General features: G+C 72.7%; 50 protein-coding genes and 1 pseudogene (1 of these 51 running past the window's edge). 28 read left to right on the top strand and 23 right to left on the bottom strand.

Annotated features, from left to right (window positions below; translation table 11 throughout):
• The first annotated feature begins 2 nt into the window (after positions 1–2).
• The 4 genes and pseudogenes from AB0F56_RS18830 to AB0F56_RS18815 all read left to right on the top strand — a co-directional run bounded on the left by AB0F56_RS18830 (position 3) and on the right by AB0F56_RS18815 (position 3796).
• Complete coding sequence (locus tag AB0F56_RS18830) at positions 3–1133, top strand: AI-2E family transporter (RefSeq protein ID WP_362010695.1); 1131 nt, start codon at positions 3–5, stop codon at positions 1131–1133.
• A gap of 18 nt (positions 1134–1151) precedes the next feature.
• Positions 1152–2349 (top strand): annotated as a pseudogene (locus tag AB0F56_RS18825) (carbohydrate binding domain-containing protein).
• A 99-nt stretch (positions 2350–2448) separates the two neighbouring features.
• Positions 2449–3249 carry a hypothetical protein gene (locus AB0F56_RS18820; RefSeq protein WP_362010693.1) on the top strand — a complete coding sequence of 267 codons (801 nt, stop codon included), beginning with the start codon at positions 2449–2451 and terminating at the stop codon, positions 3247–3249.
• A gap of 61 nt (positions 3250–3310) precedes the next feature.
• The gene (locus tag AB0F56_RS18815) at positions 3311–3796 is read left to right on the top strand and encodes a hypothetical protein (RefSeq protein WP_362010691.1); all 486 of its coding nucleotides are present in this window, start codon (positions 3311–3313) and stop codon (positions 3794–3796) included.
• On the opposite strand, the gene AB0F56_RS18810 is transcribed toward AB0F56_RS18815, so the two are convergent.
• A complete protein-coding gene (locus tag AB0F56_RS18810; protein WP_362010688.1) occupies positions 3786–4643 on the bottom strand; it encodes an SMP-30/gluconolactonase/LRE family protein in 858 nt (285 codons plus the stop codon). The genes AB0F56_RS18815 and AB0F56_RS18810 overlap by 11 nt on opposite strands.
• Positions 4640–5410: an IclR family transcriptional regulator gene (locus tag AB0F56_RS18805; protein ID WP_362010685.1), complete on the bottom strand. Its 771-nt coding sequence runs from the start codon at positions 5408–5410 to the stop codon at positions 4640–4642. The genes AB0F56_RS18810 and AB0F56_RS18805 overlap by 4 nt, the downstream gene beginning before the upstream one ends.
• A gap of 257 nt (positions 5411–5667) precedes the next feature.
• On the opposite strand from AB0F56_RS18805, the gene AB0F56_RS18800 reads away from it, so the two are divergent.
• The 6 genes from AB0F56_RS18800 (at position 5668) to mmsB (ending at position 12845) form a co-directional block, all read left to right on the top strand.
• Positions 5668–6834, top strand: coding sequence for a mandelate racemase/muconate lactonizing enzyme family protein (locus tag AB0F56_RS18800; RefSeq protein ID WP_362010683.1), 1167 nt, complete (start codon positions 5668–5670; stop codon positions 6832–6834).
• Positions 6831–7856 (top strand): alcohol dehydrogenase catalytic domain-containing protein, encoded by a 1026-nt coding sequence (locus tag AB0F56_RS18795; RefSeq protein WP_362010681.1) that lies wholly within the window; start codon positions 6831–6833, stop codon positions 7854–7856. The genes AB0F56_RS18800 and AB0F56_RS18795 overlap by 4 nt, the downstream gene beginning before the upstream one ends.
• 76 nt (positions 7857–7932) lie before the next feature.
• Positions 7933–8919: a hypothetical protein gene (locus AB0F56_RS18790; RefSeq protein WP_362010679.1), complete on the top strand. Its 987-nt coding sequence runs from the start codon at positions 7933–7935 to the stop codon at positions 8917–8919.
• A 5-nt stretch (positions 8920–8924) separates the two neighbouring features.
• Positions 8925–10034: a multiple monosaccharide ABC transporter substrate-binding protein gene (gene chvE, locus AB0F56_RS18785; RefSeq protein ID WP_362010893.1), complete on the top strand. Its 1110-nt coding sequence runs from the start codon at positions 8925–8927 to the stop codon at positions 10032–10034.
• Positions 10035–10062: 28 nt separating this feature from the next.
• Positions 10063–11613, top strand: a complete 1551-nt coding sequence (gene mmsA / locus AB0F56_RS18780) for a multiple monosaccharide ABC transporter ATP-binding protein (RefSeq protein ID WP_362010676.1) — start codon at positions 10063–10065, stop codon at positions 11611–11613.
• A complete protein-coding gene (gene mmsB / locus AB0F56_RS18775; RefSeq protein WP_362010675.1) occupies positions 11610–12845 on the top strand; it encodes a multiple monosaccharide ABC transporter permease in 1236 nt (411 codons plus the stop codon). Before mmsA ends, mmsB begins: the two co-directional genes overlap by 4 nt.
• Here the strand turns inward: mmsB and AB0F56_RS18770 are convergent.
• Positions 12840–13826, bottom strand: a complete 987-nt coding sequence (locus AB0F56_RS18770; protein WP_362010673.1) for a hypothetical protein — start codon at positions 13824–13826, stop codon at positions 12840–12842. The two genes, mmsB and AB0F56_RS18770, sit on opposite strands and share 6 nt — an antisense overlap.
• Before the next feature lie 131 nt (positions 13827–13957).
• On the opposite strand from AB0F56_RS18770, the gene AB0F56_RS18765 reads away from it, so the two are divergent.
• The gene (locus tag AB0F56_RS18765; protein WP_362010670.1) at positions 13958–14629 is read left to right on the top strand and encodes an RNA polymerase sigma factor; all 672 of its coding nucleotides are present in this window, start codon (positions 13958–13960) and stop codon (positions 14627–14629) included.
• Positions 14626–15627, top strand: coding sequence for a CU044_5270 family protein (locus AB0F56_RS18760; RefSeq protein ID WP_362010668.1), 1002 nt, complete (start codon positions 14626–14628; stop codon positions 15625–15627). Before AB0F56_RS18765 ends, AB0F56_RS18760 begins: the two co-directional genes overlap by 4 nt.
• A 64-nt stretch (positions 15628–15691) precedes the next feature.
• Here AB0F56_RS18760 and AB0F56_RS18755 read toward each other — a convergent pair whose 3' ends face one another.
• The 3 genes from AB0F56_RS18755 to AB0F56_RS18745 all read right to left on the bottom strand — a co-directional run bounded on the left by AB0F56_RS18755 (position 15692) and on the right by AB0F56_RS18745 (position 19695).
• Positions 15692–17137: a glyceraldehyde-3-phosphate dehydrogenase gene (locus AB0F56_RS18755; protein WP_362010665.1), complete on the bottom strand. Its 1446-nt coding sequence runs from the start codon at positions 17135–17137 to the stop codon at positions 15692–15694.
• A 105-nt stretch (positions 17138–17242) separates the two neighbouring features.
• The gene (locus tag AB0F56_RS18750; RefSeq protein WP_362010662.1) at positions 17243–18835 is read right to left on the bottom strand and encodes a molybdopterin-dependent oxidoreductase; all 1593 of its coding nucleotides are present in this window, start codon (positions 18833–18835) and stop codon (positions 17243–17245) included.
• A 41-nt stretch (positions 18836–18876) separates the two neighbouring features.
• Positions 18877–19695, bottom strand: coding sequence for an N-formylglutamate amidohydrolase (locus tag AB0F56_RS18745; RefSeq protein ID WP_362010659.1), 819 nt, complete (start codon positions 19693–19695; stop codon positions 18877–18879).
• Between the two features lie 148 nt (positions 19696–19843).
• Here AB0F56_RS18745 and AB0F56_RS18740 point away from each other — a divergent pair, with 148 nt between their 5' ends.
• Together AB0F56_RS18740 and AB0F56_RS18735 are read left to right on the top strand one after the other, a co-directional pair.
• A complete protein-coding gene (locus AB0F56_RS18740) occupies positions 19844–20359 on the top strand; it encodes a hypothetical protein (protein ID WP_362010656.1) in 516 nt (171 codons plus the stop codon).
• A 2-nt stretch (positions 20360–20361) separates the two neighbouring features.
• A complete protein-coding gene (locus AB0F56_RS18735; protein WP_362010653.1) occupies positions 20362–23103 on the top strand; it encodes a caspase family protein in 2742 nt (913 codons plus the stop codon).
• Between the two features lie 58 nt (positions 23104–23161).
• Here the strand turns inward: AB0F56_RS18735 and AB0F56_RS18730 are convergent, their stop codons facing one another.
• Positions 23162–25999 (bottom strand): hypothetical protein, encoded by a 2838-nt coding sequence (locus AB0F56_RS18730; protein WP_362010651.1) that lies wholly within the window; start codon positions 25997–25999, stop codon positions 23162–23164.
• Positions 26000–26285: 286 nt separating this feature from the next.
• On the opposite strand from AB0F56_RS18730, the gene AB0F56_RS18725 reads away from it, so the two are divergent.
• Both AB0F56_RS18725 and AB0F56_RS18720 read left to right on the top strand, forming a co-directional pair.
• Positions 26286–27200: a diiron oxygenase gene (locus tag AB0F56_RS18725; protein WP_362010648.1), complete on the top strand. Its 915-nt coding sequence runs from the start codon at positions 26286–26288 to the stop codon at positions 27198–27200.
• Between the two features lie 91 nt (positions 27201–27291).
• Positions 27292–28944: an FAD-dependent oxidoreductase gene (locus tag AB0F56_RS18720; protein ID WP_362010646.1), complete on the top strand. Its 1653-nt coding sequence runs from the start codon at positions 27292–27294 to the stop codon at positions 28942–28944.
• Between the two features lie 20 nt (positions 28945–28964).
• On the opposite strand, the gene AB0F56_RS18715 is transcribed toward AB0F56_RS18720, so the two are convergent.
• The 3 genes from AB0F56_RS18715 to AB0F56_RS18705 form a co-directional block, all read right to left on the bottom strand.
• Entirely contained in the window at positions 28965–29594 is a 630-nt protein-coding gene (locus AB0F56_RS18715; protein WP_362010644.1) for a DUF4232 domain-containing protein, read from the bottom strand.
• A gap of 61 nt (positions 29595–29655) precedes the next feature.
• Complete coding sequence (locus AB0F56_RS18710; protein ID WP_362010641.1) at positions 29656–30276, bottom strand: L-threonylcarbamoyladenylate synthase; 621 nt, start codon at positions 30274–30276, stop codon at positions 29656–29658.
• Positions 30277–30365: 89 nt separating this feature from the next.
• Entirely contained in the window at positions 30366–30944 is a 579-nt protein-coding gene (locus AB0F56_RS18705; RefSeq protein WP_362010639.1) for a Type-2Aa cytolytic delta-endotoxin, read from the bottom strand.
• 100 nt (positions 30945–31044) lie between these two features.
• On the opposite strand from AB0F56_RS18705, the gene AB0F56_RS18700 reads away from it, so the two are divergent.
• Positions 31045–32286 (top strand): Tm-1-like ATP-binding domain-containing protein, encoded by a 1242-nt coding sequence (locus AB0F56_RS18700; RefSeq protein ID WP_362010637.1) that lies wholly within the window; start codon positions 31045–31047, stop codon positions 32284–32286.
• Here AB0F56_RS18700 and AB0F56_RS18695 read toward each other — a convergent pair.
• Positions 32280–34979, bottom strand: a complete 2700-nt coding sequence (locus AB0F56_RS18695) for an FAD/NAD(P)-binding protein (protein WP_362010634.1) — start codon at positions 34977–34979, stop codon at positions 32280–32282. The two genes, AB0F56_RS18700 and AB0F56_RS18695, sit on opposite strands and share 7 nt — an antisense overlap.
• 146 nt (positions 34980–35125) lie before the next feature.
• Between AB0F56_RS18695 and AB0F56_RS18690 the strand changes: the two genes are divergently transcribed.
• Positions 35126–35587: an Rrf2 family transcriptional regulator gene (locus AB0F56_RS18690; protein WP_362010631.1), complete on the top strand. Its 462-nt coding sequence runs from the start codon at positions 35126–35128 to the stop codon at positions 35585–35587.
• A 22-nt stretch (positions 35588–35609) separates the two neighbouring features.
• Here the strand turns inward: AB0F56_RS18690 and AB0F56_RS18685 are convergent, their stop codons facing one another.
• Both AB0F56_RS18685 and AB0F56_RS18680 read right to left on the bottom strand, forming a co-directional pair.
• Positions 35610–35906, bottom strand: a complete 297-nt coding sequence (locus tag AB0F56_RS18685; RefSeq protein WP_362010628.1) for an antibiotic biosynthesis monooxygenase — start codon at positions 35904–35906, stop codon at positions 35610–35612.
• Between the two features lie 67 nt (positions 35907–35973).
• Positions 35974–37017, bottom strand: coding sequence for a M28 family peptidase (locus tag AB0F56_RS18680; protein WP_362010625.1), 1044 nt, complete (start codon positions 37015–37017; stop codon positions 35974–35976).
• A 107-nt stretch (positions 37018–37124) separates the two neighbouring features.
• On the opposite strand from AB0F56_RS18680, the gene AB0F56_RS18675 reads away from it, so the two are divergent.
• Positions 37125–37670, top strand: a complete 546-nt coding sequence (locus AB0F56_RS18675) for a hypothetical protein (RefSeq protein ID WP_362010622.1) — start codon at positions 37125–37127, stop codon at positions 37668–37670.
• Positions 37671–37744: 74 nt separating this feature from the next.
• Positions 37745–37966 carry a hypothetical protein gene (locus AB0F56_RS18670; protein WP_362010619.1) on the top strand — a complete coding sequence of 74 codons (222 nt, stop codon included), beginning with the start codon at positions 37745–37747 and terminating at the stop codon, positions 37964–37966.
• 6 nt (positions 37967–37972) lie between these two features.
• On the opposite strand, the gene AB0F56_RS18665 is transcribed toward AB0F56_RS18670, so the two are convergent.
• Positions 37973–39823: a S8 family serine peptidase gene (locus tag AB0F56_RS18665; RefSeq protein WP_362010616.1), complete on the bottom strand. Its 1851-nt coding sequence runs from the start codon at positions 39821–39823 to the stop codon at positions 37973–37975.
• 206 nt (positions 39824–40029) lie between these two features.
• On the opposite strand from AB0F56_RS18665, the gene AB0F56_RS18660 reads away from it, so the two are divergent.
• The 3 genes from AB0F56_RS18660 (at position 40030) to AB0F56_RS18650 (ending at position 43751) form a co-directional block, all read left to right on the top strand.
• Entirely contained in the window at positions 40030–40695 is a 666-nt protein-coding gene (locus AB0F56_RS18660; protein WP_362010890.1) for a response regulator transcription factor, read from the top strand.
• Positions 40692–42020: a HAMP domain-containing sensor histidine kinase gene (locus AB0F56_RS18655; RefSeq protein ID WP_362010614.1), complete on the top strand. Its 1329-nt coding sequence runs from the start codon at positions 40692–40694 to the stop codon at positions 42018–42020. The genes AB0F56_RS18660 and AB0F56_RS18655 overlap by 4 nt, the downstream gene beginning before the upstream one ends.
• Before the next feature lie 78 nt (positions 42021–42098).
• On the top strand, positions 42099–43751 hold the full coding sequence (locus AB0F56_RS18650; protein WP_362010612.1) for an alpha/beta hydrolase: 1653 nt from the start codon (positions 42099–42101) through the stop codon (positions 43749–43751).
• A 65-nt stretch (positions 43752–43816) separates the two neighbouring features.
• Here the strand turns inward: AB0F56_RS18650 and AB0F56_RS18645 are convergent, their stop codons facing one another.
• Positions 43817–44095: a hypothetical protein gene (locus AB0F56_RS18645; RefSeq protein WP_362010609.1), complete on the bottom strand. Its 279-nt coding sequence runs from the start codon at positions 44093–44095 to the stop codon at positions 43817–43819.
• Between the two features lie 169 nt (positions 44096–44264).
• Between AB0F56_RS18645 and AB0F56_RS18640 the strand changes: the two genes are divergently transcribed.
• The gene (locus AB0F56_RS18640) at positions 44265–44456 is read left to right on the top strand and encodes a hypothetical protein (protein WP_315890115.1); all 192 of its coding nucleotides are present in this window, start codon (positions 44265–44267) and stop codon (positions 44454–44456) included.
• Between the two features lie 37 nt (positions 44457–44493).
• On the opposite strand, the gene AB0F56_RS18635 is transcribed toward AB0F56_RS18640, so the two are convergent.
• On the bottom strand, positions 44494–45708 hold the full coding sequence (locus AB0F56_RS18635) for an aromatic acid exporter family protein (RefSeq protein ID WP_362010606.1): 1215 nt from the start codon (positions 45706–45708) through the stop codon (positions 44494–44496).
• A gap of 201 nt (positions 45709–45909) precedes the next feature.
• Between AB0F56_RS18635 and AB0F56_RS18630 the strand changes: the two genes are divergently transcribed.
• Positions 45910–46638, top strand: coding sequence for a VOC family protein (locus AB0F56_RS18630; RefSeq protein ID WP_362010603.1), 729 nt, complete (start codon positions 45910–45912; stop codon positions 46636–46638).
• A gap of 45 nt (positions 46639–46683) precedes the next feature.
• On the opposite strand, the gene AB0F56_RS18625 is transcribed toward AB0F56_RS18630, so the two are convergent.
• Positions 46684–47322, bottom strand: a complete 639-nt coding sequence (locus tag AB0F56_RS18625) for a hypothetical protein (protein WP_362010600.1) — start codon at positions 47320–47322, stop codon at positions 46684–46686.
• Positions 47323–47482: 160 nt separating this feature from the next.
• Here AB0F56_RS18625 and AB0F56_RS18620 point away from each other — a divergent pair, with 160 nt between their 5' ends.
• On the top strand, positions 47483–49060 hold the full coding sequence (locus tag AB0F56_RS18620) for a GMC oxidoreductase (RefSeq protein ID WP_362010597.1): 1578 nt from the start codon (positions 47483–47485) through the stop codon (positions 49058–49060).
• Positions 49061–49084: 24 nt separating this feature from the next.
• Here AB0F56_RS18620 and AB0F56_RS18615 read toward each other — a convergent pair whose 3' ends face one another.
• Entirely contained in the window at positions 49085–49570 is a 486-nt protein-coding gene (locus AB0F56_RS18615) for a carboxymuconolactone decarboxylase family protein (RefSeq protein ID WP_362010594.1), read from the bottom strand.
• Positions 49567–50646 carry a dihydrodipicolinate reductase gene (locus AB0F56_RS18610; RefSeq protein WP_362010591.1) on the bottom strand — a complete coding sequence of 360 codons (1080 nt, stop codon included), beginning with the start codon at positions 50644–50646 and terminating at the stop codon, positions 49567–49569. Before AB0F56_RS18610 ends, AB0F56_RS18615 begins: the two co-directional genes overlap by 4 nt.
• Positions 50647–50954: 308 nt before the next feature.
• On the opposite strand from AB0F56_RS18610, the gene AB0F56_RS18605 reads away from it, so the two are divergent.
• Together AB0F56_RS18605 and AB0F56_RS18600 are read left to right on the top strand one after the other, a co-directional pair.
• Positions 50955–52031 (top strand): phosphodiester glycosidase family protein, encoded by a 1077-nt coding sequence (locus AB0F56_RS18605; RefSeq protein ID WP_362010887.1) that lies wholly within the window; start codon positions 50955–50957, stop codon positions 52029–52031.
• 138 nt (positions 52032–52169) lie between these two features.
• Positions 52170–52970 (top strand): VOC family protein, encoded by an 801-nt coding sequence (locus AB0F56_RS18600; protein WP_362010588.1) that lies wholly within the window; start codon positions 52170–52172, stop codon positions 52968–52970.
• 88 nt (positions 52971–53058) lie between these two features.
• Here the strand turns inward: AB0F56_RS18600 and AB0F56_RS18595 are convergent, their stop codons facing one another.
• The 4 genes from AB0F56_RS18595 to AB0F56_RS18580 form a co-directional block, all read right to left on the bottom strand.
• Positions 53059–54642, bottom strand: a complete 1584-nt coding sequence (locus tag AB0F56_RS18595; protein WP_362010585.1) for a hypothetical protein — start codon at positions 54640–54642, stop codon at positions 53059–53061.
• 138 nt (positions 54643–54780) lie between these two features.
• Positions 54781–54975 carry a hypothetical protein gene (locus AB0F56_RS18590; protein ID WP_352190023.1) on the bottom strand — a complete coding sequence of 65 codons (195 nt, stop codon included), beginning with the start codon at positions 54973–54975 and terminating at the stop codon, positions 54781–54783.
• Positions 54976–55088: 113 nt separating this feature from the next.
• The gene (locus AB0F56_RS18585; protein WP_362010583.1) at positions 55089–55940 is read right to left on the bottom strand and encodes a phosphatidylinositol-specific phospholipase C/glycerophosphodiester phosphodiesterase family protein; all 852 of its coding nucleotides are present in this window, start codon (positions 55938–55940) and stop codon (positions 55089–55091) included.
• Between the two features lie 162 nt (positions 55941–56102).
• On the bottom strand, positions 56103–56489 hold the 3' portion of the coding sequence (locus AB0F56_RS18580) for an ATP-binding cassette domain-containing protein (RefSeq protein ID WP_362010580.1). Its footprint extends 282 nt past the window's final position; 387 of the gene's 669 nt are visible here — the last part of the coding sequence; its start codon lies off the right edge, out of view; it ends in the stop codon at positions 56103–56105.

Raw genomic sequence — 56489 nt, 5'->3', positions numbered from 1 at the left:
GAATGCAGCCTGGCACACCGCCGCAGGTGATCCCGTTCCTCCGTACCGCCGCCGCCTACGCCTGGCGCCTGCTCGTCGTCGGCGCGCTGGTGTACAGCCTGTTCGCGCTGCTCGGGCGCTTCCACGAGATCGGGGTGGCCGTTTTCCTCGGTCTGGTGATCACGGCACTGCTGCGCCCGGTGGCGGACATCGTCGCCAAGGGGCTCCCCCGCCCGCTGGCGGTCGCCCTCACCCTCCTCGGCAGCCTCGCGCTGGTCCTGGGCGTCCTCGCCCTGGTCGGTGAGGCGGTGGAGGGCGAGCGGACGACGCTGGTACGGGAGTTCCGGGACGGCATCGACCGGATCGAGGACTGGCTGGAGCGGCCGCCCTTCCGGCTGAACCCGGAGGCGCTGACGGATGTGCAGAGCAGGATCGGGCAGTTCCTGTCGAGCCACCGCTCGGCCCTCATCAGCGAGGCGATGAGCGGCGCCCACCGACTGGTCGCGGTCCTCACGACGCTGGCCCTCGCGCTCTTCTGCTCGGTGTTCTTCATCCACTCGGGAGACCGGCAGTGGGTGTGGCTGAAGGACCAGCTGCCGGACCGTGTGCGCGAGCACTTGGACGTCGGCGGCCGGGCGGCCTGGCGTACGTTCACCGGCTACACGCACGGGATCGTGCTGGTCGCGGCGGTGAACGCGACCCTCGTCGGGCTCGCCCTCTGGCTCCTCGGGGTACCCCTTGCGGTGCCGTTGGCGCTCCTGGAGTTCGTCGCCGCGTTCGTACCGCTGATCGGTTCGCCGGTCGCCCTCGCGGTCGCGGCGGTCGTGGCCCTGGCCTCGCAGGGCCCGTGGATCGCGGCGATCGTGGTCGGCCTGATCGTGATCATCGGTCAGATCGAGGGCCATCTGCTGCACCCGCTCGTCATGAGCTGGGCGGTGCGGCTGCACCCGCTGGTGGTGGCGATCTCGGTGATCGCGGGCGCGATCGCCGCCGGTGTGGTGGGCGCCGTGGTGGCGGTGCCGCTGGTGTCGGTGATCTGGTCGGTGCGGGTGGCGTTGCGGGAGGCGGGCGGGGCGACGGGTGACGGCGAGGGTGAGGGGGAGGCGGCGGACTCGGAGGCAGGGAAGGACGCAGGCGAGGCGACGGAGGGGTGAGCGCCGCGGACGCGGCGTGTGCTGCTCGGCGCGACCGGTGTGGTCGCGCTGCCCCAGTCGGTGCAGGCCGCGAACCTGCTCACCAACGCCGGTTTCGAGGCCGGCACACTCTCCGGCTGGTCGTGCACCGGTGGGCTCGGCTCCGTCGTCTCCACCCCCACGCACTCCGGTACGAAGGCCCTCGCCGGGGCGGCGAGCGCGAGCGACAACGCCAAGTGCAGCCAGACCGTGGCGGTCCAGCCCAACACCGCGTACACCCTCTCCGCCTGGGTCCGGGGCGCGTACGTCTACCTGGGGGTGGACGGCGGCGGCTCCACCTGGACACCGTCCGCCGCCTCGTACACCCAGCTCTCGCTGAGCTTCACCACCGGTGCCTCGCAGACCAGCGCGACCATCTACACCCACGGGTGGTACGGCCAGGGCACCTACTACGCCGACGACGTCAGCCTCGACGGACCGGGCGGCGGAGGCGGCGACGACACCCAGGCACCGAGCGTGCCCGGCAATCTGCGCTCCACCGGCATCCGGGCGGCCGGCGGCGACATCGTCCCGTCGATCGGCGGCTGGTCGGGCAACAAGCTCGGCCCGAACTGCGCGACGGCGGCCGACCTGGCGGGCGCGTACCAGAAGGTGATCGACGCGTACGGGCTCAAGGCGATCGACGTCGACATCGAGAACACCGACGAGTTTCGAGAACGCGGCCGTCCAGGACAAGGTCCTGACCGCGCTGAAGACCGTCAAGGCCAACAACCCGGGGCTCAGGACGATCTTCACCTTCGGCACCTCGACGACCGGCCCGACGTACTGGGGCAACCGGCTGATCGAGCAGGCGAAGGCGCTCGACGCGGACATCGACGTCTTCACCATCATGCCGTTCGACTTCGGCGGCGGTGCCGACATGTACGGCAACACCGTGAACGCGGCCAACGGCCTGAAGGACAAGCTGAAGGCGGTCTTCGGCTGGGACGACGCCATGGCCTACGCCCACCTCGGCATCTCGGGCATGAACGGCCTCTCCGACCAGCAAGAGCTCACCGGCCCGCAGACCTGGACGAGCATCCGCGACTGGGCGAACACGAATCACATCGCGCGGCTCGTCTTCTGGTCCGTCAACCGCGACCGGGGCTGCGCGGGCGGCGGGGTGACGAGCAACTGCTCGGGCATCGCCCAGAGCGACTGGCAGTTCACCTCGATCACGGCCGGGGTCACCGGCTGACCTCGCTCGGCGGCCGCGCTCGTTCGGCCGTGCTCGCCGACCGCGCCGTCGCGGGGCCGTTCCCGGCTCGCGGCGGCGCGGTCGTGCACAGTGAGGTCCATGGACGTCGAGCAGGTCATCGATGAGCTGTACGGGGTGGCACCGGGCGAATTCGTCGCGTCCCGGGACGCCCGGGCGGCCGAGGCGCGGAGCGCGGAGGACCCCGCCGGCGCGAAGCGGATCGCGGCGCTGCGCCGGCCCACCCTCGCCGCCTGGGCCTCGAACCGGTTCGTACGGGAACGGCCGGAGGACGTCCGACGGCTGCTCGCCCTCGGCGAGACCCTCCAGGAGGCCCACCGACTCCTGGACCCGAAGACGTTCCGCGAGGCGTCCGGGCAGCAGAACAAGGTCATCGCGGCGGAGGTCCGCGCGACGGCGGCGCTCGCCGAGGAGGCGGGGCACCCGCTGAGCGCCTCGGTCAAGGAGGAGGTGGAGCAGCTCCTGCGTGCGGTGCTCGCCGACCCGGACATCGCGGCGGAGTGGTCGGCCGGCCGCCTCGCGAAGCCCCCGGAAGCCCCGGTGGGCTTCGGCGGCATCACCCCGGACAGCCTCCCGCCGCGACCACCCACCAAGCCCGCGAAGTCCGCCCCGCCCGCCAAACCCGCCAAACCCGCCAAAGCCGACACCCGCGCCCGCGAGGCGGCGGAGAAGGCGGCCGCGGAAGCCACCCTGCGGGACGAGGACCTCCGGGCGGCGGAGGCTCGCGCGACCGAGGCGAACGCCCAGGTGGCCAGTCTCGAAGAAGAGCTGCGCCGGGCGCAGTCCGCCCGTCGCGAAGCCCGCGCTGCGGCGAAGAAGGCGGCCGACGCCTCCCGAGAGGCACACGCCAGAGCGGACAAGGCGCGCGAGGCGCTCGACTGACCAGCCGGGTGGGGTCGTCGCGCTCCTGGGTCGGAAGGCACTGGATGCCAGGATGGGTGTCATGGATCATGAAAACGGGTGGAGTGCGGGGCCGGTGGGAGCCGGGGACACCGGACGTGACGAGCTGGTGCGGATGGTGCGCGGGGCAGCGCGTGAACTGCCGGGCGGGCAGGTCGTGACGGCGTCGGTCGTGTGCGAGGCGTGCAGTGCGGGGGAGTTCGAGTCGGCCGTGTACGAGGTGTGGGCCGGCGAGTGCCACTGCTGGGGCTGTCTCCTGCCGATCGGGGTGCAGGACGGGGATGTGACCCGCGTCTTCGGGCGAGCGAGCGCCTACCCGTGGAAGCTCGCGCCCACCGAGGGAACCCCCGACCCGGCCGCCGAGCCGGCGGACTACTTCTGGTGCCCCGAGGGACACAAGGTGTTCCAGGTGGCCGTCGGGCTGGTCCTCGACGAGAGCGCGTCGGTGCGCGCGATGTCCGTCGGCCTGCGCTGTCCGGAGGACGGCGGGCTGCACCTGTTCATCGACAACGCGCGGGTCACGGCGTAGTCGCCCCGAAGGCGACGCTCGGGAGACCCTGTCCCGCGTCGCGCAGGACCAGCAGGGAGCCGGCGAGCGGGTGCGGTCGCGCCTGGCCGGTGCGGGCGGTGGTGATGTAGAGGTCGCGGAGGTCCGGGCCGCCGAAGGCGCATGCCGTGGGGTGCCGGACCGGGAGGGGGACGACGCGGTCCAGGCTGCCGTCGGGGGTGTAGCGGCGGAGTTGGGCGCCGTCCCAGAGAGCGACCCATACACAGCCGTCCGCGTCCACGGTGAGTCCGTCGGGGTAGCCCGCGCCGGTTTCGATCGTCGCGAACGGGCGCCGGTGTGTAGCGAGTTCGGCGTCAGCCGGGCAGACGTCGATGCGGCGGGTGGGACTGTCCACGTAGTAGAGGAGGGAGCCGTCCGGGCTCCAGCCGATGCCGTTGCTGACGGTCACCGAAGGGAGTATCTCGCGGGCGGTGCCGTCGGGGGCGAGGCGGACCAGGGTGCCGCCGCCGGGCGCCTCGTCGTAGCGCATGGTGCCCGCCCACAGGGAACCGTCCGGGGCGACGGCCGCGTCGTTGGCGCGCCGACCCGGGACCGGGTCGCGCAGCAGCCAGGTGAAGGAGCCGTCCGGCGCGTAACTCCCGATCCCGTCCCTGAGGTTGACGACCAGGCCGCCGTCGGCGCGGGGTTTGGCCGCGCCCACGTGCTGCTCGGCGGCCATGACGGTGCGCCGGCCCGTCTCCGGCGTGTACGTGTGGACGCGCGAGCCGAGGATGTCGACCCAGATCAGCCTGCGCGCCGCCGCGTCCCAGGTGGGCCCCTCCCCCAGCGCCGTCTGTTCCCGTACGGCGACGGCCAGTTCGGCCGTCAACGGGTGCCCCGGTGACCGAGGCGCACGGAGAGGTCGGCGGCGCCCTTGGCGGCCAGCTCGGCGAGGTCGCGCTCGCGGTCCTCGCTCCATCGGATCACCGGGACGGAGACGGAGAGCGCCGCCACCACGCGCCCGGAGCTGTCGCGCACGGGTGCGGCGACGCAGCTCACGTCGGGGTTGGACTCCCGGTGCTCGACGGCGATCCCGCGCTCGCGGATTTCGGCGAGGGCCGCGCGGAGCGCGTCGTGGGCGGTGATGCTGTGCGGTGTCATCGCGACGAGTTCGCGCCCGTCGATCCGGCTGTCCAGTTCGACCGGCGGCAGGGAGGCGAGCAGCATCTTGCCGACGGCGGTGCAGTGGGCGGGCAGGCGGCGGCCGGCGGCGGAGACCATGCGGACGGCGTGGGTGGAGTCGACCTTGGCGACGTAGATGACGTCGGTGTCTTCCAGAAGGGCGACGTGGACCGTCTCGTCGCAGATCTCGGCGACCTCGCGGGCGACCTGGCGGCCTTCGGCGGCGAGGTCGAGCTGTTCGGCGTACCGGCTGCCCAGCTGGTAGGTGCGCACGCCGAGCCGGTAGCGGCCGGGGTGTTCGGGGGCGGGCGCGAGGTAGTGCCGCGCGGTCAGGGTCGTGAGCAGTTCGTGGACGGTGGTGCGCGGCAGGCCCAGCCTGCGGACGACGTCCGGGGCGGCGAGCGTCTCGTCGCCCGTCAGGAACAGCTCCAGTATGTCCAGCGCTCTCGCCACCGCGGGAACCTGGCGTCCCATCGCCACTCACCCACCTCTCGTGTCGCCGTCGTTCGGCATGCCGGTCAGTTGTCGATATCGCGAACACAGGCTAACCACAGCCGCGTTGACCCGGCAATGGTCGCGCCACCCGCCGCACCACCCGCCGCGCGTCCGGCATGCGTTCGCCGCGCGTTCGGCGTGCGCGAGGCGTTGACATGCCCCGGACCAGCGCCTACGGTCACGCCTACATTTCGAACGTGTGACGAAATTTCGAACGAGATCGAGGGGCAACTGCCGTGCGCATCACGGGAATCAGCACTCATGTCGTCGGAACTCCCTGGCGGAACCTCACCTATGTCCTCGTCCACACCGACGAGGGGCTGACCGGCGTGGGCGAGACGCGCATGCTCGGCCACACCGACGCGCTGCTCGGCTACCTCCGCGAGGCGGAGTCCCATCACATCGCCGGATCGGACCCCTTCGCGATCGAGGACCTGGTCCGCCGGATGAAGTACGGGGACTACGGCCGGGCCGGCGAGATCGTGATGTCGGGCATCGCGGTGGTCGAGATGGCCTGCTGGGACATCAAGGGCAAGGCGCTCGGTGTGCCGGTCTGGCAACTGCTGGGCGGGAAGGTGACCGACAAGGTCAAGGCGTACGCCAACGGCTGGTACACCACGGAGCGGACCCCGGAGGGCTACCACAAGGCGGCCCGCGCGGTCGTCGAGCGGGGCTACCAGGCGCTCAAGATCGACCCGTTCGGCACCGGGCACCTCGAACTCTCCCACCGGGACTCGCTGTACGCGGTCTCCCTGATCGAGGCCGTACGGGACGCGATCGGGCCGGACGCGGAGCTGATGCTGGAGATGCACGGCCGGTTCGCCCCGGCGACGGCGATCCGGCTGGCCCACGAGTTGGCGCCGTTCCGACCGGCATGGCTGGAGGAACCGGTCCCCCCGGAGAACCTGAAGGCGCTGGAGAAGGTGGCGGCGAAGGTGGACATCCCGATCGCGACGGGTGAACGCGTCCACGACCGCATCGAGTTCCGCGAGCTGTTCGAGAGCCAGGCCGTCGACATCCTCCAGCCGGACGTCGGTCATCTCGGCGGCATCTGGGAGACCCGGAAGCTGGCCGCGACCGCCGAGACGCACTACATGATGGTCGCCCCGCACAACGTCGGCGGCCCGGTGCTCACCGCCGCGACCCTCCAAGTCGGCTTCACCACACCCAACTTCAAGATCCTGGAGCACTTCAACGACTTCGCGGACGCGGAGATCAAGAAGGTGGTGAAGGGCGCCCCGCAGGTGGTGGACGGCTACTTCCAGCTCTCGCACGCGCCCGGTCTCGGTGTCGAGCTCGACACCGATGCGGCGGCCGAATTCCCGCAGCGCCAGGCCCGTTTCGACCTGTGGGCGGACGGCTGGGAGCGGCGTGTCCCCACACCCCGTGGCGGCACCGCGTGAGCCGGCCGCCGGGCGGCCCGGGGCTCGCCGTCGTGATCGACGCGCCGGGGGCCCACCGGCTCGTCCCGCACGAGCCGGTCCCGCCGGGCCCGGGCGAGGCGCTGGTCCGGGTGCACGCGAGCGGGGTCTGCGGCAGCGACCGCGAGGTGTACGGCGGCACGCGTCCCGAGGGGTACGTGCGCTACCCGGTCGTCCCGGGCCACGAGTGGTCGGGCACGGTGGCCGACGTCGGCGAGGGCGTCCCCGAGGGGCTTCTCGGCAGTAAGGTCGTCGGTGAGGGCTTCCACAACTGCCAGTCGTGCGAACGTTGTCATACGGGTGACACCACGCTCTGCACGGCCGGGTACGACGAGACCGGCTTCACCCGGCCGGGCGCGATGGCGCCCACGCTGACGCTGCCGGCCCGGCTGCTGCACGTACTCCCGGACGACGCCGATCTGACGGCCGCCGCTCTCCTGGAACCGGCCGCCTGCGTGGCGGCGGCGACGCTCGCGGCGGCGCCACGGCCCGGCGAGCGGGTGGCCGTGGTGGGCGCCGGGACCCTCGGCCTGATCGCCGTACAGCTGCTCGCCGCCTCCTCGCCCGCCGAGCTGCACGTCCTCGAACCCCGTCGCGAACGTGCCGAGTCGGCAAGGGAGTTCGGGGCGACCGGTGTCGTCGAGTCGGCGGCCGGGCTCGAAGGGCGGTGCGATCTGGTCGTGGAGGCCGCCGGGGCCACCGGCTCCGCCCGCACCGCCGTGAGCCTCGCCCGCAGGGGCGGCCGGGTCGTCCTCACCGGCATCCCCGCGCCCGGGGCGGCCGGCCTCGACCCGACGGCGCTCGTCACCGGCCGGCTGACCCTCCACACCGTCTTCGGCGCACCGCCCACGGCCTGGGCCCACGCGGTCCGTGCCTTCGGCGCGGGGCTGCTCGACCTCGGCGCGCTCGTCACCCACGAGCTGCCGCTCGGCGCATTCCCTCAGGCGATCGAGCTGGTGGGCGGCGGCGACCCCAAGGTCGGAAAGGTACTGCTCCGGCCATGACCTCATGCGCCCCGTGGGACTCCCCTGCCTCCTCGCCCGAACCATGTCCGACCTGCCGAACACGGAGGACCCGTTCGTGACCGAAGCCGCCCCCTCCCCGCCCCGACGCCCCGGCGAACCCGCGCTCGCCGTCCTCGGGCTCGACGCCCCCGCCCTCTCCCCCACCGACACCTCCCCGCACTCCTTCCCGGACGGCGGCACCTGGCGTACCGAAGTGCCGTCCGTGGAGGGCCCCGAGGCCTTGGAGGCGGTCCTGACCGAGTCGGCCCGGCTCGACGTGCCGGTCCACCGGGTCAGCCAGGGCAGCGGCGCCTGGATGCTCACCGACGCCGAGATCACCGAAATGGTGCGGGCCTGCTCCGAACGGAACGTCGAGCTCTGCCTGTTCACCGGTCCGCGCGGCACCTGGGACATCGGCGGCTCGGTCCGCAGCGACTCGCGTGGCGGAGGTCTGCGGGCCCGGGGCCACGACGCCGTTGCCGGCTGCGTGGAGGACGCCGTCCGCGCCACCGAAATGGGCGTCCGCTGCCTGCTGGTGGCAGACGAGGGCGTGCTGTGGACGCTGCACCAGGCCCGGTGCCACGGCGTGATCCCCGCGGACACCACGCTGAAGGTCTCGGCGCTGATCGGCCCGGTCAACCCCGCCGCGTACGCCGTCCACGAACGGCTCGGCGCCGACTCGGTGAACGTGCCGAGCGACCTGACGCTCGCGCATCTCACCGAGATCCGCCGGGTCAGCGCCGCGCCGATGGACATGTACATCGAGGCACCCGACGACCTGGGCGGCTACGTCCGGATGTACGAGGTCGCCGAGCTGATCCGGCGAGGCGCCCCGCTGTACCTCAAATTCGGCCTGGCGAAGGCGCCTTCACTCTATCCCTCCGGTCTGCACCTGCGCGAGACGGTCCTCGCCACCGCCCGCGAGCGGGTACGGCGGGGCAGGCTCGCCCTCGATCTGCTGGCGCGGCACGGCGCGGACGGCGGGATGTCCCCGCTCGGAGCCCGGCTGCCAGGCCCCCTCCACCGCTTCCCCGACCCCCTCCACCTCACGGACAAGGACTGATGACCATGCGCGCACTGCGCCGAGCCGCCACCGCCACCGCCTTCGCGAGCTGTCTCGCCCTCGCCCTCTCCGCCTGCGGCCAGAGTGGGGCGGGCGGGGCGAAGGAGGAGAAAGGGGCGAAGGACCTGACGGTGGGCATCGCGATGCCGACCAAGTCGTCCGAGCGCTGGATCGCCGACGGCAAGAACATGGTGAACAGCCTGGAGAAGTACGGGTACAGGACGACGCTCCAGTACGGCGAGGACGACCCGGACCAGCAGGTCTCACAGATCGAGAACATGATCACGCAAGGCGTGGACGCGCTGGTCATCGCCGCCATCGACGGCCGGGCGCTCGCCAACGTCCTCCAGCAGGCGGCGGACGCGAAGATCCCGGTGATCTCCTACGACCGGCTGATCCTCGGCTCGCCGAACGTCGACTACTACGCGTCCTTCGACAACGAGAAGGTCGGCGAACTCCAGGGCGGCTACCTCGTCGAGAAGCTCGGTCTGAAGGACGGCAGCAAGAAGGGCCCGTTCAACATCGAGCTGTTCGCCGGCTCCAACGACGACAACAACACCCGCTACTTCTTCCAGGGCGCGATGAACGTCCTGCAGCCGTACATCGACAAGAAGCAGCTGGTCGTCCGGTCGGGACAGACCAAGCTCAACCAGGTGACGACGTTGCGCTGGGACGGCGGTCAGGCCCAGAAGCGGATGGACGACCTGCTCACCTCCTCGTACGCCAAGGAGCGGGTGGACGCGGTCCTCTCGCCGTACGACGGCATCTCCATCGGCATCCTGTCCGCCCTGAAGTCCGACGACTACGGCAGCGCGAGCAAGCCGCTGCCCCTCGTCACGGGGCAGGACGCCGAGGTCGCGTCCGTGAAGTCGATCATCGCGGGCGAGCAGACCCAGACCGTGTACAAGGACACCCGCGAACTGGCCAAGGTGGCCGGGCAGATGGTCAACGCGCTGCTCGACGGCAAGAAGCCCGAGGTCAACGACACCACGACGTACGACAACGAGAAGAAGGTCGTGCCCGCCTTCCTGCTCGAACCGGTGAACGTCGACAAGTCCAACTACCAGAGCGTGCTGGTCGATTCGGGCTACATCAAGGCGAGCGACCTCAACTAGTCGTCGACCGGAGAGGGGTGGGTGTGCCGTGACGGAAGCCGTCCTGGACATGCGCTCGATCAGCAAGACCTTTCCCGGCGTGACGGCCCTGTCGGAGGTCTCCCTGACCGTCCGCGCGGGCGAGGTGCACGCGGTCTGCGGGGAGAACGGAGCGGGCAAGTCGACGCTGATGAAGATCCTCAGCGGGGTTCATCCGTACGGGAGTTACGAAGGGGAGGTCGTCTTCCAGGGCGAGCCCTGCCGCTTCAAGGACATCGGGGCGAGCGAGAAGCGCGGCATCGTGATCATCCACCAGGAGCTCGCCCTGGTGCCGCACCTCTCGCTCGCCGAGAACATCTTCCTCGGCAACGAGCACGCCACCCGGGGCGTGATCAGCTGGGACCGCACCCTGCGGCACGCCGCCGAGCTGCTGCGCCGGGTGGGTCTGGACGAGCATCCGCAGACCCGGGTCGCGGACGTCGGCGTCGGAAAGCAGCAGCTCGTGGAGATCGCGAAGGCGCTCGCCAAGGAGGTGAAGCTGCTGATCCTGGACGAGCCGACGGCCGCGCTCAACGACGAGGACAGCACCCAACTCATCGCTCTCATCGAGGAGTTGAAGGCGCATGGCATCACCTCCATCATCATCTCGCACAAGCTGAACGAGATCGCCCGGATCGCCGACTCGGTGACCGTCCTGCGTGACGGCCGGTCGATCGAGACCCTCGACGTGAAGGCCCCGGAGACCACCGAGGAGCGGATCATCCGGGGCATGGTGGGCCGCGACCTGGACCACCGCTTCCCCGAGCGCACCCCGCACACGCCCGAGCGGGGAGCGGCTGCGGCCCTGGAGATCCGGGACTGGACCGTGCACCACCCCATCGACCATCACCGCAAGGTCGTCGACGGCGTCTCGCTGACCGTCCGGCGCGGGGAGATCGTCGGCATCGCCGGGCTGATGGGCGCGGGCCGCACCGAGCTGGCGATGAGCGTGTTCGGCCGCAGCTACGGGAGGTACGGCGGTGGCACGGTCCTCAAGGACGGTGTGGAGATCCGTACGCGTACGGTCCCCGAGGCGGTCGGGCACGGCATCGCGTACGTCACCGAGGACCGCAAGCACTACGGCCTCAACCTCATCGACACGATCAACCGCAATGTCTCGCTGAGCGCCCTGCCGAAGGTCGCCCGGCGCGGCATCGTCGACGAGCACGCGGAGGCCAGGGTCTCCGAGGGGTTCCGCCGGTCGATGAACATCAAGGCGCCGACGGTCTTCGAGCCGGTCGGCCGGCTCTCCGGCGGCAACCAGCAGAAGGTCGTGCTCAGCAAGTGGATCTTCGCAGGTCCCGACGTGCTGATCCTGGACGAGCCGACCCGCGGGATCGACGTGGGCGCCAAGTACGAGATCTACACCGTCATCGACCGGCTGGCCGCCGAGGGCAAGGCGGTCCTCTTCATCTCCTCGGAACTCCCCGAGCTGCTCGGCATGTGCGACCGCGTCTACACGATGGCGGCGGGCCGGCTGACGGGCGAGGTGTCCCGCGCCGAGGCCACCCAGGAGCTGCTGATGCGGCACATGACGAAGGACAGGACGGAACGCGCATGAGCACCGATCTCACGGCCGGCGACCGGGCCGCCGACGACCGCACGGGGAAGACCGGGCCGAGTGTCGGCCGACTGATCCTCGACGGACTGCGCGGCAACATGCGGCAGTACGGCATGCTGATCGCCCTCGGTCTGATCGTGGCCCTGTTCGCGGTCTGGACGGGCGGCGACCTGCTGCTGCCGCGCAATGTCTCCAACCTCGTCCTGCAGAACAGCTACATCCTGATCCTGGCGATCGGCATGATGATCGTCATCATCTCGGGCCACATCGACCTGTCGGTGGGCTCGCTCACCGCCTTCGTCGGCGCGGTCTCCGCCGTGCTGATGGTCGAGCACCGGATGGCCTGGCCGCTCGCGGTGGTGCTCGTCCTGCTGCTCGGCGCGGCGGCCGGGGCGATGCAGGGCTTCTTCATCGCGTATCTCGGCATACCGTCGTTCATCGTCACGCTGGCCGGCATGCTCCTGTTCCGCGGGCTCACCGAGATCTTCCTCAAGGGCCAGACGCTCGGCCCCTTCCCGGACGGGCTGCAGACCGTCTCCAACGGCTTCCTGCCCGAGGTCGGCCCGCACACCGACTACCACAATCTGACGCTGCTGCTCGGCCTGGCCCTCATGGTCTTCGTCGTGTGGCAGGAGGTGCGGGACCGCCGCCGCCAGCGGGAGTACGCGCTCCAGGTCGCGCCCGTCGGCCTGTTCGCGGTGAAGCTGGGCGCGCTGGTCGCGACGGTCCTGGTGTTCACCCTTCTGTTGGCCAGCTACAAGGGAGCGCCGGTCGTGCTCCTGATCCTCGCGGCGCTCCTCGTCGGCTTCGGCTACGTCATGCGGAACGCGATCGTCGGCCGCCATGTGTACGCGATCGGCGGCAACCTGCCCGCCGCCAAGCTCTCCGGTGTGAGGGACCGGAAGGTCACCTTCCTGGTCTTCCTCAACATGGGAGTGCTGGCGGCGCTCGCCGGTCTGGTCTTCGCCGCCCGGTTCAACGCCGCCTCGCCGAAGGCGGGCATCAACTTCGAACTGGAGGCGATCGCCGCCTCGTTCATCGGCGGTGCGTCGATGAGCGGAGGGGTCGGCACGGTCCTGGGCGCCATCGTCGGCGGCCTGGTCCTGGGTGTGCTCAACAACGGCATGAACCTGGTGGGGATCGGTACGGACTGGCAGCAGGTGATCAAGGGCCTGGTGCTGCTGGCGGCGGTCGGCTTCGACGTGTGGAACAAGCGCCGGGTCGGTTCATAGCCGGGCGCCGAGGCGGGCCGCGCCGTCGAAGCTCCGCGTGGTCGTCTCGCCCGCGCGGACGCGGATGCCCTCGGCGCGGTAGGACGTCGGCTGTCCGTCCGGCGCGCTCGGGCGGACCGTGTACATGACATCCCAGATGCCGCGTTCGGGGGTCACGCGGTAGGTGGCGGTGCCGGGCGTCGCCAGGGGCTGCGACAGCCCGACGGTGGGTCCCTTGCTCGGCAGCAGGTCGACGGTCGCGGTGCCGGGGGCACCCGACCGTGCTCCCCCGTGGACCAGGAGGGTCGCCAGTTGCCGGGTCGAGGGGCGCAGGGTGAGCCCGGTGAGGGCGCGCGAGCCGGTGACGGTGTGGCCGAGGGCGTAACTCACGCTCCCGGTGCCCCAGTACGCGTCGTACCACTGCTCCACCGAACCGGGTTCGGCGGCGGGGCCCAGGTGGGCGACGCGCAGCGTGGGCGCGTCGACGACCTGGTTGAGGAACCGCTCGGTCCCGTCGTGGGTGATCCGCAGGAACATCCCGGCGTGCAGGAGCGACGCGGAGCGGGCGGGCGGCCGGACGTCGACCGGCTTCGCGGTACGGGCGTCGACGATGACGGTGGTGTCGCGGTCCAGGTCGAGGCGCGGTCGTACGATCCAGTCCGTGCCGCCCCCGTCGCCCGACGCGGTCAGGACGCTGTCCAGCACGTAGCGGCCCCTGGGCAGGCGCACTGTGACCGTCCCGGAGGCGTCGTGCGGCTGGACGCTCTCCTCGGAGCCCGGCCCGGAGAGACCGGTGACGGTGGTGGCGTACGCCCCGGTCGGCCGCCCGGCGCGGTCGAGGTGAGTGAGCGTCAGGCTGTACGTGTCCGGTGTCCGCGACGCCCCGACGGCGCTCCGGGCGGGGGCGAGGCCCACCGCGGCCACGGCGGTGGCGAGGCCGGCGGACCGCAGGAAGGAACGTCGAGAAGACGCGGAAGGCTGGGAAGCTGCGGAAGTGTTCATGATCCGTACTGGCTCGCCGGGCGTCGGCGTTCCCATGAGCTGGGTCACACACGCCCTCGACTCCAAAGGCTGTGGCGCAGGTCACCGGAACCCGTGCTCCGCAGCGGCCAGTGCAGGATGTGGAAACAGTGATGAGAGAGCGCTTCCGCAGCGGCGACCGGGAGGCCCTGGGTGAGCTGTACGACGCACACGCCCAGGTGCTGTACCGCTATGCCCTGCGGGTGACGGGCGACTGGGCGGAGGCCGAGGACGTCGTCTCGGCGACCTTCCTGGAGGCCTGGCGGAGCCGGGAGCGGCTACGGCCCGAGGATGACGAACGGCCGCCCGGGGGCGACGGGCTGCGGCCGTGGCTGCTCGGCATCGCCACCAATCTGATGCGCCAGGGCGCGCGGGCCCGTCGGCGCCGTGACGTCGCGCTCGCCCGGCTTCCGGAACGCGGCTCGGTCCCGGACTTCGCCGACGAGGTCGTCTCGCACCTCGCGCACGCCGAGCAGGTGCGCGCGGCGCATGTCGCGCTCGGCCGGCTGCGCCGCCGCGACCGCGAGGTGTTCACGCTCGTCGTCTGGGCGGGCCTGGACTACGCGGCCGCCGCCGAGGCGCTCGGCGTACCGGTCGGAACCGTACGGTCGCGGCTTTCCCGCGCCCGTACCCGGCTGCGCGCGCTCGCCGAGGCGGAGACGGCGCGTACCGCGCGGGCCGCACAGCCCGCACCGCCCGTACGCGACCGGAGCACCACCCCCGACCTGCCGGTGGCGGGCCGCTCCCGCGCGGTCCGGCCGAAGCCCCAGGAGAACCACGGATGAAGATCGGCCCGCACCGCACCGAGGACCCCGAGACCGCCGACCTGGCCGGGCTGCTGCCCCCGCCGGCCGTCCCCGACCTGACACCGGAGCGCGCACAACACCTCAAGGCGGCGCTGTTGAGCCGAGCCTCCACCGTCGACGACCGCACGGCGGCGGCCGTCCGGCGGCCCGTGTCACGCCCGCGCCTGATCCGGTTCCTCGCACCGGCCGTCGCGTGCGCCCTGGCGGTCGGCGGCGTGGTGACCTTCGGGACGGCGGAGACGCGGCCCACCGGGAACGTCCCGGCCGCCGCCTCGCCCGAGGCGGCCCGGCTGCTCGACCGCATCGCCCTCGCCGCCCGCGAGGGGACACGACCGCCGCTCCGGGGCGACCAGTTCGTCTACGTCGAGAGCAAGGTCGCGTACGGCGCCCAGAGCGCCGGGGGCGGCCCGGTCACCCTGGCCCCCGTGCACATGCGCCAGGTGTGGCTGTCGGCCGACGGCACGCGACCGGGGCTGCTGCGCGAGGAGGGCGGCCCCGACTCCCCGCTCGGCGCCGACGCCACCGCCCGGACGACGCCCCAGAAGCTCGCGCAGCTGCCCACCGACCCCGACGCCCTGCTCGCGCGCATCCGGGCGGAGACCGGAGGGTCGGGTACGCAGGCGCCGGGGGCGGATCCCGACCAGCGGGCGTTCGCCGCGATCGGCGACCTGCTCATGGAGACCTGGGCGCCGGCGCAGGTCAGCGCCGCCCTCTACCGGGCCGCCGGGAAGATCCCCGGCGTGGTCGTCGTCCCGGCGGCCACCGATGCCGTCGGCCGGCCCGGGGTCGCGGTCGCCCGGACGTCCGAGGGGCGGCAGACCCAGTGGGTCTTCGACCCGGCCACCCACGCCTTCCTCGGGGAACGCACGGTCCTGACGGAGTCCGGCGAGGCCGGCCCGAAGGGCACGGTCGTCGGCACGTCCGCGATCCTCACCAGGGCCGCGGTCGACCGGGCGGGCGAGACGCCGCGCCGCTGAGTGCGCACATGAGTGAGGCCCTCACCGCATCCGGTGAGGGCCTTTCTCAGTGGTGCGCCGGGGGTCAGACCGCCGGGGCCGGGTACGTCGGGTACTCGACGCCGGAGACGTGCTGGACGACCCGGATGACCTGGCACGAGTAGCCGAACTCGTTGTCGTACCAGAGGTAGAGGATCGCGTTGTCGCCGTCGACCTTGGTGGCGCCCGCGTCGACGATCGAGGCGTGGCGCGAGCCCACGAAGTCCATGGAGACCGCGTCGGGGGCCGTGGTGAAGTCGATCTGGCGCTTCAGCGGCGAGTGCAGCGAGACGTCACGGAGGTAGTCGAGGACCTCCTCGCGGGTGGTCTCGCGGCCCAGGCGCAGGCTCAGGATGGCGATCGAGACGTCCGGAACGGGGACGCGGATCGAGCTGCCGGTGATCGGCGCCTTCAGGTCCGGCAGGGCCTTGGCGACGGCCGAGGCGGCGCCGGTCTCCGTGATGACCATGTTGAGCGGCGCGGAGCGGCCGCGGCGGTCGGCCTTGTGGTAGTTGTCCAGCAGGTTCTGGTCGTTCGTGAACGAGTGAACCGTCTCGACGTGGCCGCGCAGGACGCCGTACTCGTCGTCCATCGCCTTCAGCGGCGGCACGATCGCGTTCGTCGTGCAGGACGCGCAGGACAGGATCTGCTCGTCCGGCTTGATCGTGTCGTGGTTGACGCCGTGCACGATGTTCGGGACGTCGCCCTTGCCCGGGGCGGTCAGGACGACCTTGTCGATGCCGGGGCGCAGGTGCTTCGACAGGCCCTCGCGGTCCCGCCACTTGCCCGTGTTGTCGATGAGGATGGCGTCCTTGATGCCGTACGCCGTGTAGTCGACCTCGGAGGGGTCGTTGGCGTAGATCACCTTGATGGTGTTGCCGTTGGCGACGATGGTGCTGTTCGCCTCGTCGACGGTGATCGTGCCCTGGAACTGGCCGTGGATCGAGTCGCGCCGCAGCAGCGAGGCGCGCTTCACCAGGTCCTGCTCGCCGCCGCCGCGCACGACGATGGCGCGCAGCCGCAGGCCGTTGCCGGAGCCGGCCTTCTCGATGAGGAGGCGGGCGACGAGGCGGCCGATGCGGCCGAAGCCGTAGAGGACGACGTCGCGGCCGTCGCGGCGCTCGATCTTGTTCTCGCCGGTGGCACCGGAGACCGCGGAGGCGGTGAACTCCTCCACCGAGAGACCCTGGTCGTCGTGCTTGTAGGCCTCGGCGAGCAGCGCGATGTCGATCTGCGACGGGCCGAGGTCGAGCGTGGTGAGCGCCTGCAGGAACGGCAGGGTCTCGGTGACCGAGAGCTCCTCGCCGGCGATCTGGCGGGCGAACCGGTGGGTCTTGAGGATGCTGACAACCGACTTGTTCACCAAGGATCGGCTGTGGACCAGGACCGTGACGTCCCGCTCCCGGTGCAACTTCCCGATGATCGGGATCATCGACTCCGCGATCTCCTCGCGGTTCTTCCAGCTGGTGAACGAGTCGTCATTGACAGTCACGAGTTCATCTTTCGAGCTAGGCGGTGCTCATATGCTAACCCGTCGATGTTTTGATCTTGTCAGGGGCCCGCCTTCCGCCCCTCCTCCCCCCTCCCGTCCCCTCCCTCACGACTCGACCGTCACCACGACCGAGTGCCAGCCGGCGGCCCCGTCGGGCATGGTGTCGGTGCGCCGCTCGGGCTGGGTGGCGCCGGTGCCGTCGGTGGCGCGGACCGTGAGGGTGTGGCGGCCGGGCGCGGCCTGCCAGGGGTGGACCCACTGGCGCCAGGTGTCCTGACTGTCCTCGGCGCCGAGCCTGGCCTCCTGCCAGGGGCCGTCGTCGACCCTGACCTCCACGCGCGAGATGCCCCGGTGCTGGGCCCAGGCGACTCCGGCGATCATGACCGTGCCGGCCGCCGGGCGGGCGAGGTCCCGGGGGGTGTCGATCCGGGACTGGGTCTTGACCGGGGCCTGGGCGGCCCAGCCGCGCGGGACCCAGTAGGCGTCGTAGGCGTCGAAGGTCGTCAGTTCGAGGGACTCGATCCACTTGCAGGCGGAGACGTATCCGTAGAGGCCGGGGACGAGCATGCGGACCGGGAAGCCGTGGTCGAAGGGGAGCGGTTCGCCGTTCATGCCGAAGGCGAGCAGGGAGTCGCGGCCGTCCATGACGGTCTCGACGGGGGTGCCGAGCGTCATGCCGTCGACGGAGCGGGCGACGAGCTGGTCGGCGGGACCGCCTTCGGAGGGCGGGCGTACCCCTGCCTGGCGGAGCAGGTCCGCGAGGCGCACGCCCAGCCAGCGGGCGTTGCCGACGTAGGGCCCGCCGACCTCGTTGGAGACGCAGGCGAGGGTGATGTCCCGCTCGATCACCTCGCGGGCCATCAACTCGCGCAAGTTCAGGGAGAGTTCGCGGGTGACGCCCATGCCGTGGACGCGCAGCCGCCAGCCGTCGGCGTCGACCTTGGGGACGACGAGGGCGGTGTCGACCCGGTAGAAGTCCTTGTTCGGGGTGACGAAGGGACTGATGCCGGGCACGTCGAGCTGGGCGCCCGGCGGCACGGCCGGGGCGGCGGAGACCGGCCGGGGCAGCCGCAGGGCCCTGCGGGAGGCGGTGGAGCCCTCCCCCGAGGACGGCCCGGCCGCCCGGCCGAGCGCGGCGGCGGCGGTCGCCACCACGCCCGCGCCCGCGGCGACGATCAGGAAGCCCCGCCGGTCGGCGCGGGCGGCCGCCTGGGCCGGTTCGTCGGCGTCCGAGGCGAGCAGCCGGCCGATGAGGACGTAGAGGAGGAGGGCGCCCGCCACCGCCCCGACGAGCGAGGGCAGGGCGTCGAGCGCGGAGTCGGAGTCGGGCCTGGTGACGGCGGCGAGCGCGCCGACGACACCGAAGCCGAGGACGCCGACGGCCCCGGCCGTGCGGTGGCGCAGGGCGAGCAGGCCGAGGGCGGCGGCGATCAGACCGAGGACGAGCACGATGCCCAGCAGGAGGACGGCCTTGTCGCTCTCCCCGAACGTACGGATCGCCCACTGCTCGACGGCGGCCGGGGTCCGGTCGACCACGGCGTCGCCGACGGCCGTGACCGGGCCCGCCTCGTGCCGGATCAGGCCGGCGAGCACGTCGGCGACGGCCAGGGCGACGTAGCCGGAGAGGACGCCGGCGACGACGGCGAGCAGCCGGTCGGTGCGGGTGGGCCCCCTGCGGACGGAGCGTGTGGCGTTCATGGTTCCCAGCATCGGCACACGGAGGCCGATGTGGCGGGATTTCACCCGGGCGCCGCCGCTTCCCCGACGAGGACGGCCAGGGCCGCGCCCAGGGCGTCGAGTCCGGGCCCGGCGGGGCCGCCGGGCTCCGCCATGTAGACGTCACGCCGGATCTCGATCATCAGCGCGGCGACGCGCGGGTCGCGGCCGTAGTGCGCGAGCGGCACGTACGTCCCGGCGAAGGGGCTGTCGGTCCCGATGCCGCCGAACGGCGCGAACACCTTCCGTGCCGCGTCCAGCAGGGCGGGCGGCGTGTGGAAGGGATCGGTCCCGAGGCAGATCGGCGGCCGGGGGCCGGTGCCGTGCAGCTCGTAGGGCAGCGTCTCGGTCGGGTACGAGTGCACGTCGATGATGACCGCACGTCCTGCCGCCGCGAGGCGGGCGTCGACGGCGTCGGTCATGGCCTGCGCGTACGGCGTGAAGTACCGCTCCAGGAGCGACCGTTCGTCGAAGCCCTCGGGGCGGAGTTCGGCGCGGTGCGTCGTCCGGGTGTAGACGGCGCCCATCCCGACCGCGCGCATCTCCTCCCGCTCGTCCGGGAAGCGCTCGGGGTCGACGACAAGGCGGGAGAGCAGATTGACGAACCGCCAGGGGGTGACGGTGGCGGTCCGGGCGGCCACGTCCGCGAGAGCGGCGGTGTGGGCGTCGGTGATGTGGTCCAGTTCGCGCGCGAGTTCCTCGTCGCCGAGCACGATGCCGGCCCGCACGTCCGGGGGAATGTCCCGGGCGGAGTGGGGCACGTGGAGGAGGACCGGGGAGCCGGGGTCTCCGGGGAGGAGTGCGTAGGAGGGTGCCGCGGCTGGGCGCGGTGCGTCGGTCATGGGCGGTCCCGGGGTACGGAGCGGGTGGCGTCGCTCACCAGTGTCGCGCGGCCTTCTCGACCGCCGCCGTTCGCAGCCGAATTCGGCCACTCGGCCACCTCGCGATCCGAAGATCCCGGTGTGGCGAACTCGCCTCCCTCACGTCACCTTGTGTGCCAATCTGCTCCAGGGCGCCACGGTGCCCCGCGAGGCGACGGAGGGGGACGGGGAGATGGAGCTGACGGTGGGGGTGGCGGACCCCGACGAGACGGCCGCCCTGCGGGACTTCTACCGCTGGCTGCGGAACGAGGAGGAGCCACCGGGCGAGGCGCGGCTCGGCGCGGTACCCGTACCGGGAGCCATGAGCGGCGGACTCGACGTCATCGACCTGGTGCTCACGCACTCCACCGGCCTGGCGAGCCTGGCGCTCGCGTTCGCGGGCTGGCGCAGGGCCCGCCGCAGCCGTGCCGCCTTCACCGTCACCAGGGCCTCCGACGGGCTCTCCGTGACCGTCGAGGACGGCTCGGAGGAGGCGGTACGGAAGCTGCTCCAGGCCCTGGCCGAACAGCCGACCGCCGCACCGGCCATCGAGCCGCCGTCCGACCACGGGGCCGACCCGGCCTCGCCCGCCCACGCCCCTCGAACGTCCCGGCCCGAGGACGAGGCCTCGCCGGAGGCCCGATAGCCGTGGAACTGGCAGACCCGAACCGCTCGTTCGCCGTGCTCGTCGGCTCGACGCGCTACGACCACGGCGACCTGGAGGACCTGCCGGCGGTGGCCGCGAACCTCCGGGACCTCGGCCGACTGCTCGAGGACCCGGACGTCTGGGGGCTACCGCCGGAGCGCTGCGTCCGCGTGGTCGACCCCGCCTCGCCGCAGGTCTTCCTGGACGCCATCCACGAGGCGGCCCAGCAGGCCACGGACACCCTGCTCTTCTACTTCGCCGGGCACGGACTGACTCCTCTGGACGAGGACGGGCTACTGCTCGCGCTGCCCTCCACCGACCCCGACCGCGCCTATTCGGCGGTCGACTACGCGCGCGTGCGCCGCGAGGTCCTCGGAACAGGACCGAGGGTCAACCGCGTGGTGATCCTCGACTGCTGCTACAGCGGCAAGGCCTTCGAGGGCGCCATGAGCGGGCCCGCGAGCGGCTCGGTCACGATGGCGGAACAGGCCAGGATCGCCGGCACGTACCTGCTCACCGCGTGTGCGGCCAACACGACCGCGCTGGCCGCCCCCGGGGAGACCCATACCGCGTTCACCGGCGAGCTGATCCGTCTCCTCGACCGGGGGTTGCCCGGCGGTGGGCCCCTCATCGGGGCCACGGACGTCTACGACCACCTGGTCGGCGAGCTGCGCGCCCAGGGCCGCCCGACACCACAACAGCGCCTCAGCAACACCGGCCGCCTGCTCTCCTTCGCCCGCAACCGGCACGGCCGTCACGACGAGGGCAAGCCCTCCGCCGACCATGCGCGGAACGGCGCAACGGGGTCGGCCGCCGCGTCCGTCCCCGTGATCCCGGCAGACATGCACGAACTCCTGCGCCGACCGCCCCGGTACGTCGCCCTGTACGCCGCGCGTCTCTACGGGACGGACCCGGCCGCGGGCCGTGGGCTCCTGAGGCTCGCCGCCCTCACCCGCCCCCCGCAGGAGACGGCCGCGCTCCTCTGCGGCCTACGCAAGGGGGGCAGTCCGGAGGCGGCCGAGACGGTCCTGGCCACGGCCGCCGAGGAACGATCGCCGCTCGACCTCGCCACGATCGTGCCCTCGCTCCGCGCGCTGAACGACGACGAGGCCGTCGCACGGCTGTTGCCCGCCATCGCCGAGCGACGCGGACCCGAGGACGTCGCGAGCACCGTCCGGGCCCTCCACGAGGACTCCGCGGGGCACGGCAGCCGCCCGGACGCCGACGCGCTCCTGGCCGCGGCGATGGCCACGCTCGCCACCACCGAGGCGGTGCTCGACCTGGCCGGCGCCCTGTGGTCGGCACAGCTCGACGACCACGCCACCACCGTCCTGCGCGCCCCCGCGGTCTCGTCCCCGGAGGAGACGTCCCGGCTGGCGGACGCCCTGCACTCCATCGGGCGCACCGCGGAGGCACTCGCCCTCCACCGCCAGATCTACGCGTTCCTCGCCCGCGACCCCGCCGAAGTGGTCCGGCTGCTGCGCATCCTGGAGCAGGCCGGCGCGACGCCCGACGCGCAGCGGCTCGTGCGGGAGGCCATGCGTGCCACCACGACCCTCCCGCGGATCATGGTGTTCTGCGAGGCCCTGTGGTCGGCCGGTCTGGGGGAGCACGCCCAGGACGCCCTGGCCGGGTACGCACGGCTGCTGAGCGCCCAGGACGTCATCGGCTTCGCCACGTTGCTGCAGGGGCAGGGCCACGACGACGCGGTCTCCCATCTCCTCGGCCACGCCGCGAAGCACCATCCGGTCGCCCGCACACCGGAGTTCGTCGATGCCCTGCGCGCGCTCGGACGTCCGCTGGACGCGCGCGGCCTCCTGACCGACGCCGCGCGGCGCGCACCCGAGGAGGTCGGCGAGCTCCTGGTGGTTCTCGACGCCCGCGGCGCCTCGCACGACGGGGATCACGTGCGGGACATGCTCCCGGCGGATCCTCTGCTGCTCGGCCGGGTGATCCGCGGCACGCTGGCGCTCGGCGCGCCATCGCGCGAGCTGGTCGAGAAGGTGTGCGGGCTCGCCGAACCCGAGTTCGCCCGGACACTCGTGACGCTTCCCCAGCACGGCCTCGGCGACGTGGTGGACCTGCTGCTGAGCCACCTGGTGCGCAGCGCTCCGGAGCAGGCGGACACCATGCTCAGGTCCGTGGAGCAGGTCGGCACGCCCCTGGACCGGACCGTCCTGCAGGCGAAGCTGAGCACGGCCGGGGCGCGGGTACCGCCTGTGCGGGGCGGGACGATCGGGGCTCTCCTGGGACTGCACAACCGTGACGGCCGGCGCATCCCGCTGACGGACCGCCCGCCCCTCTTCTCCGAGGAACAGGGCCGTGCGGTCATCGCCCTCTGCGAGGCGGGCCTCAGCGAGCTTGTCGGGGAAGTTCTGGCGAACTCCGCCCGCGGCATGACGACCCAGGAGATGCTCTCACTCCTGGGCTTGCTGGAGTCGGCGGGGCTCACCTCCGTCGCCCATGCCGTCATCGACGGAGCCCGCTGGATGTTCCCCGACCTGTACGAAAGGTTCATCAGAGCCATGCTCAACGGCGGCCTGCGGGCCTTCGCCGTGTACGCCCTCGAGTCCGCGCCGTCTCGGCTGACCGCCGCTCAGCACCATGCCCTGGCCGAGGCGCTCGGCCTCCCGGCTCCCGCCCGGCCCGCATCCGCGCTCCCCGCACCGACCCACACGGATGGCCCGCCTGCCGAGGCGCCTCCGCCTGCCCGCCGCAGGTTCGACCTCTGGCGCCGCCGCTGACGCTCGACCGGACGGCGCCCCGTTGCGGGCGCCGTCCGGTCGACGGGTGGCGCTCCCGCTACACGGCGTCCCGCACCGAGCCCGTGAACTCGGGGCCGTGGTGCGGCTCCCAGTTCTCGTCGTAGGTGGTCAGGCGGGCCCGCAGGGTCTCCGTGGGCTCGGCGACCGCGTCCGCGACGGTCGGGATCGACACCTCGACGCTCGTCTGTCCGGCGGGCACGTCCGCCCAGAGGCTCGCGGGCTCCCCGCCCCAACCGAGTGCGGAGAGCGGCTTGGGCGGGTTCGGGACGTCGCCGAAGAACTCCTCCAGCCAGGCCGGTGCGACGTCCGCGCTGGAGAGCTCGGGGCCGCCGGTGACCGGCAGGAGTTCGAGGACGCCGCCGACCTCGACGTCGGCGGGCGTGGACAGGTTCACCCGCCAGGTCAGGGGCTTGCCCTCGGTGACGTCGTCGGCGGCCGGGGTCACCGTGACCGTGGGCTTCGCGTCGTCGTTCTTCGCGGTGACCCCGCCACGGTGGGAGCCGACGGCCACGCCCTTGACGGCCTTGACGGAGATGTCCCGCGAGAGGTCGTAGCCGAAGCGGGTGTTGCCCTTGACCTCGACCGGCACGTCGATGGACTGGCTGCCCGGGCGGACCGTCACGATCCGGGACGTCACCTCGTCCGAGTCCGGCTTCGGGGTGAACACCCGGACCTGGCCGCTGCCCTGGCCGGTGACGTGGACCGGAACGCGGTGGGTCCGCACGCCGGAGTCGCCCTCGTCCACGGTCAGCCGGCCGATGTCGATACGGGGCATCGCGCCGGGCTTGACGGCCGGGGTGCCGGGGCGCCAGCCCCAGGCGTCCATCAGCCAGGCCTGGCCCGAGCCGCCCCTCGGGGTCAGTTCGAGGCTCGTGATCCGCGTCAGGTCCAGCTTGGACCGGGAGGCCAGGGCCAGCGGTACGCGGACCTCACGGCCCCAGTGGGAGGCGGTCCGGTCGCTGCCCGGGAGCCCGTCGATCTGCGCCCGGCCGAGCGGTGCGCGGCGGCCGTCGGCGTCGACGAGCGCGATGTCCAGGCGCGTACCGGTGGTGTTGGGCGGCACGATGACGCGGAGCGCCAGCGAGCCGGAGCCCTTGAGGGAGACCGGGCGCTCGGAGCGCAGGGTCACCTTGGTCCCCGTACCCGTACCCGACCAGCGCAGGGCGACGGCGTCGCGGCCCGGTTCGGGCGAGGCCTCCCAGAACGCGAAGTGCGGCGACCGGCCGCCCGTTCCGTCCTCGTTCTCCGGCAGGCAGGCGCGGGCCGGATCAGGATCGATCTGCGCGCAGAGCCGGCCGCCGCCGGTCACGGTGAGCCCGGGGCCGGGCAGGAAGCCGGGGGCGCGGTGCCCGCCGACGGCGTGGCTGAGGACGCGCGCGGGACCGGCCGAGAGGACACGGCGGCCGGTGCCGTCGAGCAGCGGACGGACCCGGTCGTCACCGCCGACGAACAGCTGGGCCGCGGCGGCGATGTAGGTCGCGCCCACGGTCTGCTGCTGCGTCGCGGTCAGCCGGGTCTTGGTGCCGGGCGAGCACACCGGGTCCTGCGCGTCGTCCGAGGAGAAGTCGTCGAAGGCGGGCGCCTCCGCCTGGCCCGGAGTCCACTCGCTGTTGAAGTAGTTGTGGTTGGCGCCGACCATGTAGACCGCGCTCTGCAGCGCGGCGCCACGGCTCACGCCGCGGGTGCCGTCGACGTAGATCTGGCCCTGGAGGTCGGAGACGTCGCCGTCGCAGCCGGGGAGCATGGTCATCGAGGGCACGTCCGGGGCCGGGTTCTGGCCGAAGATCGTGGGGCCGATCAGGACGTTGCCGCGGATCGTCCAGCGCGCCGGGCCGGGGGCTCCGTCCTGGTCGGCCGGGGGCCGGTGCAGGCTGTCGAGCGCCGCGCGGTTCACGCCCTCGCCGCCCCGGGAATGGCCGACGAGCAGGACGCGGGAGAGGTCGGCGGGGGCGGTGGCCCGGACGGCCGCCGGGGCGCCGGCGGGCTTGGCGGCCCAGTCCGCCCATCGGCCCAGGTGCTGCCGTACGAGGGACGAGCGGGCCTGCGCGCCCGCGTCGTCGGCCGCGTGGTCCTGGGCGTTGATGCCGTTGGCGGAGATGGAGACCGTCACATAGCCCTGGGAGGCGAGGAGTTTCTGGGCGGCCAGGTAGCCCTTGTGGCTGGGGATCGGCTTGGTGCCGGGGCCGCAGGGCCAGGCGCCGGTCACCTCCTCCCCGGGGCCGTAGCAGGTGCCGTGGCGGCCGTGCAGGAAGAGCGCGAGCGGTCGCTTCCCGGGTGCGCCGGTGGGTCCGACGACGACGGCGCGCATCTCGATCGGCTCGGCGTATCCGGGCAACCGGACGGCCGGCAGGTCGTATTCGCCGCTGACGGTGCGGTACGCGCCGGGCTTGCCGGGGTCGACCGGGTTGAGCGGCAGGGGCGGTTCCACCCGCGCCGAAGGGGCGTCGGGCCTGCTCCGGGGGGCCTTGCTCGCGGCGTCCGCGTCGCCCGGGGTGCCGGCGTCCAGGCGGCGCCCGGCGGCCATGACCCGCAGGTCCTTCGCGGCGCCCAGCCGTACGCCGTCGGCCTTCAGCCGGAACGCGCGGCCGTCGGCGGTCGGTGCGGGGCTGCCGAGGAGCCTCTTGCCCGAGTAGAACTCGACGCGGGCGTCGCCCATGGGCACGGGTTCGGCGGCCGTCCAGACGAGCTCCCGGTCGGCGCCCTCGCCGGTGACCCGCCAGCCCTCGGGCAGCGTCCCGTCGACGCCACCGGCTCTCTCGCCGCCCGCTCGGGACAGGGGGCCCGGGGACGGTTCGGCGTACGCCGGGAGTGGCGCCGCCGCGGCCAGGGCGACTAAGGCCACGGCCGTGGTCACCACACGTGTGACACGTATCAAAGCGGTCTTCCTCACGATCGGTTCTGTCGGGACACCTCGTGGCAGCTCAGGACACCTCGGGGTTCCCTCTCGTGACCGGAGGACGGCAACCGGTGGGCGTGGGTTGCCTCGTGAGGCGGGAGAAGACCGGGCGCGTGGAGAGTTCGGCGGGAAATCGCTGCACGGGGGTAGGCCTGCCGGACCCGCTTGTTATACGTTCCGTCTAACAGCTTGCTAGACGCCGCATCTAATAAGTCGTGCGGCGTCTCGATCCGATCGATCCGAGCCGAGAGCCAAGGAGCCGCACATGCCGCGCAGCACCGCCCCACGGGAGAGCGAGGACCGGCACGTCGAACAGGAGGTCGCCCGGCGGCTGCTCGACTCGGCCGCGCAGCTCTCCTACGACCCGGCCACCGAGGTGGACTGGGACACCCCGCTGGACAAGGACTTCCACGGCGCGAGCCCCGAGTGGAGCACCCTCTACGGCACCGCGTACTGGGGCGAGTTGACCGACGCACAGCGCAAGGAGCTGACGCGCCAGGAGGCCGCGTCGGTGGCTTCCACCGGCATCTGGTTCGAGATGATCCTCCAGCAGATGGTGCTGCGCGACATGTACGCCAAGGACCCGACCGACCCCCGCTTCCAATGGGCGCTCACCGAGGTCGCCGACGAGTGCCGGCACTCGATCATGTTCGCGCGCGGCGCCGCGAAGCTCGGCGCCCCGGCCTACCGTCCGCACCGGCTCGCGATCGAACTCGGCCGCGCCTTCAAGACGGTCGCCTTCGGCGAGGCGGCGTACGCGGCGATCCTGGTCGCCGAGGAGGTCCTCGACGTCATGCAGCGCGACTGGATGCGCGACGAGCGGGTCGTGCCGTTCGTCCGCACGATCAACAACATCCATGTCGTGGAGGAGTCGCGGCACATGAAGTTCGCCCGCGAGGAGACCCGCCGACGGCTGCGGGGCGCGAGCGGGGCACGCCGCCGGTTCCACGCACTGGTCATCGCCATCGCCTCGTACGTCATCGTCACCAGCATGGTGGGCCGGAAGGTCTACGAGAGCGCGGGCCTCGACGTCGAACGTGCCGTCGCCGAGGCGAAGGCGAACGAGCACCACAAGTCCCTGATGCGGTCGAGCTGCGCGGGCCTGATGGAGTTCCTGGCCTCCGCCGGGCTGCTCACCCGGCCGGCGCTCGCCTTCTACCGGCGCGCCCACCTGATCTGACCGCGGGCGGACCCACGCGACCAGCCCCAGGCCCGTCCCCGCCCGAAGCCGTAGCAATCCGAGCCGTAGCGACCCGAGCTGAGCCGACGACATGACCTACGCCATCACCCAGACCTGCTGCAACGACGCGACCTGCGTCGCCGTGTGCCCCGTCAACTGCATCCGTCCGACGCCCCAGGAGCGGGAGTTCGGCTCCACCGAGATGCTCCACATCGACCCGGCGACCTGCATCGACTGCGGCGCGTGCGCCGACGCCTGCCCGGTCGACGCGATCTTCCCCGTGGACAGCCTCTCCCCCGCCCAGGCCGGGTACGCAGCCGTCAACGCCGCGTACTTCGCCGACAAGGAGCCGCTCGAAGCGGCCGCGCCGGGCCCGAACTTCCACTCCTGGGGCGCGCCTGCCTTCGAGCGGAGCCTGCCGTCCGACTTCGCGCCGATCCGGGTCGCGATCGTCGGGACAGGCCCGGCCGGGATGTACGCGGCGGAGGACCTGCTGCTCCACACCAACGCCGAGGTGACCCTCGTCGACCGGCTGCCCGTGGCGGGCGGTCTCGTCCGGTACGGCGTGGCGCCCGACCACCCCGCGACCAAGAAGGTCGGCGACACCTTCGCCCGCTTCCACACCCACCCCCGGGTACGGCTGCGCCTCGGCGTCGAGGTCGGCAAGGACGTCACGGCGGAGGAACTCGCCGCGCACCACGACGCGGTGGTGTACGCCGTCGGCGCCTCCGCCGACCGCAGGCTCTCCGTCCCCGGCGAGGAGCTGCCCGGCAGCGTCCCGGCGACGGAGTTCGTGTCCTGGTACAACGCCCACCCGGAGACCGCCCCCGACGCGATCGACCTGACCGGCGCCGAACGGGTCGTGGTGGTCGGCAACGGGAACGTGGCCCTCGACGTCGCCCGGCTCCTCGTCATGGACCCCGAGGCGCTGGCCGGCACCGACATCGCCGACCACGCGCTCGCGGCCCTGCGCGGATCCCGGGTGCGCGAGGTCGTGCTGCTCGGGCGCCGGGGCCCGGAGGACGCCGCGTACACGGCCTCCGAACTCCGCGCCCTCACCCACCTGTCCGGGGTACGCCTCGTCGTCGACGACCACGACCCGCGCACCGGCGCGGCGATCGACGGCGCGGCGCCGGGAGCGAAGGCGGCGCTGCTGCGGGGCGTGGCGCGGGAGACCGTCGACTGGACGCGGCCGGCGGGCCCGGACCGGCGGATCGTCCTCCGGTTCCACTCGGCGCCCGTGGCCCTGGTCGGGGAGGACACGGTGCGGGGCGCGCGGGTGACGGAGGGTCCGGGCGAGCGCGAGATCCCGGCGGGGCTCGTCCTGCGGGCGGTCGGCTACCGGGGCGTGCCGGTGCCGGGGCTGCCCTTCGACGAGGCGACCGGCACGGTGCCGCACGAGCGCGGCCGGGTGGCCGGGATGCCCGGGACGTACGTCGTCGGCTGGATCAAGCGCGGCCCCTCGGGCGGAATCGGGGCCAACCGGACCTGCGCCGCCGAGACGGTCGGCACGCTCCTCGCCGACGCCGTGGCGGGGGCCCTGCCCGCTCCGTCCCGTACGGCGCGGGCGTTCCGGCGCCTGGTGCGCGGACGCGCCGAGGTCGTCGACGCCCGGGGTCTGGCCGCGATCGACCGCGCCGAACGGGCCAAGGGCCGCGAGACCGGCCGCCCACGCGTCAAACTCACCACGGTGGCCGCCCTGGTGGCGACGGCCCGCCGTCCCCGTCTGCGCCTCCCCAACTGACCTGCCAGTGCGCGAACCTGTCAGTCCGCGACCTTCTCCCAGGCCGTCGTGCCGAGCAGGCCGGTCTCGCCGACGTCGAGACCGCCCTCCGGCACCACGGTCTGGCGGGCCACGCCAGGGGCCGGGGCGATCTCGACGTACACCCCGCTGCCCCGCTGGGTCGCCGGGTCGACGGCCGAGTACCGCCAGGCGAAGACGGAGCGCGCGGACTCGCCGGGCTTCAGCGTCACGGGGTGCGGTCCCGGGTCCTCCATCTGCGCGATGGGGCCCGTCCCCTTGAGGACGGTGACGTCCATGGGCTGCCGGTTCATGTCCCGTACCCGTACGTCCGGATACCCGTTGACGCGCTGCTCCCCCGTACCGCAGTTGGTGATGGTCACCGGCATCGCGCGCAGTCCCATGGCCGCGTTGACCATGCCGGTCGTCACGTTCACCCCGGTGGCCGGGCAGCCCTCCGGGGCGGTGGCGGTGGGCGGTTCCAGCGGCGGGGCGACCGACGGCTCGGCGGCCACGTCCGCCCCGGCGGTCGCGTGGACCCCGGTCCGCTCGGGGTCGGCCTCGCGGTCGAGTTCGGCCCCGAGGCCGCACCCGGCGGTCAGGAGGGCGGCGGCCAGCAGGACCATGCCGTGCCGCGGAGATATGACGGTCATCCCGCGATCATCACACGGCGGCCGGCACGGGCGGGGCGGGGCGGGGCGGGGCGGGGCGGGGTTACTCGAACCGCGAGGTGTCGCCGGCTCCTCGGCGTACGATCTCCGGCTCGCCCTCCGAGAAGTCGATGACGGTCGTCGGCTCCGTACCGCAGTCGCCGGAGTCGAGGACGGCGTCCACCGCGTGGTCGAGCCGCTCCTTGATCTCCCAGCCCTGGGTCATCGGCTCGTCCTCGCCGGGCAGGAGGAGCGTGCTGGAGAGCAGCGGTTCGCCGAGCTCGTCCAGGAGGGCCTGGGTGACGACGTGGTCGGGGATGCGGACACCGACGGTCTTCTTCTTCGGGTGCAGCAGCTGCCGCGGGACTTCCTTCGTCGCCGGCAGGATGAAGGTGTAACTGCCGGGCGTCGCCGCCTTCACGGCGCGGAACACGTCGTTGTCGATGTGCACGAACTGGCCGAGCTGCGCGAAGTTCTGGCACACCAGCGTGAAGTGGTGGCGGTCGTCGAGCTCGCGGATCGCGCGGATCCTGTTGATGCCGTCGCGGCTCCCGATGCGGCATCCCAGCGCGTAGCAGGAATCCGTCGGGTACGCGATGAGCGCGTCGGAGCGGATGCTGTCCGCCACACTGCTGATGGTGCGCCGCTGGGGGTTCTCGGGGTGCACGTCGAAGTACTTCGCCATGCGGGGCAGTCTAGGTTCTTCGGCGGTTCCGGCCCGGGACGGCGGGCCGGTGCGGTTCCCCGCACGTTCGGGCGACGGGGAGGCGACCGTCAGGCCGCGAGGCGCAACTCCTGGCGCAGGACTATGGCGTTGAGCCGGATCGCGTACGGCGCGATGTCCATCAGCTCCAGGGCGGCGGCCCGCTCCTTCGCCAGATCGACGGTCACGTCGATGCAGAAGGCGATCGCGTACATGTGGTCCCCGGTCTCCTCGTCCTGGAGGGCGAAGAACAGGTCGCGGTAGTAACGCGTCCGGTCCGGGCCCTCCTCGTAGTACGAGAGTCCCGGCTCGCCCTCCTGCGCGGCGAGGCCGGTGAAGGCGTCGGCGAGCTCCTTCTCGACCGTGTCCCAGAACGAGGCCTCGGCGAACTCGCCGGGCAGCGCCTGGCGCACCGCCTCCTTGAGGGAGAGCACCATGACCATGACGGGGGCCTGCTCCTGGAGTCCCCAGCCGCGCACCATCTTCACGACGGAGCTGTCCGGGATCGCGGCGGCGGCCCGGTGGATGTTCTCGAAGTCGAAGTTGACGGTGGCGGGCGCGATCGCCTGCTGGAACAGCCGGTCGATGGCCCGGGCCTGGTCGAGATGGTCCGGGCCCACCTCTATGACGGTCTTGAAACTTGCGGCCATGACATTCCTCCTTGTGGGTGATCAAGAGGGGTCAGTATGCCGTCTGGCGTCCGGCTGCCACAGTCTTGTCGTCATGTCGACTTGGACGGACAGTACGGGGATGGCGATCGTAGTGCTGGTGGGCACGCTGGACACCAAAGGGCTGGAGTACGGGTGGCTGCGCGAGCGGCTGGAGAGCCGCGGGGTCGAGGTCATCATGGTCGACACGGGGGTGATCGGGGCTCCGCGGATACCCGCGGACGTCCCCCGCGCCGAGGTGGCGCGGGCGGCGGGTGTGGAGCTCGACCGGTTACGTAGCGAGGGGGACCGGGGCGCGGCGGTGACCGCGATGGCGCGCGGGGCGGCCGAGGTCGTGCGGCGGCTGCACGCGGAGGGCAGGCTGCACGGGGTGCTGGCGCTCGGCGGCAGCGGCGGCACGTCGATCGCGACGCGGGCGATGCGGGCGCTGCCGCTCGGGGTGCCGAAGGTGATGGTCTCGTCGATGGCCTCGGGCGATGTCGCGCCGTACGTCGGTTCGTCCGACATCACGCTGATGTACAGCGTGGTGGACATCGCCGGGGTCAACCGGGTCTCGGCGCCGATACTGGCGAACGCCGTCGACGCGGTGGCGGGCATGGCGCGCGGGTACGCCGAGGCGACGGCGCCCGCGGTACGGGACGACCGGCCGCTCGTCGCCGCGAGCATGGCGGGCGTGACGACCCCCGGGGTGGACGCGGCCCGGGCGCGGCTGACCGAACTCGGCTACGAGGTGCTGGTCTTCCACGCGAGCGGGGCGGGGGGCCGGACGCTGGAGTCGCTCGCCGAGCAGGGGCTCTTCGCGGGCGTCCTGGACCTGACGCTCTGCGAGCTGGCGGACGACCTCTGCGGGGGCATCCTGACGGCAGGCCCCGACCGGCTGCTCGCCGCCGGACGCGCGGGGATCCCGCAGGTGGTGAGCCCCGGCGCGCTCGACATGGTGAAGTTCGGGCCGCTGGACACGGTCCCTGAGCGGGTGTTGGACCGGGACGTGCGGGTGCACAACCCGTCGATATCGGTGGTGCGGACGACGGCCGAGGAGTGCGCGGAGCTCGGCGCGCGCGTCGCCGTGAAGCTGCGCTCGGCGACCGGGCCCACGGCGGTGTGCCTGCCGCTGCGCGGCCTGTCCACGCTGGGCGCGCCGGGCGGGCCGTACCACGATCCGGTCCTGGACGAGGTCGTGTTCGACGCGGTCAGGGACGGGTTGCGGGGCAGCCCGGTCGACGTGGTCGAGTTCGACACCCACCTGAACGACCCGACGTTCGGCCGCGCGGCGGCCGAACTGCTGCACCGCCTCATCGAGGGGCACGGGCCTCCCCGTCAGTGAGGGAGGTCGGCCAGGCGGCGGCGGTCGAGCGGCGAGGAGCGGCGGTCGAGGCGTTCCTCCAGGAGGTGGCGGGCCGCGTCGCACTGGCCGGCCTCCAGGAGGGCGTGGAGCAGGGTCTCCTCGACGACCTCGCGCTGCGCGGCGCTGCCGCCCACCCGGCGCAGGGTGGGCAGCAGTCCGCGCAGTCCGTCGACCGCCGCCGTCCACCGTTCCTCCAGGACGGCTTCGAGCGCGTGGCAGAGCGGGGCGATGACCTCGCGCTGGACGGCGTCGGCCCCGGCGGCGTGGGCGCGCAGGCGCCGGAGCGCGGCAAGGTCGCCCGCGGCGGTGAGGGCGACGGCGCTGTGCAGGGCGGTGAACGCGGTGGCGGGCCGTTCGAGGAGATCGCGGGCGACGGCGTCGAGCACGCCGTCCACGGGGACGTCGCCGGTCCAGTTCCGGGTCATCCGGGCCCGCCACAGCAGCGAGCCGGAGTCGACGAGGGCGCGTACGCCGTTGACCTGGCGCGGCGCGAGCTGGGCGAACCAACGGCGGCGTACGGCCGCGGTGTCGTCCAGGGCGAGTTCGTGCAGGGCCACGTGCCAGGAGAAGTGGGCCCGGTGCACGGCGCCCCTGCCCTGGCCGCCGATCCAGCCGTCGAGCCAGTCGCGGCCCGCGCGGTGGGCGCCGGACTCGTAGTGGACGTGGGCGAGGGCGTGGGCGGCGTGCCCGGAGGCGGGTTCGGCGGCCAGGGCGGCGGTGGCGAGGAAGCCGGCCTCGTCGACGCGCCCCTGCTCCTGGCGGAGGAAGGCGAGCAGCGAGGTGGGGAACCAGTGGCCGTCGTAGGCGGGCGCGGTGTGCTCGACCAGGCGCTGGGCGAGCGTCCCGTCGAGGTCGCCGACACCGGAGAAGGCGATCGTGGGGACGGCGATGGACAGGGCGAAGGCGTCGACCGGGTGCCGGTCGAGGTGGTCGACGAGCGCCCGGTCCCCGTCGTCACCCGATGGCTCGATCCTGCGGGTCACCACGTCCACGAACGAGCGCTCCCGCTCGTCCCCGCGCTCGGCGACTCCGCGCTGGGCGTCGGCGAGTTCGCGGTGTACGTCGACGTCGGCGCCGCACTCGTGGCCGAGGAGGGCGAGCGCGGCGTGGCCGAGGGCGAAGCCGGGGTCGAGCGCGGTGGCCCGGGCGAACGCCTCGGCCGCCTTCGCCCGTACGGTGACCACCCGGCCGAGCCCGCTGCGGTAGGCGGCGGCAGCGGCGGCGTGGGTGGAGAGCGGCAGCCCGAACTGGTCGGTGGGGCGGCGGCGGGTGGGCTGCGGGGCGCGGGTGAGCGGGGCGAGCACGGCCTCGGCGATCTCCCGGGCCTGGGCCCTGATCTCGGGGATCGCGGTCGTCTCCCACAGCTCGCCGCGCCGGGACGCGCCGAGGGTGAACAGCGGCCGGTGCGTGGCGCCTCCGGCGTCGCGCAGACGGCCCGCGTCGGTGGCGACGCCGATGCCGAGGGGTCCCGGCGCGGCGAGTCCGCCGTCGACCAGACTGCCCCAGAGCGGATCGGCGGCGGCGTCGAGCCGCAGCCCGGGCCCGGTGCAGTCCACGACCCACGCCACCGTCAGCTCCCGCCCGTCGGCGAGCCCGACGCGAATCCGCCCGTCGTCCAGCGGCTGGGCGGCGGTGATCCGGCCCGCGTGGATGCGGAGCCGGTGGGCGGCCCGCGCCCGGGCGATCGCCTCGGCGGTGGCCGGGGCCATCCGGTGGCGGTGGACGTTCCAGCGGGTCGCGTCCCGTTCGAGGAACTCGGCCCGTTCCTCGTCGGTGAGGCCCTGCCAGAGCGCGCCGATCACGGGCCGCAGCCCGTCGAGGGCGGGGCGCCAGTCGCCGTGGTCGCGCATCGAGGCGGCGAAGTGGCGCCGGAGCGCGGTGCGCAGCCGGTGCAGCGGGAGGGCGGTGAGGCCGGGGGGCGGGGGTACGGGCGGCAGTGGGGCGACGGCGTGCGGCCGGGGCAGGAGCCCGCTGCGGGAGAGGGCGTGCACGGTGCGCCCGGGCCGGTCGAGGACCAGCGCGAGGTCGACGGCGGTCAGCCCGGCGCCCACGAGCAGCACGTCCTCGTCCGCCCCGACGACGTCGAGCGCGCCGGGCGCCCACGGGCCGGCGATGAACCGCGCGGAGCCGAGCAGTTCGGCGGGCGCCCAGCGGGCGGCCCCGGCGGTGGGCCCGGTGGCGAGGACGACGCTGTCGGCGGTGACGCTCGGGCCGTCGTCGACCCTCACCTCGAACCGCCCGTCGCCGGTCTGCGAGCAGCCGGTCGCCCGGGCCCGCACACGCCGTACGGAGACGGTGCCGTGGGCGGTGATGACGGCGCGGCCGAGGGTGTCGGCGAGGTAGGAGCCGAAGCGGTAGCGGGAGGCGAAGTCCGCGGCGGTGACGGTGGATTCACCGTGCCGGCAGAGCCAGCGCCGGAAGTGCCCGGCGTCGTCGGGATAACAGCTCATACCTCCCACCGGCACGTTGAGCCGGTGCTCGGCGACCTCGGTGGCGTAGGCGGTCCCGCGTCCGGCCTCGGCCGCGGGGTCGATCAGGACGAGATCGACCGGGGTCCGCCGCCGGGCGGCCGTCTCGCACAGCTGAACGGCGACCAGAGCCCCGGCCGCGCCGGCGCCGACGACGGCCACGGTCGGTCGCGGACGGGGGGACGCGGTGGGGGACGTGGGCACGAGGAACCTCCGGCCTGACGAGCACGCACACGTCATGCGCACTACGTACTGCACTATGTCGATGAACAATATGAATCGACAAGAGCGCACCGTCCCTTCACCCACCGGCCTGATCGGTTTCGCGCCAGCCGTGAGACATTGAGGCGGTGAGGATCTCAGCACGAACGGACTACGCGGTCAGGGCCATGGCGGAGCTGGCCTCCTCCCCCGACCGGCCGCTGAAGGCCGAGGAAGTCGCCGGACGCCAGGACATCCCGGTCCGCTTCCTCTTCGTCGTCCTCAGCGAACTGCGCCAGGCCCGCCTGGTCCGCAGCGTGCGCGGCCCGGACGGCGGCTACACCCTCGCCCGCCCGGCCACGGAGATCACCCTCGCCGACGTCCTCCGCGCGATGGACGGCCCCCTGGTGAGCGTCCGCGACCTGAAACTGACGGGCCTGGAGTACCGAGGCGCGGCGGCCCCCATGCCGGACGTCTGGCGCGCGGTACGAGCAAGCCTCCGCCACGTCCTGGAAGGCACCACCCTCGCGGACCTGGCCTCCGGCACCCTCCCGGCACTGGTCCAGGACAGGGCCCGCGAGTACACGGACGACGTACGGACGTATCCGTAGCGGCGCCGCGTGCGGCCGGCGGCTACCGCCCGGGAAGGCCGAGTTCGCCGCCCTGGTAGAAGGCTTCCGTCTCCTCCACGACGTACGGGGCCATCGTCTCGCGGCGGGAGCGTTCGGCTTCTGAGGAGCGCCAGGCGTCGCAGGCCTCCTGGGAGTCCCAGAGGGAGACGCCGGTGATCTCGTGGCCGTCCTCGGTCCAGTAGGCGTAGGCCCGGTGCAGGCCGTCGGGGGCGAAGCCGGGGCGCCAGGCTCGTTCGAACTCGTGCAGGGTGCCCGGCTTGATGCGGCGCGTGGTCACCCAGACAAAGCGCTGCTCCATCGCGGCCTCCTTGTCGTGCTCCTTCGACCACGGTAGGTCGGGCGCGCCGGTTCCGCCTCCGAGGCGGCTACCGGTCGTGACCGGGTGGGCGCCAGAGGGCGGCGGTGACCGCCGTGGCGACGGCTACGGCCGTGAGGCGCGTGGGGTCGACCGTGTCGGGGGTGTCCGTGGGGCGGTGGTAGTGGGGGTTGCGGAAGTTCGCGGTGCCCGTGAGGAGGGCGGCCGGGATGCCGGCGCTCCAGTACGCGGCGTGGTCGCTGCGGCCCAGGTGGTTCAGCGGGGGTACCGCGAGACCGGCGAGGGTGCCCAGGGGGCCGTCCGGGCGGGGGTCGCGGAGGGTGACGACCGGGAGTCGGGGGTCGGCGGCGCCGGCCGCCCGCCGCCAGAGGCCGGCCGCCGCGTCGGAGGAGCGGCGGTGGACGATCAGGGTGAAGTCGCCGCGGCTGTCGCGGGCTTCGACGGCTCCCGCCGCGCCCCGGAAGAGGGTGCCGAAGCCCGCCGGGATCGCCTGCGTGCCGGGCGCGTCGGCGAAGCAGCCGACGGCCTCCAGGCAGAGCATGCCCGAGACGCGTCGGCCGTGGCGCGCCGCGCGGGCGGCGACGTGGGCGCCGACGAAGCCCAGCTCCTCCATGTCGAAGCAGGCGAGCCGCACCCGGGGCGGCCGGGGCAGCCCGCCGAGCAGCCGGGCGACCTCCAGGAGGGCGGCGACGCCGGAGGCGTTGTCGTCGGCGCCGGGGCTGCCCACGACGGTGTCCAGGTGGGCTCCGACGAGCACGGCGGGGCCGTCGTCCGCGCCCGGCAGCTCGGCCAGCAGGTTGGCCCCGGTGAGCCGTCGGTGCAGGCGGAACCGGAGCGGTGACAGGCTGCCGCCGCCGGGGCGGTCGCTGCAGCCCGGGCGCCACCGGACGTCGAACGGCTGCCGCTCGGTCGTCCAGCCCGCCTCCGCGAGCCGCTCCGCCACATGGGCCTCGGCCCTGAGCATGGCCTCGGGCGCGTGGATCCGGCCGCGCGGGCGGTCGGCGAGGAACGCGACATCGTCCCGCAGGCGCGCGGGATCCGCCCGCCGGGTCAGCTCCCGGACGAGGCCGGGCACGTCGGGGCCTGCCTCCATGCCGTCGATGGTCGCGCACGCGGCGCGCGGGTGCGCGTCCGGGCAACCACACTGGGGGTTCTGCCGTCCCTCTCCATACGATCCCCTCCACCGGAAGGACCCCCGGCATGGCGACGCTCGATCCCATCACTCGTAGGCTCAGGCGCCTCTTCGCGGTCCTGGACACCGACGAGGACGGATTCGTCACCTGGTCCGACCACCGGCGCGTCGTCGAGGCGTACGCCACCGCGTACGGGCTGCCGACGGACGAGCCCCGGATCCAGGCCCTGGAGCGGGCGTACTGGGCGCAGTGGCTCGGCCTGCTCACCCAGTCGGTGCCGGGCATCGAGCGCCTCGACCAGGACGCGTTCGTGGCGGCGCACCGCGCCGTGGGCTACGACAACGACCGGCCCGAGCTTCTGGAGAACCTCGCGGCGGCCATCTTCCGCATCATGGACACCAAGGCCGACAAGCGGGTCAGCGGGGACGAGTTCGCCGCCTACCTCGCCGTCTGGGGCGTCTCCGGTGACGAGGGGTCCGTTGCCTTCGAACGGCTGGACCTGGACCGGGACGCGTACCTCTCGCAGCGGGAGATCGCGCGGTCGCTGCGCGCCTTCCATCTCCACAACGACAACCTGAACACCCCGGGCGGCATCTTCCTCGGCGTGTACTGACGCACCTGCGGGTCGGACACGCCCCGGCGCGTGCTGGCCGTGCGCGCGGCCCTCGGGTGTGGTCGGATCGGCGCATGGACGTCACAGAGGCGAGCGACGGTTCGCCGGGGCCCGAGGGTTCCGGGGACCGGCGCCGTGCCGCGCGGCGGGCCGTCGCCGGCCGGACGGCCGACGCGGCCGAGCTGGCGGAGTTCCTCGACATACTCGATCTGCGGCCCGAGGTCGACCACCTCTACTCCGGCAAGGAGTCCGGGCGCCCCCGCCGCGACGGCGGAGGGCGCCCGGGGAAGGCCTAGAAGGTCCTAGAAGGTCAGGTTCCAGGCGTCGATCTTTCCGGTGTCCTGGCTGGCGTTGTCGTTCACACGGAGCTTCCAGACGCCGCCCGCGACCTCGGAGGAGGCGTTGACGGTGAAGGTCTGGACGATGTTGTCCGTGCCGCTGCCGGTCCGGTTGTGCACGGTGTACACGGTGCCGTCGGGGGCGACCAGGTCGACCTTCAGGTCACCGATGTACGTGTGCTTGATGTCCACGCCGACCTTCAGGGTGGCCGGGGCGTTGCCCGTCACCCCGCTGACCGTGATCGAGCTCTCGACGGTCGCGTTGTCCGCGACGGTGACGTCGGTGAGGTTCTCGAAGTACTTGCCGGGAGGCGGGGTGGTGCCGCCGACGGCCTTCAGGGCGTCGACCCGGCCCTCGCCGAAGAAGCTGTTGTTGGCCGTGGTGCCGGTGCACCGGCTGTCCGACGGGCAGGCCAGGTCGGTGGCCTGGACGCCCAGCTTCGTACGGATGTCGGCGGGGGTGTCGCTCGGGTTCGCGCTCGCGAGGAGCGCGGCCACGCCCGCGACGTGCGGGGCGGCCATGGAGGTGCCGCTCAGCGAGGAGTACTTGCCGCCGGGGACGGTGCTGTAGACCGACTCACCGGGCGCCGACACCTCGATGACGTTCCGTCCGAAGTTGGAGAAGGACGCCTTGGACGAGCCGTTGGTGCCGTTCGCCGCGACCGTGACGACACCCGGCAGCTCCGCCGGGATGTCCAGGCAGTCGTTGGTGATGGTCCGGCTGACCGGGGTGGAGTCGTTGGGCGAGGAGGTGTCCGTGGTCTTGTTCGCCAGGTCGACGTTGGAGTTGCCGGCCGCCGCGACCTGCAGCGAGCCCTTGCCCTCCGCGTACTTCTGGGCGCGGCCCACACCCTCCAGGATGGCCGCCTGGTCCAGGTTGTTGGGGCAGTTGAACTGCCACGGGTCCGTGTAGTAGCTGTTGTTGGTGACCTTGAAGCCGTGGTCACCGGACCAGACGAGGCCGCAGATGGTGTTCTCCGCGAAGAACAGGGTGCTGCCCGGCTCCGCGATGCGCACCGAGGAGATCTTCACGCCCGGCGCGACGCCGATGGCGCCCTTGCCGTTCTTGGCGGCGGCGACCGTGCCGGCCACGTGCGTGCCGTGCTGGTCCACGTCGCGCCAGGCCCCGGCCCGGGTGTCCGCCTTGCCGTAGGCGCAGGAGACCGAGTCGGCGGCGTTGAAGTTCGGCGCCAGGTCCTGGTGCTGGTCGTCCACGCCGGTGTCCAGGATGCCGACCTTGACGGTGGGCGAGCCGGTGGTGACGGCCCAGGCCTGGTCGGCCTTGATCTGCGTCATGTCCGAGCGGACCGGCTCGGTGGCAGGCGGAGCCGACTGCGACGGGTTGCTCGGCAGCGTCGGGTTGTAGGCGTCGGCCGGGACGTCGGAGGTGCGGGTGGCGCCGACCTGCTGGACGCCGGAGACCGTACGCATCGTCGAGGCGAAGGTGCTCGACGTGGAGTGCGCCACGACGACACCGATGGCGTCGAAGTACGAGAAGACCGAGCCGCCGTTGCTCGCGACCGCCGTGCGGACGGCCGTGGTGTCACCGGGAGCGGTGATGACCAGGTACGCGCGGGTGCCGGCCGCCCAGGCCGCCGTGGCGGCGGGAGCGGCGGCCGCGCGGGTCGCCGCGGCTGCTGCCGACGCGGCGGACGCTGCGGTGGTCAGGGGCGCCGCCGAGGCGGACCTGGGCTCCGGGATGCCGGCCGGAGCGGCCTGGGCGGCTCCGACGGGCGCGGCGAGCGCGACGACCGCTCCGAGGGCGGTGACGGCCGTGGCCGGGAGTCTCAGCCTGCTGGATATGTGGGAAAACAATGCGTCCTCCGATGGCCCGGTGACGCTGGTGGCGCCGGCCGGGCCCTGTGATGTGTGGGGTGGACGCAAGATCCCAGAGGGCGTGAGCGGAAGGAAGCCTTCAGTCCGACAAGCCTGTTGGCGTTACACAGTGTTGACCTGATGGAACATCAGGTGAGGTGGATTTCGGTGCCGTTGGGCGGTTCGTTAGGGTGGGCGCCGTGCGGGTGCTACTGGTCGAGGACGACGGGGATCTGCGTTTCGGGGTGGCCGCCGCGCTGCGCGCCGCCGGGTTCGCCGTCGACGAGGTGGCGGACCTTCCGCAGGCGGACGAAGCGCTCTTCGTCACGCCCTACGACTGCGCGGTCTTCGACCGCATGCTGCCCTCCGGGGACGCGGCCGAATACGTCGCGCGGCTGCGCCGCCGGGGCGGCGCCGTGCCCGTGCTCTTCCTCACCGCCCGTGACACCGTCGCCGACCGGGTCGGGGGCTTCGCGAGCGGCGGTGACGACTACCTGGTCAAGCCGTTCGCCGTGCCCGAACTCGTCGCCCGGGTGGGCAGTCTGTGCCGCCGGGCGGCCGTCGTCCGGCCGCCGGTCCACCACGTCGCCGACCTGGAGATCGACACCGCGCGCCGCCAGGTCCGGCGCGCCGGGGTCCTGCTGACCCTGACCGGGCGGGAGTTCGCCGTCCTGGAGGTCCTCGCGGCCCGCGGCGACCAGGCGGTGTCACGGGCCGAGCTGATCGAGAGCTGCTGGGACGAGATGGCGGAGCCGCGCTCCAACGTCCTGGAGGTCCTGGTCTCCCAGCTCCGCCGCAAGCTCGGCGACCCGCCCCTCATCCGTACCGTACGAGGCCTCGGCTACCGCCTTGCCCCGCCGGGGCCCGAGTGAGCGGGCGCCGGGCGCTCACGCCGACCGGGCGGGTCCGGCGGCTGCGCCTGCGCATCACCGCCCTGTTCGCGCTCACCAGCGCGGCCGGCCTGGTCACGATGGCCGTCCTCGCCGTGCGCAGCGACGACGCGCGCTGGCGCGACCAGCTCGACCAGGGGATGAACCTCGACACCACGCAGGCGATCGGCCTGCTCAGGTACGACGAGGACGACCGCCTCGACACCACCGACCTCGTCGGGACGATGGACACCGGCTGCCCGCAGCTGACCGTGCTCTCCGTGCCCCGGGACAGGTCCTCAGGCGCCGTCGTCGACCACTCCGGGCCGCGGCCCTGTCTGGAGGCGCGCCCGGCCGACGTCCGGGGCCTCGCCGAGACCGCCGTGCGCCGGGAGGAGGCCGTCGCCGTCGACGGGCGGTCGGTGGACGGGCGGCGGGTCCGGCTCTTCGCAGAGCCGTTCTTCGCGCCCGACGCCGAGGGCCCGGAGGGCAGGGACGGCGCGGTCGTCACCCTCTACGAGGCCACGGAGGCGCTCTCCGACCACCGGCGCACGACGTGGCTGCTCACGGCCGGCTGCGCGGTCCTCGTGGTGCTGTCGGCGGCGGTCGGCCATGTGCTGTCCGGTCGGGCGATCCGCCCGGCGCTGACGGCCCTTGGGCAGCAGGAGGCCTTCCTCGCCGACGCGGCCCACGACCTGCGGACCCCGGTCGCCTCGCTGCGGATGCTCGCCGAGACCGCGCTACGCGGCGACACGGACAGGACGGAGGTGCTGCGCCGGACGATGCGGCTCGCGGACGGCATGGGCGGCCTCGTGGACGGGCTGCTCACCCGGGCCCGTCTGATGACCGGGGTGCAGACCCTCGCGCGGGAGCCGCTGCGGCTCGACCAGTTGGTGGAGGCGGTGGTCGAGGACGCCCCGACGGAGGGGCATCGCGTGACCGTACGGACCGAGGAGGCGGTCGTCGTGGCCGACGCCGACCTCGTACGCCGGGCGGTGGCGAACCTGCTCGGCAACGCCCTCACCCACGGGCACGCGCCGGGCGAGGCCGCCGACGTACGGTTCGAGGTCGCCCTGGCGGGAAGGGAGAGGCGGGAGGCGACCGTGACGGTGGAGGACGCCGGTCCCGGTCTGCCGCCGGGGGTGGCGGACACGCTGTTCGAGCGCTTCCGCAGCGGGTCGGGGTCGACGGGGCTCGGCCTGTCCATCGCCTCCTGGGTCGCCCACGCGCACGGCGGGAGCCTGACGGCCATGAGCGGAGAGCGCGGCAGTAGCAGTGGTGGTGGCGGGGCCCGGTTCGTGCTGCGCCTGCCGGTCGACGGCGGCTGAGGTCTCCTCACGAAAACCTCAGCATCGCCCCGCGAAGCTGAGGCGTACCGCACCGCCAGGTCTCCCAGGAGCACTCCCGTGAAGCGCCAAGCCCGTCCTCGCACCGCCCTCGCCCTGACCCTCGCCGTCCTCGGCGCCACCACGCTCTCCGCCTGCACGGCGGCGGGGCCGAAGACACCGGCGGCGCCGAACGACGGCAGCTCCACCGCCGCCGTCGACCCGGCCACACGACCGGAGTTGAGGCGCTTCTACACGCAGCAGCTCAAGTGGACCGCCTGTGGCGACTTCCGGTGCGCGCGGCTCACCGTCCCCATGGACTACGACGACCCGACGAACGGGCGGACCTTCGTGCTGCCGGTCGCCAAGGCGACGACCGCCGATCCGAAGCGGCGCGTCGGCTCCCTCGTGTTCAACCCCGGCGGCCCCGGTGGCTCCGGGGTCGACCACCTCAAGGACGGCGGCGCCGACTCCTTCGGCGCCCCGGTGCGCGAGCGCTTCGACATCGTCTCCTTCGACCCGCGCGGTGTGGGAGCCAGCACCCCGGCCCTGACCTGCGAGGACCGCAAGGAGAAGACCGAGCAGGCGCCGGAGGGCTCGGGCGCCCCGGACGCCCCGAGCGCCGGGCACCCGCTGAGCCCGCGTACCGAAGCCGACCGGGCGGACGTCCTCGACGGAGCCCGAGCGGCGGCGGCCGCGTGCGTCGAGCGGAGCGGCTCCCTCCTGCGGCACGTCGGGACCCGGGACGCGGCCCGCGACCTGGACGTGCTCCGGGCGGCCCTCGGCGAGCCCCGGCTCAGCTACCTCGGCTGGTCGTACGGGACGAGCCTGGGCACCTCGTACGCCGAACAATTCCCGCGCCGCGTACGGGCGTTGGTCCTCGACGGGGCGATCGACCCCGCGCTCGACTGGCGCACCCGGGCGCAGGGCCAGGCCGTCGGATTCCGCCGGGCCGTCGACGACTACGCCACGCACTGCGCCGAGATCGTCGGCGCCGACGGCTGCCCGGGGGCGACCCCGGACGAGATACGCGCGGTGATCGACGGACTGTTCACGCGGACCGCGCGCTCCCCGCTTCCCGTGGACGGAGCCGAGGCCGGCGTCGACGAGCGGATGCTGATCGACGTGCTGTCGATGGCGATGTACACGCCGGAGGAGCAGTGGAAGGGCCTTTCGGAGGCGCTGGCCGCGGCCGACGGCGGCGACGGTACGAAGGTGGCGGCGCTGGCGGAAGGAGAGGCCGATCCCGAAGGCGGGGCGGAGGACTCCGAAGGCGAGGCTGCTCCCGAAGGGGGGCCCGCGGCGCCCGCCGTGCCCGCCGACAACGAGGAGGCCGCCCTCCTCGCCGTGAACTGCGCCGACACCCCGCACCCCCGGGCGGCCCAGCCGTACTGGGACGCCCTCGCCCCGGCGGAGAAGGCCGCGGGCCGGTACGGCACCACCAGCGTGCTCGACTCCCTGACGTGCAAGGACCTGCCGGCCGGGACGCAGCTGCCGCACCGCGTCCGCGCGGAGGGCGTGCCGCCGGTCCTCGTGGTGGGCACCACGGGCGACCCGGCGACCCCGTACGAGGAGTCGAAGAGCCTGGCGGCGCAGTTCCCCGGCGGGATGCTCCTGACGTACGAGGGGGTGGGCCACACCGCGTACGGTCGTGGCGGTTCCTGCGTGGGCGACGCCGTCGACGCGTATCTCGTCGACCTGAAGCCGGTCCGACCCGGCACGACCTGCCGGTAGAGCGGTCGGTTGAGCTGCCTGTAGAGCTGTCGATTGAGCTGCCCGTCGAGCTGAGGGTTGAGCGGTCAGAAGAGCCGCGGGGACATGACCTGAGCGTCGGCGCCCGGCACTTCGAGGACACAGCGGGGGATGCCGGGCCCGGCGGTGGCCCGGACCGACGCCGGAGTCGGCGGATCGGTCGGCAGTTCGATGTGCACGGTCACCGGGCGGTCCCCGCTCGTCGTGGCGTAGCCGGTCTCCTTGCCGTCGACCAGGACCTCCACCACGGCCTTGTGGCCGGTCTGGACCGTGACGCTGACCGAGTGCCCCGCGTGGTCGATGTGGAAATGGTGGCGTCGTCTCATGGGGTCGCCTCCGACCGGGTCGCCGTCACGCCCCTCGCTCCAGGGTAGCCATCAGGCACTCGGGCGGCCTCACGTGCCGCGTCACCCGAACAGCCGCCCTCCGGGCGTGCAACCCACGGTCGGTCGGGTGCACTGGAGGGGCAACCGTCCGCCGAGCATGGAGACGACCATGTACGAAATGCACGTCGGCATAGCACCCCGGGACGGGGTCTTCGTCTGGCACGTGGCCGCCATCGGCAAGGCGACCGCCCTCTGCGGGCAGTCGCTCCACGAGGAGCCGCTCGAGGAGCGTGAGAGGACCGACCGTCACTGCACCCCCTGTATGAGTTCTTTTCAGGAGCTGATGAACGACCGGCGGTGACTGCCGGAATTTCCCTGTGCCCGATCCCCACGACCCCTCACACCCCCAGTCGGTCGTAGAACGCCGACAGCCTCGGCCGCCGCTCGGCGCGTTCGCGCGAGTGGCGGTCGAGTTCTTCCATGAGGCGGCGTCCTCGCTGGTCGAGGTCCAGTTCGTCGAGGATCCGGTCGATCTCGGCGAGCAGCGCTCCGTACAGCTGCCATTGGCGCGGGTCGCGCTGGACGACCCGGAGCAGCAGCTCCGCCGCGTGGTCGCGGACCGCGCGGGCCGCGCGGAGTTCACCGGCGAGCCGTTCCTCGGCCGCGTCGGCGTCCGCGCTGACGTGGGTGGAGACGAGGACGGCGAAGCTCACGAGGGTGTCGGCGATCCGGGCCAGGAGGTCTTCGAGGGCGACCGCGACGTCCCTCGGGAAGAGTTCGTCCTCCTCGCGTTCCTTGGCGAGGTCGGTGAGCGTCCTGGCGAGGACGCGGAGGACGACGGCGCAGATCTCCAGGGTGTCGAGGCCGGTGCGGAGCACGATGCGGTACAGGGCGCCCTCCTTCTCCTTGACCCGGGGGTTGAACCGGAGGCTGTCCTCGGCCTGGCGCAGCGCCGCGTCGACGTCGGCCACGTCGTTGTCGAGGCGGCGGGCCTCGTGCAGCCGGGCGGCGGCACGGGCGACGGGCGTGGGGGTGGTGAGGTCCATGCCGATGCCGAGCAGGAGCCGGCGCATGCGGCGCGCCAGGTCCTCGATGGACTCCCCCGCCGTGTCGACCCAGACCGGTGGGACGAGGACGGTGTTGAACAGCAGGCCGACGACGGCGCCGATGAGGGTTTCGAGGACCCGGTCCCAGGCGGTGTTGGTGACCTGGGTGACGCCGAGGACGAGCATCGCGCTGATCGCGACCTCGGGGACGAACTCGTCGACGCGCACGAAACGGCCCACGACCAGCGACGCGAGGATGATCAGCCCGAGGCTCCACCAGGTCAGGCCGACCAGGGCGCTGAAGGCGATCGCGATGATGACCCCGACGACCACCGCGTTGACCCGTCGGATGCCGGTGGTGAGCGTGGAGTACAGGGTGACCTGCACGACGAGCAGCGCGGTGAGCGGCGCGGTCAGCGGGGCGGCCTCGCTGCTCAGCTGGAGGGCGACGACATAGGCGATGGTGGCCGCGGCGGTCGACCGGATGGTCTGGACGACCACGGGCTCCCGGCGGCGCGCCCACAGCTCGGTCCCGGCTCGTCGTAGCGCCGCGCGCACGTCCCTCACCCTGTCAGGCTTTCGCAAGGGGCGACTCTTCGCATGCCGTGCGCGGGGCGTGCATCGGTCGGGCGCGGGGACGGGCGTGCCGGAATGGCGATCTCGCCGGGGTTACGGTGGGATGAGAGCGATCACGCGTCCACGACGGATGGATAGGTTGTGTCGACCTCGAGCCATGCGGTGTCCGGCGCCCCTTGTTGGGTCAGTCTCATGGCCCGCGACCTCGGCGCCGCCGAAGCCTTCTACGGGGGTGTCTTCGGCTGGGAGTTCCGCCCCACCCGACTGGGTGAGGAGTTCTCCGTCGCGCTGCACGACGGCGCCCCGGTCGCCGGGATCGGCGCCCTGGCGCCGCGCCTCGCGGTGGCCGTCGCCTGGACGCCGTACTTCGCCGTCGACGACGCCGACGTGACGGCGGCCCGGATCCGGGAGCGCAGCGCGACGGTGGCCGTGGGGCCGCTGCGGTTCGGGACGGGGCGAGCGGCGCTCGCCTCGGACCGCGAAGGGGCCGTCTTCGGCATCTGGGAGGGCGAGATCATCCCCGACTGGAGCGTCGGCAAGGGCGGCGCCCCTGCCTGGCTGGAGCTGCGGACCAGGAACGCGTTCGACGCGGCGATCTTCTACGCGGAGGTGCTCGACTGGGCCGGTGAGCTGCCCGGCTGCTGTCAGGTGAGCTACGAGGACGACCACGTCGTCCTGAGCCACGCCGACATCACGGTCGCGCGGCTCTACGGGGGCGCGGTGGAGGACGCCCCCGACCCGCAGGTCAGACCCCGCTGGCACGTGCACTTCCGGGTCCCCGACATCGACGAGGCCGTCGAGGCGGCGATCCGTCTCGGCGGTACGACGGCCTCGCCGGCCCGGCCGTCGGGCAACGGCAGGTCCGTGGCGCTCCGCGACCCCGACGGCGCGCTCTTCACGGTGGCCGACAGCGTGGAGTGACGCGCCCCGTCCCCGGCCCCGACCCCCGGCCCCCGCCCCCCGGGTTCACTCCCCCGCGAGGGCGGCGCGCCTGATCGTCGCGTCGACGAGGGCGAGGGCCTGGTCGGCGGTACGTCCCGGAGTGCGGTTCCAGGGGCCGATGAGCCCGGTCCAGCCCTGCGCGCGCAGCTCGGTGACGATCCAGGCGGCGGAGCGGTTCATGGTGTCGGCGCTGCCGTGACCGAGGCGGTGCGCGGTGAGCAGCGCGCCGCAGAGGCAGCGTGCGCCCCGGGCGTCGCGGAGCCGGTACGGCTGGTTCTGCCAGCCCCACTCCACCAGGACCCGGCGGGCGTGGGCCAGGTGGGTGGAGGGGCGTACGTCGGGCTGTCCGAGGCGGCGCCAGGCGTGCAGCCGGTCGGGCAGGATCGCGCCGAGCCTGCCGGGGAGGGGCCGCTCGGCGGGCGGGGCCGGCGGGATGTCCCGTAGCGCGGCGGCGACGAGCTGGTCGACGGGCACGGAGAGCAACCGACGCCAGTCCCCCTGAAACGGCTCCGACTCGATCGGCGCAGCCTCCGGCTCCTTCGAGCCACCCGCGGGCGCCGACGGGGCGTCCCAGTGACGGACGATTTCCTGCCACGCGGCGGTGTCGTGGAGCTCGACCGCGACACGGTCCAGATCGTCGGGGGCGAGGGTCGCGAGGGGCATGTGCGCTCCGGGATCGGCGGATCTTCGACTCATCGTTATGTCGGCTTTGTCCGGAACATTCTTGAGCGATCCAGCCAAAAGTTACCCATAGGTATGCCGTGACTTCCCAGGCGGGCGGCAGTAGAACTCGTTCCCATTCCACCGACAGTGAGGGCTCCTCATGGCTGTTACACGCCGTGGATTCATCACGGGAACAGGTTCTATTCTCGGCACTCTGGCACTCCCCGCCCACGCCTACGCCTCGGCCACCTCGTCCCGCATCCCCGTCCTGATCATCGGCACCGGCTACGGCGGCTCCGTCGCCGCGCTGCGGCTGGCCCAGGCGGGGGTCGACGTGCGCATGGTCGAGATGGGCATGGCCTGGGACACCCCCGGCCCCGACGGAAAGATCTTCGCCAACACGACCACCCCGGACCACCGGTCCTTCTGGCTGCGCACCCGCACGAAGCAGCCACTCAGCCAGTTCCTGGGTTTCCCGCTCGACAAGGACGTCCCCCGCCACACCGGGATCCTCGACGCCGAGGAGTTCGCCGGGATCACGGTCTACCAGGGCCGGGGCGTCGGCGGTGGCTCCCTGGTCAACGGCGGCATGGCGGTCACCCCGCGCCGGGAGAACTTCGGCGCGATCCTCCCGACCGTCGACGCCGGCGAGATGTACGACGTCTACTACCCGCGCGCCAACGCCGGGCTCGGCGTCAACCACGTCGACCCGAACTGGTGGGAGAACGCGGCCTGCTACCAGTACGCCCGGGTCGGCCGTAAGCACGCCGAGCGCTCCGGCTTCCCCTTCGTCTTCGTGCCCAACGTCTACGACTGGGAGTACATGAAGCAGGAGGCGGCCGGCGCCGTCCCCAAGTCGGCGCTCGCCGGCGAGGTCCTGTACGGCAACAACCACGGCAAGAAGTCGCTCCAGAAGACCTATCTGGCGCAGGCCCGGGCGACCGGGCGGGTCACCATCTCACCGCTGCACCGGGTCACGTCCGTGACGCCCGCGTCCGGCGGCGGCTACACCGTCGACATCGAGCGGCTCGACACGGCCGGGAACGCCACGTCCGCCGAGACCGTCGTCGCGGACCGCGTCTTCTTCGCGTGCGGCAGCGTGGGCACCAGCAAGCTGCTGACCAAGCTGCGGGCCACCGGCGCACTGCCGGGCCTCAACGGCGAGATCGGCAAGGGCTGGGGCGACAACGGCAACGTCATGTGCGGCCGGGCCAACCACATGTGGGACGCGACCGGCAAGCTCCAGTCGTCCATGCCCACCGCCGGCATCGACAACTGGGCGGCGGGCGGCGCGTTCGCCGAGGTGGCGCCGCTGCCGACCGGCATCGAGACGTACGCCTCGTTCTATCTCTCCATCACGAAGAACCCGAACCGCGCCGAGTTCGCCTGGAACCCCGCGACGGGCCGGGTCGAGCTGAACTGGCAGACGGCCTGGAAGCAGCCGTCGATCAACGCCGCCAAGACCATCTTCGACAAGATCAACGCGAAGGAGGGGACGATCTACCGCACCGACCTGTTCGGCGCCTACAAGATCTGGGGCGACCACCTCACGTACCACCCGCTCGGCGGCGCGGTGCTCGGCCGGGCCACCGACAACTACGGCCGCCTGCACGGGCATCCGGGGCTTTATGTGATCGACGGCGCGCTGATCCCGGGCAACACCAGCGTCAACCCGTTCGTCACGATCACCGCGCTGGCCGAACGCAACATCGAGAAGATCATCGCCACCGACCTCTGAGCCGCGGACCGCCTCGGCCTCGGCTCAGGACGTCGGCAGCACGCACGCCGCGTCGAGTCCGAGGACCCTGTTGAGGCGTCCGAACGACAACCAGGAACCGATGCTCATCGTCAGCTCCACGATCTCGGGCTGGCTGTAGTGCGCGGTCATACGAGTCCAGAAGTCCTCGTCCTCGTCGAGACCGTGGTGATCCAGGGCGTACCGCTCGGCGTACTCCGCGGCCAGCCGCGTCCGGTCGTCGAAGGCATCGGTGGTACGCCACTGGGTGACGGCGTCCGCGAACGAATCCTCGACCTTCTCGCCGTCGCGGTCGGTCCGCCAGTCGAGGCAGAACAGACAGCCGTTGATCTGCGCGACGCGCAGCCGGGCGGCCTCGAACTCGCGCAGGCCCAGGGTCGTATGGGCGTAGACGGAGAGGGAGAAGTTCGCGGCGGCCGTCCCGATCTCGGGGACGATCTCACCCCACACGTACTCGATCGGGTGCTTGCCCTCGGGGACGTCGATCCTCATGGTCGCTTCCTTCCCAGTCTGCCCACTGCGGGGCGCAGCGGGACGTCGAGCGCGTCGTAGAGGCCGGGCTTCGCGTCCACGAGCCAGTCGACGGCGTTGACGAGCCGGCCGACGGCCGTGGCGTTCCCGCCCGCGGAGCGGTTCGCGTCCTCGTCGGTGGCCTCGACCGTGACCTCGATGCGCGGGCGGCCCTCGATGACCACCCGGTGGGCGCCGACACCGTCGGGCGGGGTGGGCCAGCCGGGGGCGCAGGAGGGGTGGATCCGGGTGACGTGCTCGATGACGATCCGGGGTTCGCCGGCGACGATGCCCTGGACCTCGAACCGCACGGCGCCCTGGGTGCCGGCCTCGAAGACGCCCATGGTGCGGGTGGTCACGGTGGTGTCGAGGGCGCGCCGCGCCATGGTCTCGCGGATCTCGTCGAGTTCGACGCCGAGGGCCCGGGCCATCAGCCGGATCTGGCCGCCCCACACCATGGTCGGTATGGACTCGGCGAGCATCAGCGGCTCGTACTCCATGGGGTGCCCCATGCCGATGAGATGGCGGACCGAGTCCTCCTGCTCGTACGTCGAGTAGTCGAAGATCTCCTGGCAGCGGACGACGTCGACGGTGGAGCCGAGGCCGCTGATCAGGAGGGGCAGCACGTCGTTGCCCCAGCCCGGGTCGACGCCCGAGACGAAGAGCGAGCCGCCGCCCTCGGCGACGGCGGCGAGGACCGGGTCGCGGAACTCGGGCGGGGCGCCGCGCTGGTCGTAGAGCGGGTAGAGCGCGGGCGTGACGACGACGGCGCCGCCCCGGACGGCCCGGACCACGTCGGCGAGGGCCTCGTCGGGGCGGATGTCCCCGGAGGCGGCGTACACCACCGCGCGGGGGCGGGCGGCGAGCACGGCGTCGATGTCGTCGGTCGCCGCGACCCCGAGGGGGCGGTCGAGTCCGGCGAGGGAGCCCGCGTCACGGCCGACCTTGGCGGGGTCGTGGACGAGGACGGCGGCGAGGGCGAGCCCCGGGTGGGCGTCGACGGCCCTGATGGCCGCGCGGCCGACATTTCCGGTACCCCAGACAACGGTCGGAATCATGCGGGGAAGAATAACCTGACGGACCGTCAGTTCCTAGAGTCGGGAACGAGTTCGGTCCGTTTCCCCATCCGTTCCCCGACACTCGGCTCCTGATCCCCTCGCTGTCATCTACGCCTGATCAACTCCCTTGTGATTCCGACACAGTGACGGTACGTCAGGGGCAGACTGTGCGAGTTCCGGTTTCACGCGCCCGAGCGCCGGCCACCGTCCTGCTGGCCTGGTGCGCGCTGCTCGCGGCCGCCACGCCCGGTACGGCCGACGCCGTCTGGACGGAGGTCGCCCGGGGCGTCGCGTACCGCACCTTCGATGTGACCGGTGTCGGCGGTCCGGCCCGGGTCCATCTCGTCTCGGTGGATCTGCGTGCGCCCGGGGTCGGCGTCGATCTGCTCACCCCCGGCACGGTCGCGGCCCGCGCCCCGCTGTCGGCGCTCGCCGACGCGCGCGGGGCGGTCGCCGGGGTCAACGGGGACTTCTTCAACATCACCGAGACCCAGCACCCGGGTGTCGAGGCGACCGGCGCCCCGGTCGGCCCCGCGATCGCCGCCCGGCGGGGGCTGAAGTCGGCGGTGCCCACCGGGCAGCGGTTCGGGCCCGCGCTGCCGCCGGGCACCGACACCCGCGAGGTCCTGGGCGTGGGCGTGGACGGCCGGGCCCGGCTCGGCCGGCTCACCCTGGACGGCACGGTGTCGACGCCCGACGCCCTGTTCCCGCTCGGCGGGCTCAACGCGTACGCGCTGCCGGTCGGCTCCGTCGGGGCGTTCACCGCCGACTGGGGCGCCGTCTCGCGCGTCCGCGCCACCTGCGGCACGGACACCGACCGGGCCGCTCCCTGCTCCACGGAGACGTACGAGGTGACGGTGCGCGACGGACGGGTCGTCGCGGTGGCCGACACGCCCGGGCGGGGACCGATCGCGGAGGGCTCCGAGGTCCTCGTGGGCCGCGAGGCGGGCGCCCGGAGCCTGCGGGCGCTGGAGGTGGGCGACCGGGTCGGCATTCGCCACCGTCTTGTCGCGGAGGGTTCCCGCGTCCCGTACGTCTTCGCGGTGGGCGGCTATCCGGTGCTGCGGGCGGGCGAGCCGCTGCCGGGCCTCGACAGCAGGACGTCCGCCGTCCGCACGGCGGCCGGCCTCGCGGACGGTGGACGGCGTCTGCTGCTGATGGCGCTGGACGGCGGCCCCGAGTTCCGGACCGGCCTGACGATCGCCGAAGTGGCGACGGTACTGGACCAGGTGGGCGCGGTCGACGGCTTCAGCCTCGACGGCGGAGGCTCCTCGACCCTCGCGACGCGGGATCGGGACGCCCCGTCGGTCACCGTGCGCAACCACCCCGCCGGAGGCACCGAACGCCCGGTGCCGAACGGCGTCGGGATCTTCGCCCGCCGCTGAGCCGCCGCCGCCTCTTCGTCGACCCTGCCCGGACACGCTCCGTCACCGAGCGGGGTGCGCGAGCCGTCGATAGCGTGGGACTCACCACCCCATCGAAGCGTCTTCGAACCACCATCGATCGGAAGAGAGAGTCCCGTCATGGCCGCACGACCTGAAGGCACACCGGTCTGGACCGACGCGGCGTTCACCGACGTCGAAGGAGCCAAGACCTTCTACGGCGAGGTGCTGGGCTGGACCTTCGGTGAAGCCTCCTCGGAATTCGGCAACTACACCCAGGCGTACCGCGACGGCAAAGCGGTCGCGGCCGTCGTCCCGCCCATGCCGGGCCAGGACGGCGAGCCGCAGTCGGCCTGGTGTCTGTACTTCTCCTCGCCCGACGCCGCCGCCACGGCCGAGAAGATCAGGAGCAGCGGCGGCACCATCCTGATGGAGCCGATGGCCGTCGGCGACTTCGGCTCCATGTGCCTGGCCCAGGACCCGGCCGGGGTCGTGTTCGGCGTCTGGCAGCCCGGCACGCACGAGGGGTTCGAGCTGGAGGGCGAGACCGGCTCCTACGTGTGGGCGGAGGTCTTCACCCGGGAACCCGCGAAGTCCGACGACTTCCTCACCTCCGTCTTCGGCTACAACGCGCAGAAGATGGCCGACGACACCATGGACTACAAGGTCTTCGACCTGGGTTCCGAGACGCCGGTCCTGGGGCGGATGAAGATGACGGAGGAGGACTTCCCGGCCGAGGTCCCGTCGTACATCCAGGTCTACTTCGTCGTCGACAACTGCGACCAGGCGGCCGACCGGGCCGTGAAGCTCGGCGGACAGAAGGTCTTCGGGCCGATGGACAGCCCCTTCGGGCGGTACGCGGCGATCCTGGACCCGCAGGGCGCGGCGTTCGCGGTGATCGACACGAAGACCACCGTGGGTGACATGCCCGACATGGTCTGAGCGGTACGCGCGACGGTGCCCGGGGCCGTGAAGGTCCCGGGCACCGTCATGCCGTGGCTTCGTCAGTCGCCGTCAGCCGTGGTCGTCGTCAGCCGCCGTCGCGGACGGCGACGATCCCGTTGAAGACGCCGACGTACGCCGTGCCGTCGGGCCCGATGGTGATCGGGGCCCAGTTGTTGTCGTAGGCCGGACCGGTGCCGGTGAGCTGGCTCCAGGCGCGCTTGCCGGTGCGGAAGTCGACGGCCGTCAGGTACCAGGCGTCCACGCCGAGGGGGTTCGGCTGCTTCTCGTAGAAGTACAGCAGTCCGTTGGCGGTGGAGAGCTTGGGGACGGTGGAGGGTGAGCGGACGTCGCTCTCCCACACGGTGTCGCAGCCGCTGCCGTCGGCCCGGACGTCGATCCGGGTGGCGCCGCCGACCACGCTGCGGCCGAAGGTGAGCGTGGTGGGGTTCTCGTAGCCGTAGTTGTTCTCGAGGACGAGGCTGTTGCCCCAGCTGATCAGGGAGTTGTCGGTGGTGGAGGCGCCGGAACGGAAGACCGGCACCTTGCAGACCAGCCGTTCGGCTTCGGGGACGTCGGCGCCGCGCCGGTAGACGAGGACGTTCATCCGGTCGTCGGCGTTGTCGGTGATCGCGACGTACTGGTCACCGGTGCCGAAGAGGTCGGGCGTGGTGCCCGAACCCTGGTTCACCGAGCCGGGTTTGGTGCCGGTCCCCCGGTCGTAGGTCTGCCGCCACTGGACGCGCGGGGTGCCGTCGGGGTCGGCGCGGAAGCTGTAGAGCGCGTGGTCGGAGACGATGGAGACACCGTCCCTGGCGACGGAGAAGGAGTTCTGGATCTCCTCGCCGTCCAGACGGATCGAGCGGAGCGTGCCGGTGGCGGGGTCGACGGTGCCGACCCGTCCGAGCCGGGTCACCCACCAGACGCGGCCGTCGTAGTCCGGCATGACGGAGGTGATGGGGTCGCAGACGCCGCTCGGGAAGAGGTTGGTCCAGGTGACGCAGTCGTGCGGGACGAGCGGGGTGAGGTCCCAGTCGTTCTCGACGACGAACTCCCAAGCGCCGTCGGCCTTCTGACGGTGTGCGATCCGCAGCACGTGCTGCCGGGAGTCGGCGAGGACGACCCGGTCCTGGTTGTCGAGGTAGAAGTAGGCGCCGCCCGAGGTGTCCTTGAAGATCTTCTCGAAGTCGAGCCGGGTGATCGCCTCGACGGTCGAGGAGCGCTGCGGCAGCCTGTACTCGGCGAGGGTGTCCAGGGTGCGCGGGTCGAGCAGCTTGAGCAGGAAGCCGGAGAACGTACCGCAGACGGTGACGAGACGGCCGCCCGCATCGAAGGTGGCCGTGGCGCACTCTCCGCCGACGGCGGCGATCTTCTCGCTGGAGACCTGCGGGTCACGCCCGAGCGGGCCGGAGAACGGGTGCGTACCGCTGCCGGCGCCGTCGGCGTGCATACCGCTGCGCCCGTTCGGCGCGAGGTACGGATGCTGGTCGGGCGCGTCGCCCGGCACGGGCCGGGCGGGCGCGGGGGCGCCCTGGTACGGGGCGACGAGCCGGTGGCCGGGGGCCTTCGGTATGTCGTCGGCGAGAGCGGCGGGCGTGGCGAACGCGAGGGCAATGGCGCTCGCCACGGCGATCAGGGCGAGCGCGCGGGCTCGTCCGGTGGGGGTGGTCAATGCGGCTCCTCGGATGCGTACGTCGGTCGCGCCGGCGGCCGACGTTAGGCCCGAGTGCATGAGATGTACATGGAACTGCCGCTGGTTTCATACCCACTTCATGATCGCGCAACGAACCGACCGAGGAGTCGCGAAACGTTACGGCTTGAGGCTGCTGACGACGTTGGCGGTGGCGGCGACCCCGTTCTGGATGGTCGGCGCCATGCTCGTGCCGGCGAGGAAGAAGCCGAGCAGGGCGCAGACCAGCGCGTGGGAGAACTTGAGGCCACCGTTGCGGAGGAAGATCACCGCCAGGACGAGCAGCAGAAGTACGACAGAAACGGACACGGCCATCGCCCACACCCTCCTTGCGCCGCGCCGGAATCGCGGCGTTCGGCGGCCAGTGTGGCGCAGCGGGAGCGCCGTCCGGCCGTACGGCATGTCGGCCGAACGGGTGGGATTCCGTGTCAGCGGTTCAGGTAGGCGCGGAGCCCGGCGAGGTCGTCGGTGTTGATGTGGTCCACCCGGGCGGCCCGCAGTTCGCCCCAGAGGGCGTCGCGCGCGGGTCCGGGGGCGTCGGGAGTGGCCCAGAAGCGGACCCGCTGTCCGCGCGCGTGGGCGGTGCGGACGATCGAGCGGAGCCGGGAGCGCTCCTCGGCGGGGAAGGGGCCGACGCCGGTCCAGCCGAAGGACTGGGTCCAGTTGGAGCTGATGAGCGGGATGAAGGAGGCGGGCGCCGGGGCCGCGGCGGCGAGGTCGTCGAGCCGGCCGTCGTAGAAGGCGTGGCGGAAATCCTGCGCCTCCATCGGGGCGCGGGCGGCGCGGTCGCCCGAGATGACGGGGGTCACGGCGCCGAGCCGGACGTGGCCGGCGGCGTAGGTGGACAGCATCCGCCGGTACGGGCGGAGTTGGCGGTGGAGCTCCTGGTACGCGGCGACGCCGTCGGCCTTGATGTCGATGAGGAGCTGCACGGGGTGGCGGTAACCCGGGTACACGGCCCCGTGGTTGGCGCGCACGCGGGCGAACAGCGGGTCGAGGTAGAGCGAGCGGAGCGTCCGGCTCGGGTCGAGTTCGGCAGGCTCGTGCGCGACGAGCAACTCCCCGTCGACCAGGAAGACATCGGCCTCGACGCTGGTGAACCCATGGGCGAGGGCGTCGTGAAGGGGCCGCGCGTGCAGATAGTCGTTGTGCGCGTGCGCCTGCGGCAGGGGCCTGACGCGATGGGCGGCGACGGCGGTGCCGGGCAGCACGAGGCCGGCGACTCCGGCGGCTCCGGCTGCGAGGGCGGCGACGGTGGAACGCCGGGACAGGGGCGCCATGGGGAGACTCCTGGGGGACGGGTCGACGCGGACCCGACCGAGTATGACCGGAGTCAGGCACCAACTTGCCCGCTATCCAAAGGTGTTGGCCGACCGGACGCCGGCCGTCCGCCGATGGTTCGCATCCCCTGAACGGGCGGCTTCCTACGACGCGTTGCGCTGTCAGGACTTCTCGGCGGCCACGCAGTCCGCCCACTCGATCGTGCGGTCGCGCCAGCGGGTCAGCAGGACGCGGTCGTGGGCGACGGCGAGAAGGCCCGCGCCGGACTCCGTACGGTAGGCCTCCACGGCCGCGACCAGCGCCGCCGCCGTGGACGCGTCGAGCATCGCCGTCATCTCGTCGCAGATGAGCCAACGCGGGCGGAGCACCAACGCCCGGGCCAGGCAGGCGCGTTGGAGCTGGCCGTCGCTGACCTCGTGGGGGCGGCGGGCCAGCAGGTCGGCCGTGAGGCCCACCGTCGGGGCGAGTTCGGCGAGGCGCGGCTCGACCTCCGCGCGGCCGCCGGTGGCGCGCAGCGGTTCGGCGATGAGGTCGTACAGCGACAGGCG

Source organism: Streptomyces sp. NPDC026092, assembly GCF_040638605.1.
Classification (GTDB): Bacteria; Actinomycetota; Actinomycetes; order Streptomycetales; family Streptomycetaceae; genus Streptomyces.
This window is presented reverse-complemented; position numbering and strand designations above follow the sequence as displayed.

What these genes read in the sequence shown, in the direction of transcription:
- AB0F56_RS18830 (WP_362010695.1), top strand. Translation starts at nt 3, where the DNA reads ATGCAGCCTGGCACACCGCCGCAGGTGATCCCGTTCCTCCGTACCGCC.
- AB0F56_RS18820 (WP_362010693.1), top strand. Translation starts at nt 2,449, where the DNA reads ATGGACGTCGAGCAGGTCATCGATGAGCTGTACGGGGTGGCACCGGGC.
- AB0F56_RS18815 (WP_362010691.1), top strand. Translation starts at nt 3,311, where the DNA reads ATGGATCATGAAAACGGGTGGAGTGCGGGGCCGGTGGGAGCCGGGGAC.
- AB0F56_RS18805 (WP_362010685.1), bottom strand. Translation starts at nt 5,410, where the DNA reads ATGGGACGCCAGGTTCCCGCGGTGGCGAGAGCGCTGGACATACTGGAG.
- chvE (WP_362010893.1), top strand. Translation starts at nt 8,925, where the DNA reads ATGCGCGCACTGCGCCGAGCCGCCACCGCCACCGCCTTCGCGAGCTGT.
- mmsB (WP_362010675.1), top strand. Translation starts at nt 11,610, where the DNA reads ATGAGCACCGATCTCACGGCCGGCGACCGGGCCGCCGACGACCGCACG.
- AB0F56_RS18770 (WP_362010673.1), bottom strand. Translation starts at nt 13,826, where the DNA reads ATGAACACTTCCGCAGCTTCCCAGCCTTCCGCGTCTTCTCGACGTTCC.
- AB0F56_RS18765 (WP_362010670.1), top strand. Translation starts at nt 13,958, where the DNA reads ATGAGAGAGCGCTTCCGCAGCGGCGACCGGGAGGCCCTGGGTGAGCTG.
- AB0F56_RS18760 (WP_362010668.1), top strand. Translation starts at nt 14,626, where the DNA reads ATGAAGATCGGCCCGCACCGCACCGAGGACCCCGAGACCGCCGACCTG.
- AB0F56_RS18750 (WP_362010662.1), bottom strand. Translation starts at nt 18,835, where the DNA reads ATGAACGCCACACGCTCCGTCCGCAGGGGGCCCACCCGCACCGACCGG.
- AB0F56_RS18745 (WP_362010659.1), bottom strand. Translation starts at nt 19,695, where the DNA reads ATGACCGACGCACCGCGCCCAGCCGCGGCACCCTCCTACGCACTCCTC.
- AB0F56_RS18725 (WP_362010648.1), top strand. Translation starts at nt 26,286, where the DNA reads ATGCCGCGCAGCACCGCCCCACGGGAGAGCGAGGACCGGCACGTCGAA.
- AB0F56_RS18720 (WP_362010646.1), top strand. Translation starts at nt 27,292, where the DNA reads ATGACCTACGCCATCACCCAGACCTGCTGCAACGACGCGACCTGCGTC.
- AB0F56_RS18715 (WP_362010644.1), bottom strand. Translation starts at nt 29,594, where the DNA reads ATGACCGTCATATCTCCGCGGCACGGCATGGTCCTGCTGGCCGCCGCC.
- AB0F56_RS18710 (WP_362010641.1), bottom strand. Translation starts at nt 30,276, where the DNA reads ATGGCGAAGTACTTCGACGTGCACCCCGAGAACCCCCAGCGGCGCACC.
- AB0F56_RS18705 (WP_362010639.1), bottom strand. Translation starts at nt 30,944, where the DNA reads ATGGCCGCAAGTTTCAAGACCGTCATAGAGGTGGGCCCGGACCATCTC.
- AB0F56_RS18700 (WP_362010637.1), top strand. Translation starts at nt 31,045, where the DNA reads ATGGCGATCGTAGTGCTGGTGGGCACGCTGGACACCAAAGGGCTGGAG.
- AB0F56_RS18685 (WP_362010628.1), bottom strand. Translation starts at nt 35,906, where the DNA reads ATGGAGCAGCGCTTTGTCTGGGTGACCACGCGCCGCATCAAGCCGGGC.
- AB0F56_RS18680 (WP_362010625.1), bottom strand. Translation starts at nt 37,017, where the DNA reads ATGGAGGCAGGCCCCGACGTGCCCGGCCTCGTCCGGGAGCTGACCCGG.
- AB0F56_RS18675 (WP_362010622.1), top strand. Translation starts at nt 37,125, where the DNA reads ATGGCGACGCTCGATCCCATCACTCGTAGGCTCAGGCGCCTCTTCGCG.
- AB0F56_RS18670 (WP_362010619.1), top strand. Translation starts at nt 37,745, where the DNA reads ATGGACGTCACAGAGGCGAGCGACGGTTCGCCGGGGCCCGAGGGTTCC.
- AB0F56_RS18645 (WP_362010609.1), bottom strand. Translation starts at nt 44,095, where the DNA reads ATGAGACGACGCCACCATTTCCACATCGACCACGCGGGGCACTCGGTC.
- AB0F56_RS18640 (WP_315890115.1), top strand. Translation starts at nt 44,265, where the DNA reads ATGTACGAAATGCACGTCGGCATAGCACCCCGGGACGGGGTCTTCGTC.
- AB0F56_RS18630 (WP_362010603.1), top strand. Translation starts at nt 45,910, where the DNA reads ATGGCCCGCGACCTCGGCGCCGCCGAAGCCTTCTACGGGGGTGTCTTC.
- AB0F56_RS18625 (WP_362010600.1), bottom strand. Translation starts at nt 47,322, where the DNA reads ATGCCCCTCGCGACCCTCGCCCCCGACGATCTGGACCGTGTCGCGGTC.
- AB0F56_RS18620 (WP_362010597.1), top strand. Translation starts at nt 47,483, where the DNA reads ATGGCTGTTACACGCCGTGGATTCATCACGGGAACAGGTTCTATTCTC.
- AB0F56_RS18615 (WP_362010594.1), bottom strand. Translation starts at nt 49,570, where the DNA reads ATGAGGATCGACGTCCCCGAGGGCAAGCACCCGATCGAGTACGTGTGG.
- AB0F56_RS18610 (WP_362010591.1), bottom strand. Translation starts at nt 50,646, where the DNA reads ATGATTCCGACCGTTGTCTGGGGTACCGGAAATGTCGGCCGCGCGGCC.
- AB0F56_RS18600 (WP_362010588.1), top strand. Translation starts at nt 52,170, where the DNA reads ATGGCCGCACGACCTGAAGGCACACCGGTCTGGACCGACGCGGCGTTC.
- AB0F56_RS18590 (WP_352190023.1), bottom strand. Translation starts at nt 54,975, where the DNA reads ATGGCCGTGTCCGTTTCTGTCGTACTTCTGCTGCTCGTCCTGGCGGTG.
- AB0F56_RS18585 (WP_362010583.1), bottom strand. Translation starts at nt 55,940, where the DNA reads ATGGCGCCCCTGTCCCGGCGTTCCACCGTCGCCGCCCTCGCAGCCGGA.